Annotated in this window: 31 protein-coding genes, 3 tRNA genes, 3 rRNA genes and 1 CRISPR repeat array (1 of these 38 running past the window's edge); of the genes, 17 read left to right on the forward strand and 20 right to left on the reverse strand. The window is 56.8% G+C overall.

The genetic code is table 11. The features are described from left to right. The 7 genes from CGLAMM_RS05735 to CGLAMM_RS05765 all read left to right on the forward strand — a co-directional run. Positions 1-65: ribosomal RNA gene (locus CGLAMM_RS05735) — 16S ribosomal RNA — on the forward strand; the annotation flags it as partial. 137 nt (positions 66-202) lie between these two features. Continuing rightward, positions 203-278 (forward strand) — tRNA-Ile (locus tag CGLAMM_RS05740). A gap of 34 nt (positions 279-312) precedes the next feature. Next, positions 313-387, forward strand: a tRNA-Ala gene (locus CGLAMM_RS05745). A gap of 341 nt (positions 388-728) precedes the next feature. Next, positions 729-3,466 (forward strand): 23S ribosomal RNA (locus tag CGLAMM_RS05750). 169 nt (positions 3,467-3,635) lie between these two features. Continuing rightward, positions 3,636-3,750, forward strand: a 5S ribosomal RNA gene (gene rrf / locus CGLAMM_RS05755). Between the two features lie 62 nt (positions 3,751-3,812). Beyond that, positions 3,813-3,889: transfer RNA gene (locus tag CGLAMM_RS05760), tRNA-Met, on the forward strand. Between the two features lie 459 nt (positions 3,890-4,348). Continuing rightward, a complete protein-coding gene (locus CGLAMM_RS05765; RefSeq protein ID WP_418115474.1) occupies positions 4,349-4,951 on the forward strand; it encodes a TetR/AcrR family transcriptional regulator in 603 nt (200 codons plus the stop codon). Between the two features lie 47 nt (positions 4,952-4,998). On the opposite strand, the gene CGLAMM_RS05770 is transcribed toward CGLAMM_RS05765, so the two are convergent. Continuing rightward, on the reverse strand, positions 4,999-5,643 hold the full coding sequence (locus CGLAMM_RS05770; protein WP_418115475.1) for a Ros/MucR family transcriptional regulator: 645 nt from the start codon (positions 5,641-5,643) through the stop codon (positions 4,999-5,001). Between the two features lie 619 nt (positions 5,644-6,262). On the opposite strand from CGLAMM_RS05770, the gene CGLAMM_RS05775 reads away from it, so the two are divergent. The 5 genes from CGLAMM_RS05775 to CGLAMM_RS05795 are packed head-to-tail and all read left to right on the forward strand — an operon-like array spanning position 6,263 to position 12,465. After that, positions 6,263-7,477, forward strand: coding sequence for an isochorismate synthase (locus CGLAMM_RS05775; protein ID WP_394820115.1), 1,215 nt, complete (start codon positions 6,263-6,265; stop codon positions 7,475-7,477). A 59-nt stretch (positions 7,478-7,536) separates the two neighbouring features. Then, the gene (locus CGLAMM_RS05780; protein ID WP_394820116.1) at positions 7,537-8,193 is read left to right on the forward strand and encodes an isochorismatase family protein; all 657 of its coding nucleotides are present in this window, start codon (positions 7,537-7,539) and stop codon (positions 8,191-8,193) included. Next, positions 8,190-8,957 carry an SDR family oxidoreductase gene (locus CGLAMM_RS05785; RefSeq protein WP_394820117.1) on the forward strand — a complete coding sequence of 256 codons (768 nt, stop codon included), beginning with the start codon at positions 8,190-8,192 and terminating at the stop codon, positions 8,955-8,957. Before CGLAMM_RS05780 ends, CGLAMM_RS05785 begins: the two co-directional genes overlap by 4 nt. A 17-nt stretch (positions 8,958-8,974) precedes the next feature. Further along, on the forward strand, positions 8,975-10,741 hold the full coding sequence (locus tag CGLAMM_RS05790; RefSeq protein WP_394820210.1) for an ABC transporter ATP-binding protein: 1,767 nt from the start codon (positions 8,975-8,977) through the stop codon (positions 10,739-10,741). Continuing rightward, entirely contained in the window at positions 10,735-12,465 is a 1,731-nt protein-coding gene (locus CGLAMM_RS05795) for an ABC transporter ATP-binding protein (protein ID WP_394820118.1), read from the forward strand. The genes CGLAMM_RS05790 and CGLAMM_RS05795 overlap by 7 nt, the downstream gene beginning before the upstream one ends. An 18-nt stretch (positions 12,466-12,483) precedes the next feature. Here the strand turns inward: CGLAMM_RS05795 and CGLAMM_RS05800 are convergent, their stop codons facing one another. The 9 genes from CGLAMM_RS05800 to CGLAMM_RS05840 form a co-directional block, all read right to left on the reverse strand. Further along, positions 12,484-13,287, reverse strand: coding sequence for a 4'-phosphopantetheinyl transferase family protein (locus CGLAMM_RS05800; protein ID WP_394820119.1), 804 nt, complete (start codon positions 13,285-13,287; stop codon positions 12,484-12,486). Continuing rightward, complete coding sequence (locus CGLAMM_RS05805) at positions 13,280-14,881, reverse strand: (2,3-dihydroxybenzoyl)adenylate synthase (protein ID WP_394820120.1); 1,602 nt, start codon at positions 14,879-14,881, stop codon at positions 13,280-13,282. The genes CGLAMM_RS05800 and CGLAMM_RS05805 overlap by 8 nt, the downstream gene beginning before the upstream one ends. Continuing rightward, complete coding sequence (locus tag CGLAMM_RS05810; protein WP_394820121.1) at positions 14,874-15,659, reverse strand: thioesterase II family protein; 786 nt, start codon at positions 15,657-15,659, stop codon at positions 14,874-14,876. Before CGLAMM_RS05810 ends, CGLAMM_RS05805 begins: the two co-directional genes overlap by 8 nt. Then, a complete protein-coding gene (locus CGLAMM_RS05815; RefSeq protein WP_394820122.1) occupies positions 15,656-16,762 on the reverse strand; it encodes a Gfo/Idh/MocA family oxidoreductase in 1,107 nt (368 codons plus the stop codon). Before CGLAMM_RS05815 ends, CGLAMM_RS05810 begins: the two co-directional genes overlap by 4 nt. Beyond that, entirely contained in the window at positions 16,759-26,235 is a 9,477-nt protein-coding gene (locus tag CGLAMM_RS05820) for an SDR family NAD(P)-dependent oxidoreductase (protein WP_418115476.1), read from the reverse strand. Before CGLAMM_RS05820 ends, CGLAMM_RS05815 begins: the two co-directional genes overlap by 4 nt. Then, positions 26,228-32,365: an amino acid adenylation domain-containing protein gene (locus CGLAMM_RS05825; protein ID WP_394820123.1), complete on the reverse strand. Its 6,138-nt coding sequence runs from the start codon at positions 32,363-32,365 to the stop codon at positions 26,228-26,230. Before CGLAMM_RS05825 ends, CGLAMM_RS05820 begins: the two co-directional genes overlap by 8 nt. A 108-nt stretch (positions 32,366-32,473) precedes the next feature. Continuing rightward, complete coding sequence (locus tag CGLAMM_RS05830) at positions 32,474-33,262, reverse strand: MFS transporter (RefSeq protein WP_418115477.1); 789 nt, start codon at positions 33,260-33,262, stop codon at positions 32,474-32,476. Continuing rightward, positions 33,160-33,732 (reverse strand): MFS transporter, encoded by a 573-nt coding sequence (locus CGLAMM_RS05835; RefSeq protein WP_418115478.1) that lies wholly within the window; start codon positions 33,730-33,732, stop codon positions 33,160-33,162. Before CGLAMM_RS05835 ends, CGLAMM_RS05830 begins: the two co-directional genes overlap by 103 nt. After that, positions 33,729-35,936, reverse strand: a complete 2,208-nt coding sequence (locus tag CGLAMM_RS05840) for a TonB-dependent receptor (protein WP_394820125.1) — start codon at positions 35,934-35,936, stop codon at positions 33,729-33,731. Before CGLAMM_RS05840 ends, CGLAMM_RS05835 begins: the two co-directional genes overlap by 4 nt. A gap of 101 nt (positions 35,937-36,037) precedes the next feature. Between CGLAMM_RS05840 and CGLAMM_RS05845 the strand changes: the two genes are divergently transcribed. Next, the gene (locus CGLAMM_RS05845) at positions 36,038-36,250 is read left to right on the forward strand and encodes a hypothetical protein (RefSeq protein WP_418115479.1); all 213 of its coding nucleotides are present in this window, start codon (positions 36,038-36,040) and stop codon (positions 36,248-36,250) included. 186 nt (positions 36,251-36,436) lie between these two features. On the opposite strand, the gene CGLAMM_RS05850 is transcribed toward CGLAMM_RS05845, so the two are convergent. After that, positions 36,437-36,850, reverse strand: a complete 414-nt coding sequence (locus tag CGLAMM_RS05850) for an Rrf2 family transcriptional regulator (RefSeq protein WP_394820126.1) — start codon at positions 36,848-36,850, stop codon at positions 36,437-36,439. Positions 36,851-36,931: 81 nt separating this feature from the next. Between CGLAMM_RS05850 and hmpA the strand changes: the two genes are divergently transcribed. The 4 genes from hmpA (at position 36,932) to CGLAMM_RS05870 (ending at position 43,378) form a co-directional block, all read left to right on the forward strand. Beyond that, entirely contained in the window at positions 36,932-38,137 is a 1,206-nt protein-coding gene (gene hmpA / locus CGLAMM_RS05855; protein WP_394820127.1) for an NO-inducible flavohemoprotein, read from the forward strand. Between the two features lie 481 nt (positions 38,138-38,618). After that, positions 38,619-40,460: an autotransporter domain-containing protein gene (locus CGLAMM_RS05860; RefSeq protein ID WP_394820128.1), complete on the forward strand. Its 1,842-nt coding sequence runs from the start codon at positions 38,619-38,621 to the stop codon at positions 40,458-40,460. A gap of 615 nt (positions 40,461-41,075) precedes the next feature. After that, positions 41,076-42,299, forward strand: coding sequence for a class-III pyridoxal-phosphate-dependent aminotransferase (locus CGLAMM_RS05865; protein WP_394820129.1), 1,224 nt, complete (start codon positions 41,076-41,078; stop codon positions 42,297-42,299). A 26-nt stretch (positions 42,300-42,325) separates the two neighbouring features. After that, entirely contained in the window at positions 42,326-43,378 is a 1,053-nt protein-coding gene (locus CGLAMM_RS05870) for a zinc-dependent alcohol dehydrogenase (protein ID WP_394820130.1), read from the forward strand. A gap of 189 nt (positions 43,379-43,567) precedes the next feature. On the opposite strand, the gene CGLAMM_RS05875 is transcribed toward CGLAMM_RS05870, so the two are convergent. From CGLAMM_RS05875 to CGLAMM_RS05915, 9 genes are all read right to left on the reverse strand, one after another. After that, a complete protein-coding gene (locus tag CGLAMM_RS05875) occupies positions 43,568-43,957 on the reverse strand; it encodes a hypothetical protein (RefSeq protein WP_394820131.1) in 390 nt (129 codons plus the stop codon). A 420-nt stretch (positions 43,958-44,377) separates the two neighbouring features. After that, a CRISPR array of direct repeats spans positions 44,378-46,855; the repeat unit is 36 nt; unit sequence GCCGTGGTTTCCCTGCCGATTTGCCCGTGGTAGGCT. Positions 46,856-46,913: 58 nt separating this feature from the next. Then, positions 46,914-47,243: a CRISPR-associated endonuclease Cas2 gene (cas2, locus tag CGLAMM_RS05880; RefSeq protein ID WP_394820132.1), complete on the reverse strand. Its 330-nt coding sequence runs from the start codon at positions 47,241-47,243 to the stop codon at positions 46,914-46,916. 6 nt (positions 47,244-47,249) lie between these two features. Then, positions 47,250-48,146 carry a type II CRISPR-associated endonuclease Cas1 gene (gene cas1 / locus CGLAMM_RS05885; RefSeq protein ID WP_394820133.1) on the reverse strand — a complete coding sequence of 299 codons (897 nt, stop codon included), beginning with the start codon at positions 48,144-48,146 and terminating at the stop codon, positions 47,250-47,252. Beyond that, on the reverse strand, positions 48,104-51,271 hold the full coding sequence (gene cas9 / locus CGLAMM_RS05890; protein ID WP_418115480.1) for a type II CRISPR RNA-guided endonuclease Cas9: 3,168 nt from the start codon (positions 51,269-51,271) through the stop codon (positions 48,104-48,106). The genes cas1 and cas9 overlap by 43 nt, the downstream gene beginning before the upstream one ends. A gap of 424 nt (positions 51,272-51,695) precedes the next feature. Further along, entirely contained in the window at positions 51,696-52,877 is a 1,182-nt protein-coding gene (locus CGLAMM_RS05895) for a pyridoxal-phosphate-dependent aminotransferase family protein (protein ID WP_394820213.1), read from the reverse strand. Then, entirely contained in the window at positions 52,855-54,159 is a 1,305-nt protein-coding gene (locus tag CGLAMM_RS05900) for an allantoate amidohydrolase (protein ID WP_394820135.1), read from the reverse strand. Before CGLAMM_RS05900 ends, CGLAMM_RS05895 begins: the two co-directional genes overlap by 23 nt. 75 nt (positions 54,160-54,234) lie before the next feature. Continuing rightward, positions 54,235-55,509 (reverse strand): C4-dicarboxylate transporter DctA, encoded by a 1,275-nt coding sequence (gene dctA, locus CGLAMM_RS05905; RefSeq protein ID WP_394820136.1) that lies wholly within the window; start codon positions 55,507-55,509, stop codon positions 54,235-54,237. Between the two features lie 23 nt (positions 55,510-55,532). Next, entirely contained in the window at positions 55,533-56,912 is a 1,380-nt protein-coding gene (locus tag CGLAMM_RS05910; protein WP_418115481.1) for a carbohydrate porin, read from the reverse strand. Positions 56,913-57,327: 415 nt separating this feature from the next. Then, positions 57,328-57,671, reverse strand: the 3' end of a protein-coding gene (locus CGLAMM_RS05915; protein WP_394820137.1) for a carbohydrate porin. It continues 1,054 nt past the right edge of the window; only the last 344 of its 1,398 coding nucleotides appear in the window; the start codon falls outside the window, past its right edge; it ends in the stop codon at positions 57,328-57,330.

A 57,671-nucleotide genomic window follows, 5' to 3' on the forward strand; every position in this document is an offset into this window, starting at 1 on the left:
CAGCGACTGGGGTGAAGTCGTAACAAGGTAGCCGTAGGGGAACCTGCGGCTGGATCACCTCCTTTCAAGGAACGATGATGAGTATATGTGTTGGTGAGAGCTGATGGATATATTTGCATTGTTTTAAGACAAAGCCCTGTTTTTGATAAAGCAGGCGATGGCTGATAAGGCGCCGTCAACATATCCTTTTTTACGATGTTATGGGCTAGTAGCTCAGTTGGTTAGAGCACACGCTTGATAAGCGTGGGGTCGGAGGTTCAAGTCCTCCCTGGCCACCATTATTTCCGGGTTGAGAGATCTGGGGATGATTTTGGGGGCGTAGCTCAGTTGGTAGAGCACCTGCTTTGCAAGCAGGGGTTGTCGGTTCGATCCCGTCCGCCTCCACCACATTTGTGGTGATAACATTGTAATGAAGAGGGTTTTCAAGTTTGCTGCGCGGGACATTTTTCTGCGTGAGCGATGTTTGATCTTTGTCAGAGTGAATAGGTTGGTGCACTTTCTGTGTGCTGTTGGTTTCCGGTTGGTCTGACCGTGGAGAAGCCTTTGCGTGATGCTGATGTTTAACATTGGTATTGTGAGGGGTTTTAAAGCGATAAGGGAGCTGACATTTGGCATACAGAGAGTGAGAAGAAAGATTAGAATGATAGAGAGATACGCGGATGCTGCATTTTCTCTACGGAGTAACGCTGCACGTGAGACGTGTGGATGGTTGCTGTGTATGTGTAGCATGTGAGTATGAGAAGGGCATTTGGTGGATGCCTTGGCATCAGGAGGCGATGAAAGACGTGGCACGCTGCGAAAAGCCATGGGGAGCCGCGAGCAGGCATTGATCCGTGGATATCTGAATGGGGAGACCCACCTAGCGATAGGTATCATAGACTGAATTCATAGGTTTATGAGGCGAACCCGGGGAACTGAAACATCTCATTACCCGGAGGAAAAGACATCAACAGAGATTCCGCTAGTAGTGGCGAGCGAACGCGGAGGAGGCCAGTAGGTTATTTAGGAGAAGCAGAACAGTCTGGAAAGTCTGGCGAGAGAGGGTGATAGCCCCGTATGCGTAGTTCCTGGATAATTTCTTGAGTAGGGCGGGGCACGTGAAACCCTGTCTGAACATGGGGGGACCACCCTCCAAGCCTAAATACTCCCTGATGACCGATAGTGAACAAGTACCGTGAGGGAAAGGTGAAAAGCACCCCGATGAGGGGAGTGAAAGAGACCTGAAACCAAATGCCTACAAGCAGTCGGAGCCTCTTATGGGGTGACGGCGTACCTTTTGTATAATGGGTCAGCGAGTTTCTGTTTGCAGCGAGCCTAAGCCGATAGGTGTAAGCGAAGCGAAAGCGAGTCTGAATAGGGCGCATGAGTTGCTGGCAGAAGACCCGAAACCGAGTGATCTAGCCATGGCCAGGCTGAAGGTGCGGTAACACGCACTGGAGGGCCGAACCCACGCCTGTTGAAAAAGTCGGGGATGAGCTGTGGCTAGGGGTGAAAGGCCAATCAAACTCGGAGATAGCTGGTTCTCCGCGAAATCTATTGAGGTAGATCGTCGTGTATTACCCTCGGGGGTAGAGCACTGGATGGGCTAGGGGGGCCCAAAGCCTTACCAAACCTAACCAAACTCCGAATACCGAGGAGTATGAGCACGGCAGACAGACGATGGGTGCTAAGGTCCATTGTCGAGAGGGAAACAGCCCAGACCACCAGCTAAGGCCCCTAAATCGTGGCTAAGTGGGAAAGGATGTGGGGATTCCAAAACAACCAGGAGGTTGGCTTAGAAGCAGCCATCCTTTAAAGAAAGCGTAATAGCTCACTGGTCTAATAGAAACCCTGCGCCGAAAATGTAACGGGGCTCAAGCCACGTGCCGAAGCTGTGGGTGCATACATTGTATGCGCGGTAGCGGAGCGTTCCGTAAGTCTGCGAAGGAGACGGGGTGACCCTCTCTGGAGATATCGGAAGTGCGAATGCTGACATGAGTAGCGACAAACAGTGCGAGAAACACTGTCGCCGAAAGTCCAAGGGTTCCTGCGCAAGGTTAATCCACGCAGGGTAAGCCGGCCCCTAAGGCGAGGGCGAAAGCCGTAGTCGATGGGAACCAGTTGAATATTACTGGGCCTGCCAGAAGTGACGAATGCGATATGTTGTCTGTTCTTAATGGATTGGACAGGCTTTTGGAGCATTCCGGGAAAGAGCTCTGGCATATAGACCGTACCCGAAACCGACACAGGTGGACTGGTAGAGTATACCAAGGCGCTTGAGAGAACGATGCTGAAGGAACTAGGCAAATTGCTCGTGTAACTTCGGGATAAGCGAGACCCGTATGTGGGCAACCATGTGCGGGTGGCACAGACCAGGGGGTAGCGACTGTTTAGTAAAAACACAGGGCTGTGCGAAGTCGAGAGACGACGTATACGGCCTGACGCCTGCCCGGTGCCGGAAGGTTAAGAGGAGATGTGAGAGCATTGAATTGAAGCCCCGGTAAACGGCGGCCGTAACTATAACGGTCCTAAGGTAGCGAAATTCCTTGTCGGGTAAGTTCCGACCTGCACGAATGGCGTAACGACTTCCCCACTGTCTCCAGCATCGGCTCAGCGAAATTGAATTCCCCGTGAAGATGCGGGGTACCCGCGGTCAGACGGAAAGACCCTATGAACCTTTACTGCAGCTTTGCAGTGGCATCAGAGACATTCTGTGTAGGATAGGTGGGAGGCTATGAAGCATGGGCGCCAGTCTGTGTGGAGCCATCCTTGAAATACCACCCTGACTGTCTTTGATGTCTAACCGCGACCCGTAAGCCGGGTCCGGGACCCTGCATGGTGGGCAGTTTGACTGGGGCGGTCGCCTCCCAAAGTGTAACGGAGGCGCGCGATGGTGGGCTCAGGTCGGTCGGAAACCGACTGTCGAGTGCAATGGCATAAGCCCGCCTGACTGTGAGAGTGACAGCTCGAACAGAGACGAAAGTCGGCCATAGTGATCCGGTGGTCCCACGTGGACGGGCCATCGCTCAACGGATAAAAGGTACTCTAGGGATAACAGGCTGATCTCCCCCAAGAGTCCACATCGACGGGGAGGTTTGGCACCTCGATGTCGGCTCATCACATCCTGGGGCTGGAGCAGGTCCCAAGGGTTCGGCTGTTCGCCGATTAAAGTGGTACGTGAGCTGGGTTTAGAACGTCGTGAGACAGTTCGGTCCCTATCTGCCGTGGGTGTAAGAGACTTGAGAGGATTTGTCCCTAGTACGAGAGGACCGGGATGAACATACCTCTGGTGCACCGGTTGTCGCGCCAGCGGCACCGCCGGGTAGCTAAGTATGGACAGGATAACCGCTGAAAGCATCTAAGCGGGAAACCTACCTCAAAACAAGGTCTCACAGGGCCGTGAAAGACCATCACGTCGATAGGCTGGGTGTGAAAGCGTGGTAACACGTGCAGCTGACCAGTCCTAATCGCCCTTATTACTCACATCAACGCCGCTCTCCCTCACAGGAAAGCAGCATGCACATACATAGCAGTCATCCACGCATCCAAAGCGTCTCTCTCATCTCATTCCACCCCTTCTCCTCATCCCGTCCCGCTCATTAAGCAGGACAGGGCATGCACCAGCCTCTCCACCCTGCAAAGGGTGGGCCAGATGACCTGGTGGCCATGGCGGGAGACTTCCACCCGATCCCTTCCCGAACTCGGCCGTGAAACGCCCCAGCGCCTATGATACTGCAGCTTAAGCTGCGGAAAAGTCGGTCGCCGCCAGGTCTCCTGACCCACCCACATCAAACCGATATCCTCAGGGGATCATTCCAATCATCCCCCACCATCGCGGGGTGGAGCAGCCCGGTAGCTCGTCAGGCTCATAACCTGAAGGCCGCAGGTTCAAATCCTGCCCCCGCAACCATCTTAATAACACCCCCACTTCATACGCCTCACGCGCCTCAAACAGGCCGCTCTCTCGCGTCCTCAGCTCCCCCCATCGCATCACATTAAAAAACCCCGCCCACCGCCTCGAGACCCCAAAGCGGCAGGCAGGGGCGTCTCGGTCCAGACCGACGCTCTACTCAATCTTCTCAAACGCACCCGCAACACGAACCTCAACCTTCTCATCAGGATAAACCGCCGCGACCACCAACCTGGCCGCACGGATAAAACCGCCCCATACCCCCGTCACCACAACCCCCACTCACCTCAAAGGCAGCCGGAAAACGCCGGAAGCGGGCGCACATCGCCATCGTATCGTCTTGAGGCAATCGTAACTATCTGCTTAAATCTCTCGACAATGAGGGGTGTGACCGGTGACTGAGGGGCGATCGGTCACATTTCCGGTAAGTGAGAGGTCCGGAAATTGTCGCAGATCCAGGTGCGAAAACGACGCAGTCAAGAAAACCGGCTTGAGATCCTGACGGCAGCCGTTACGCTGTTTGAGCAATCAGGCTTTCACCAGGTCGGTGTTGAGGACGTCGTGCGGGCGGCTAACGTGACTAAAACGACGCTTTACCGCCATTTTGGCAGTAAAGACGGGTTGGTTGTGGAGGTGCTGGGTGACCGCATCGATAAGGTGGAGGAAGGTTTAATCGCCGCCATCACGGCGCATAAAGCGCCGCGTGCACGCTTGAAAGCCATTTTTGACTACCACACAAAATGGTTTCACAAGCCCAGTTTTGCCGGATGTCTGTTTTACCGCGCGACGGGGGAATATGCGGGTAGAAGGCGGGAGATCGCCAAGCTCAGTAAAGCGCAGAAGCTCAGCCTTCGTGCCGCGATACAGGCTTTTGTCGAAGAGTTAGGCGTGCGTAAAAACCGCAGCGAAAACTTGGCGCGGTCCATTCTTTGCCTGCTTGATGGTGCAATCATCGCCGCCCATTCATTGGGGGAAAAAGACGCGGCTGAAAATGCGTGGCAAATGGTCGAACTCGCCCTCAGGAGTGAATTGGATCGCGCCGTTTCGACGCGTAGCCGCTGAAGGCCGCACAGTCACGTCGCTCGTGCGGCGCCTGATACAGCCTGACTTTAACGGGCAGCCATTTTATCGAGCAGGTTTGCAGTGTGTCGACGCGTATTTCCCCTCAATTTCGTCGGCGCACGGCCTGAATCGTCGAAAGTTGAGACATCCGTCGCGTCGCATTCAGCGGTGCGGTAAGCGCGCTTCTCATCAATCTTCCGCACCCGCCCCCGACGACTGGCGGCGAGATTCGGCGCGACCGTCGGATATTCGGGCGGTAGCCCCCATCTGCGACGATAATCCTCAATGGACATGCCGAAAGTCGCGCTCAAATGTTTTTTGAGTGTTTTCAGACGCCTCCCGTCTTCCAGACAGATGATGTAATCAGGATGGACAGATTGATGAATGGGCACGGCAGGTATCAGCGTCGGGCTGCCCATGTCTGAACGCGCCTCATACGCCTCCATCATCTGCGCGCGTGGCGGGTCAGTCGGATAAATATCCTCGTGAGAGCCTTCAAATGACGGGCGCAATGCAGAAGTTTCCGGCAGCCAAATCGGGTCCATCCGGGAAATTGTGCCGTAAATTTCCCTGACAAGCTGCGATAACTGGGCGGTCTCCACCCGTGTCGTCGCCAGATGGGCCGCCACGATGTCGGTCATGGCTCTCAGGCGCGCAAGATAGATATCTTCCGAGCAATTTGGGTCATGCATATCTTCAGTCATTTTCGGCATTGTGACAGAATTTCACCCCGAATTTTGGCAGGGACGACTTGCCACGTCCCCGTAAATGAGGTCGTCGCTGCAAGGAGATTAACCGTAGCGGAAGGGCGTGACAAGCCGACTTCTTCGAAAAGATAATCACCGCCTTCTCACCAGATCCGGCACGTGAAGCCACCCTTAAGCCGGGTTTTCGAGCCGTGTCGCGTGAGAAACGACCGTTCATTCCATGCGTCTCAGGATGCGGACAAATGCGGCATGACAGGCAGAAAGATGTCACCAGCTTTACTGAAACGAACAGGATAAGAGCATCTCGCGTATGGGAGTTGGAACGTCTGGTCTCAAATTTTCAAATACACAAAGACAACAACCGGTAAGTCACTCCAAAATGGAATTCCAACCCTGACTTGATGGAGAGTTACACTGCGCCTGACCCTCATGAGTAAGTTGACCTGTCAGACGTAAAATCGACGCCTTCTGAAAACCGCGTTTAATGATAACGATTATCACTTGCATCACCGGTTAATCCGTGTTTTCCAGAATGAGAGGCAGGTCCGGGACCCACCTCGTTTTCATTCAATCCGAATCATTTCGTTAAAACCGGCGGCTCACGATGATGAACCACGATCAATTATCACCCAGCCATGAGGTGCGTGAGGCACGCTCATCGCTTGAGCATTCTCCACGCGTTAGGCAACCTGTCCACGCACAGCATGCAACGCCATCATTTTTCCTGTCATCCTTTCGCGCGATAAAGGCCTCCCGCTTACAGAAACGCCTCAGTCTGAACCAGGCGTGTCAACAGCTCGCGGAATGGCGGGAGAATACTGAGCTCCCGCCAGGTCACGTTGCACCGACCATCTTGGGGGCGCTCCCCTTCGACCTGACGGCACAGGCGGAATTATTCATCCCGACGGACATCGCGCTCACCTCACGAGAAGTGCTTGAGGCGGATTGCGGGGCCGAAACGGTTGAAGAACCCACCCTTCAATCTTACCATTCCGATCTGTCCGAAGCCCAATATTGCAGTCTTGTCAGCGACATAAAAAAAAGAATGGCGCATTCAGATCTCCGAAAACTGGTGCTGGGACGGTGTGCGCGTCTGCGTTTTTCGGGGCCTGTCCATGTAGCTTCCGTTGCAAAGCGGCTTATCGCGCAAAATCCGAGGGACATGGTGTTCCAAATCCCATTACGGGACGGCAGTATCCTCGTCGGCGCCAGCCCGGAACTTCTCATCAGAAAAACGGGTAATGAATTCTGTTGTCACCCTTTGGCCGGGTCCATCCCACGATCATCGGATCGAGAGGAGGACGCGCGCCGCGGCCAGGCCCTGCTTTCATCCGCCAAAGACAGGGATGAGCACGCGATTGTTGTCGCGCAACTGAGGTCACAACTCAGCGCATTATGTCGTGACCTCGAAATCCCCGACACACCCAGCCTGACCCGGACGGCCACAATGTGGCATCTCTCAACCCGGCTCAGCGGGCGCATCGGGGACCGGAAAATGAGTGCGCTTGATCTGGCACGTCTCATCCACCCCACCGCCGCTTTATGCGGCGCGCCGAGAGATCTCGCCTTCCGCACGATCGCGGCGCTTGAGCCTTCGGGGCGCGGTCTCTTTGCCGGCCTCGTCGGGTGGAGTGATGCGCGCGGGGATGGGGAATGGGCAGTGACCATCCGTTCCGGCATCATAAAGGGTGCGGAGGCGCAGCTTTTCTCCGGCGCGGGCATCGTGCCGGGTTCCGACCCTGAAGCCGAATGGCACGAGATTGAAGCCAAATTGGGCACGATGCGGCGCGCTCTGGGACTGGAGTCTGTCAGCGCGTGACGACGTTGAAAGCGAAAGCGCCCTCTTAAAAATGAGATAGCGAGAGATCAGGACATTTTATGGCGATCCCGAAAATAACATCCTATCCCCTGCCGCAATGGGGGCGCACCCGCCTCGGAGAAGGCGCCAAACCGAAGGTTGACTGGGTGATTGATCCGTCACGCGCGGCGTTGCTGATCCATGACATGCAGGATTATTTCCTGTCATTTTACGACGTCGATGCGCCGCTCGTGCGCAGTATGATCGCCCATATCACAGGGCTCCGCGCAAAATGCCGCGCGCTTGAGGTGCCGGTATTCTACACCGCCCAGCCAACGCGTCAGAGCCTGAAGGCGCGCGCACTCCTGACCGATATATGGGGGCCGGGCCTGACGAATATAGCCCCGGAGGCGGCGCGGATTGTGCCGGAACTCACGCCGTCTCCCGAAGAAAATGTGCTGACGAAATGGCGATATAGTGCCTTCGCAAAAACCGATCTGAAAAAGCGTCTGGCGGCGGCGGGGCGCGATCAGCTTATTCTCTGTGGCGTCTATGCTTCAATCGGCTGTCTGGCCACAAGTCTGGACGCGTTTATGCTGGACGTGAAATCTTTTCTGATCGCGGATGCGACGGCCGATTTCAACCTGGCAGACCATGAAATGGCGCTCCGCTACGTTGAGACACGTTGTGGTCGCGTGCTGAATACGGCCGAAGCGTGTCGGTATCTTGGACAATGACAGCGACGCCCGAAATACCCGCCCCGAAAGCAAAAATCGCCTGGGTGACCGGCGCGGCGCAGGGTATTGGCAAGGCCATCTGCGCCCGCCTTCTCTCTGAAGGTGTCTTCGTGATCGGCATGGATCAAAACCCGATCGCGGTCGATCATGTGTCGGACAGCATCATCTTCGATATTTCTGACCCGGAAGCCACGCTCAAAGCGGCAGACGCCCTGCTCTCGCGCTATGCCGCGCCACATTATATTGTCCATGCTGCCGGCATCTTTATCGAGGGAAGTGGCGAGACCTTATCGCTGGAATCATGGGACCGACTTTTCGCTGTCAATGTGACGGGGCCCTTCAACCTCATCAAAGCCGCGTTGCCCGCCCTGCATATTGCGCAGCGCGGCGCGATTGTGCTGATCGGGTCAAATGCAGCACATATACCCCGGCTGGGCATGCTGGGATACGCTGCGTCAAAAGCGGCCCTTGCGGCATTAGGGCGCGGGCTGGCGCTGGAGATGGCGCCCCATCATGTCCGATGTAACATTGTCTCGCCCGGTTCGACAGATACGGAGATGCAGAGGCGTCTCTGGAAGCCAGGGTTCGGCGCGGCGGACGTGGTGCGCGGCGCGCCGAACGCATTCCGGCTTGGTGTTCCACTGGGGAAGATCGCCACCGTGGAGGATATAGCTGACATCACGATGTTCCTCCTCTCCGATCGTGCCGGACACATTACCATGCAGGATATTGTCGTGGATGGCGGGGCAAGTCTGGGCGCTTAAAACTTGGGGGCTTGAGCATGCGCAATGATACTTTGAAGTCGCTGCGCAAACCGATCCGAACATTAATATGGGGCGGCATCTGGCTTGGCGCGTTTGGCGGGGTTTCGGCACTCATACCTTTATTCGGGCTGGCGGCGCTGGCCGAGGCGCTGCAGACTGCTCCGCCTGACCTCCATCGCATTGCGATGCTGGCGGCCCTTATCGTCGTTTGTACCGTCTTGGGTTGGTTGGCCACGACTTTGGCGATGGGGCTGACACATCTCGCGGATGAGCGCCTTCAGGCGCGCCTGCGGTGCCAGATGATCGCGCATCTCGGCGTCCTCCCGCTCGGTTGGTTCACCGGGACGCATTCAGGCATGGTGCGCAAGGCGGTCGAGGATGACCTGACTGAGCTCCATTATCTGACGGCGCATCATGAGGTTGAGCGCATACGCGCCTTGTCCCAACCCATCATCGGTTTATTCTGTCTGTCATTGCTCGATTGGCGTCTCGCGCTGCTCGCTATGGCCACCTGGCCGCTTTACGGCGTAGCATATTTTTGGATGATGCGCGGATATCGAGAAAATCTGCAACTTATGGATCGTGATCTTGCGGCCATCAGCGCCGCCATCGTCGAACTGATCCGCAATATTGTCGTCATTAAATCCTATCGACAGGCGCGCCAGAACCATCATGATTACGGTCAGGCCACCTCGCGTTTCGCTTTATTTTACGGGGGTTGGGCGGGACGCACCGCGCGGATAGAGGCGATTTCCGCGCTCCTCCTTTCCGTGCCCGTCATCATGCTGACCAGTCTCGCCGGAGGGTATCCACTTGTAACAGGCGGGCAGGTGACCCCGGTCATGCTTTTCGCTGAAATCATGGTGGCCATGACATTGCCCCAGTGTTTCCAAACCCTGCATACCGGCAATGCAGCCTTTAAGAGGGCTCAGGCAGCGGCCGAACGTATTGACTATCTTCTCTCACGCCCATCCCTGCCAGCCCCGACGCCGACACACCCGATCAGCCCGACCAGCGCCGAAGTCACTTTTGATCATGTTAGCTTCGCCTATGACGATGGACGCCCCGTGCTGAATCATCTCTCCTTCACCTGCGCTCCCGGGACGGTGACAGCGTTGATCGGGCCTTCCGGTGCGGGCAAATCCACTTTGGCGCGGCTTGTCCCGCGATTTTATGACGTCTCGAAGGGGGCCATACGCCTGGGCGGCGTCGACGTGCGGCAGCTTGACCGCGCAACCCTCTATAGACAGGTTGGCTTCGTCTTGCAGGAGGTGGAATTGCTGCATGGCACCGTGCGCGACAATATCTGTCTGGGCCATATCAATGCGCGAGAAAGTGATATCATCGCGGCGGCGCAGGCGGCACAGATTGACTCCGTCATTCAGGCCTTGCCGCAAGGCTATGACACGATGATCGGTGACGGATATTGTTTCTCGGGCGGTGAGGCGCAGCGCATCGCTTTAGCGCGGATGATCCTTGCCAACCGGCCCATCCTGATCCTGGATGAAGCAACATCCAGCGCCGACCCGGAACATGAAGTGCAGATTCAGGCGGCGCTCTCCCATCTTGCACGTGGTCGGACGGTGATCGTCATCGCACATCGGCTCGCCTCCATTGCCCATGCTGACCAGATACTGGTCCTTGAAGACGGTCGGATTGTTCAGAAAGGCCGCCATGAGATGCTGGTCTCGCAGGAAGGTTGTTACAAAGATCTGTGGGAGGTCGAAAATCGGGCGCAGCCTCTCTCGCATCCGGCCGAAACGGAAGGTGCCCTGCCATGCTGAATTCCCTGCGCAGCCTGCTGATGCCGGACCAGATCCGGCTTATCCGAAGCTACCTCATCCTCCTCGCTGTCAGCGGGTTTTGTGAAGCGGGCACGACCCTGCTTCTCATCCCGGTCACGCAATCCCTGATGACACACGCTTATGATCGCCTCGGAAGCTGGGTGAGTGTCCTGACCATCGCCGTCATAATCACCTGCCTGTTGCGTTACTGGCAGACAGTGCGGGGGATGCGTCTTTCCGTCGTGGTTCTGCGCACGGTGCAGTCCCGCTTGGGACAGCATATCGTGCGCTTGCCATTGGGCTGGTTTTCAGGGGAAGTCAGCGGTCAGGTCTCACGTTGTGCGACATATGGCGCGATGGGGCTGGCCAATGCCCTGTCACATTTACTGCCGGCCCTCCTCTCCGACATTGCGGTGCCGCTTCTGACGAGTGGCGCGATGATGTTGCTGGACTGGCGTCTCGGCATGGTGGCCCTTGGCGGCGCGGTCGGCGTTCTCATTGCGAATTCCCGGATCAGCAGAGCGATCGTCAAGGGGGAAGCGCCATCGCATGAAGCGACTGTCACGCTCAATAATCGCGTCATAGAATTTGCGCGGTGTCAGGCTAGCTTGCGCGCCTTCTGTCTCGAAAGTGCCACTTATGCGCCGCTGACCCAGGCGCTTGAAGCTAAAAATGCGGCGGGCCAATCTCTCCTGAAAACCACATTCCCGAAGGTCCTGATCAGCGGGCTGAGCGTGCAGTTTGTCTTCGCGATACTCGTGGGGGTCGGGCTTCTTCTCACCCTGTCAGGGGGCCTCGGCGTGCCGCGGCTCATGGCTTTCCTCGTCCTTGCGGCCCGGTTTTCCAGCGGGCTGGCGATGCTGGGTGCGCGTATGGGTGTGTTAGGCATGATCCGGCGGGAAATTGAGCGTATTGCCGCCATCATGAATGAACCGACCCTGCCTGAAGCCCCGCGCCGCAAAAATCTCATTGCGCCGGGTGCGATCTCATTTCGATCCGTCGATTTCGGCTTTCATCATGGTGATGTCGTTCTGCATGATGTGACGTTTGAGGTGACGCCTGGGAGCGTGATCGGGCTGATCGGCCCCTCCGGCGCAGGTAAAAGCACCCTCCTGAAATTAATGATGCGGTTTTATGACCCGGTGAAGGGGCAGATCCTGATGGGCGGTGTTGACCTGCGGGACCTTCCGACGGATCAGCTCATGGACCAGATAGCCCTCGTCTCTCAGGATGTCGTCCTGTTTGCAGGCTCGATAGAGGATAATATCCGCATCGGAAACCCGGATGCATCAGAAGAAACATGGCGCCATGCCGCGCGTCTCGCGCGGGTCGATGCGCTCGTTGCGCGGCGGCGACATGGATGGGCCACGCAGGTCGGGGAAGGGGGATGCCAGCTCTCGGGCGGTGAGCGTCAAAGAATTGCCCTTGCCCGCGCGCTTCTTAAAAACGCGCCGATCCTCCTGCTGGATGAGGCGAGTTCAGCCCTTGACGCCCTGAACGTGGCCGCGTTTCAGGATGTGGTGAAGCAATTGCGGGGGAAAACGACGATCATCATGATCACCCACCAACTTGAGACCGTTATGCACGCGGATCACCTTCTGACAATTGAGGCGGGTCGCATTGTCGAGCGTGGCGCGCCCGCAGATTGCCTGACATCTCGCGGTTATTTTGACCGTTTCTGCCGAGAGCGGCGTCAGGCATCAGGCTGGCGTCTGACCGCCTAGCCTTGTGTCAGGCGCGGGTCAGGAACGGCACCAGGTCACGACATGGTCCTCAAAAAATTGATATCGCACCGTGATGCGGCCTCCGCACCTCCAGCGAGAACTCCAGTCTTTCGTGAGGGCAAAAACCAGCGCCACGGGCGTGACGGAGGTGAGGGCGGCCGCGTCAAAATTCTCAAATTGAAGCGTGGCGGGGAAGAGGGCTTTGAAAAGCGCCTCTTTTGCGGAAAACACCAATGTGACGCCTGACGGGAAATCTCCTCTCTCCTGCATCAATCGCCACTCGCGGGGCGACGCCACCAGACTTGCAATATTATTTGCCGTTTCCATCCCGATGATCTGCTCAATATCCACCCCGATCGCGTCGCCGTCATTTTGCGGCGCAACGAGGCTGATCGCCCATGTCCGGCTGTGACTGATGCTCCCGACCCGGGAAGCGGGCCAATCGACCAGGCCGTTTTCGAGACGGTGCAGCGGCGCTGGGCCATCGAACCCGCCATCCCGCAAAGCCCTTAAGGCACAATAACGCCCCGCTAGAAAGGCGCGCCGACGCGTCAGATGCGCATCCTTGAAGGACGGCGGCAGCAGATTGGTTTCGCACGAGGTCTCCTGGACTTGGTTCAAGGCGATCATGCGCGCGGTGACGCCATTTTCCAGAATGAGCGGCGCCATGTCCCGGCATTGTTCAGCGCGCGGCACAATATCTCGCCATGCCGCATCATTCGGTATCGGGGACGTTTTCTCCGTCCCGCCGCGCGCCTGGGCGAGCGCGGCCGTGCAACCCGTGGGTTGAGACGACAATATTCGCCGTTGCAGATCACCCATGCCGCGCCTGCGCCAGCACGGCAAGTTTCTTGCGGTCAAGCTTGCCGACCGCGGTTTGCGGCCAGTGGGAGATCCATCCATATTGGTCTGGAATTTTATAGGCCGCCATACCGTTTTCCCGCAGAAATTCCCGAATGGCGATGTCGGTCAAGTCGCGGGACGCGCCTTTCAGGAAGGCGCAGATGCGTTCCCCAAGATGCGGGTCAGGCGCCGCCACCACCACGGCCTCTTCAATATCAGGGTGGCGCGTTAAGGCGGCCTCCACCTCCGCCACCGCAATCTTCTCTCCCGCGCGGTTGATCTGCTCCTTCAGCCGTCCCATGACAGTTATATTCCCGTCTGCATCCTGACATACGACGTCTCCCGTGCGGTAATAGCCTTCTGCCGTGAAGGATGAGACATTATGCTCGGCTGCGTTAAAATACCCACTGATTGTGTAAGGGCCGCGCGTGAGGAGTTCACCCGTTTCCCCTAGTGTCACCTCATGGTCGTCCGAATCGACAATCAAAATGTCATCTTCCCGCGACATGGGGCGTCCCTGCGTGTTGAGGATGACATGCTGGGCGTCATCAAGCCGCGTGTAACAAATCAGCCCTTCAGCCATGCCGTAAACCTGCTGGATCATGGTGCCGAAGAGCTGTTGCGCCTGCTTCACAAGCGCCGCATCAACCCGCGCCCCACCAATCTGAAGAAGCCTCAGGCTGGAGAGATCACTTCTTTCCCATTTCCGTGCCTCAATCCAAAGGCGCAGCAAAGGCGGCACGAGCGCGATGTGGGTGACGGATTCTTTTTCGATCAACGGCATGATTTCATCGCATGAAGCGGCGTTAGCCAGCACCACCCGGCCCCCGCGGGAAAGCACGCCGAGAATGCCGGGGCTGGAGAGGATGAAATTATGCGCACCGGGCAGGATGGCAAGATAGACGGTGGTTTCATCCACGCCCGCCATCTCAGCGGAACGTAGAAAAGTGAAAGCGTAATCCGCATGGGTGCGCGGGATGAGCTTGGGCGTGCCTGTCGTCCCGCCTGAAAGGAGGAGAAGGGCGAGATCGGTGAGGGCAGGCGGTTGCGGTGGATGGAAGGGCGCATCCAGCGCGGAAAGCTGCAAATAATCTTCAGGCACCTCAGCGCCATCCAGCACAATCAGTCTCAGACAAGGATGTGCCTGCTGAAGCGACCGGGCGAGAACCTCATATTGGAACCCATGAAGTTCCCGCGCGGCAAAATAAGCGACGGGCTGCGCATTGGCGACCAACGCGTTAAGATCGTGCGCTCTCTGTGCTGGCATAGCCATAATCGGATGGACGCCTAGGCGGAGCGCGGCCAGTAAAATTGTCACGAGGCCGATGCTGTTCGGCATCTGGACGAGGATGCGATCGCCTCTCACCAGCCCCGATTTTTGTAAGGCCCCGGCGAGGCGATCAACATGATGGTCCAGAGCGGCATAGGTCATGCGTTGATCGCCATGCACCAACGCGATGCGTGTGCCCCATTTACGCGCCCACTCTGTCAGCATCCCGCCGATCGGCGTTGTGAGGACGATGCCGTCTATGATGAGCGGCCTTGTGGCAGGGGCGAGATCGTGCTCAAGCATGATCAGCACCCGCCATCTTGACGACATGATCCGTATGGGCCGCGACGATGTGACCCAGAAATCCCTGTGGGTCACGTGTGGGATAAAAGTGATCGCCGGGAAATGTAGCGGATCGCACGAGGCGGTGGAGCCACGGTGTCCAGGCCAGGACTTCCTCCGTCAGCGCTTCATGATCATCCTCGCCTGAAATCAGCATGGCCGGCGTCTGAATGAGGCGTTTCACGTCATCACGCCTGTAGGATTCAGTCGCTGAGAAATCCGCGCGCAACATCGGCAGGAAAATTTCCAGAATCAGAGGATTATTTTTGACCATCTCGTTACAACCGCCAATCGCGACCAACATGTCGAGAAATTCCGCGTCATCCCGACCACTCAGCCTTGTGCGCGGTTGAAGATGCGGGGCATGACATCCGGACAGAACCAGCAAATCCGGTGACGTCCCCGCATCTTCCAGTCGGAGACATGTCTCAAAGGCGATCTGCGCGCCCATACTATGTCCGGCGAGGATAATGCGCCGATTTTTGAAACCGGCATGAAGGAGCGCGCCCGCGACTTCATCTGCCAGCGCGGTGACGTCATTGGTCAGTAGATCATCCATCCGGTGATCACGACCAGGGTAGGTGACCATGGCGATATGAAGCGATGGGGACATGACGTGTCGCCATTGCCGGAAAGCGCCAATCCCGACGCCGGCATGGGGGCACATGATCATGGTGAGATCTGAATGTGTTTCGTTGAGCGGTGTCAAACATCTGGGGTGCGTAATATTATTCATCATATTCTCTCCCATGCAGAAGACGTGGCGCACGGATTGATGTGCAGGGTTTCAGGCGGTGCGATATTGCGCTCACGCGCCGGGCCGGTGCGGAGCAGAATGGATTGCCACGCCGCGGCGACCTGAAATTGATGTGACGCGTGCGCATGTAACGATGCGTCCCCGCCATCCAGGATCGTGCAGATCGCCTCCAGCAGGCGTCGCACGCAGGTCGGGGCATCATGCTCAAAAATCTGCTGCCATGTTTCCGGCCCCTCATGCAGGATCTGCCGTGCGGGCAGTCTGAGGCGCAGACGTGTCTCAGGCGGGCCGTCATACAGAGTCGTGCTAGCCTCCAGATGAGCGGGGTCAAACCAGTTTCCCACCCAGATGACCGGGCCGTAACTTGAGGTGAGGCTGAGGTAACCCTCCTGCCAACCCAGCAATAACTGGTGCATGACCAGACTATGCATGTCCGGGTCGTCCGGATCGATATAGTTTTGCAAGGAGAGTGAAATGTCAGTCTGGCCACAGGTCAGGCGTAATGAGTCCGCATGAAGCCCGTTCAGAACCGACGCGGACGTTTCCGGCAGGGTGATCGGATGCGCCACGCCCTGAAGCAGGAGGTCCAGGCCGGAATAGAGTAATTGTCGGCTTGTGGTGAGGGTGGCGATCTGAGGGGGGCCGACGCGGCTCTGGATCTGACGGGCCGTGTCGATCCATATTTTCCCAGCTGTCGCACTGCTGTAAAAGCTGCTAACCCAGTAAACCCGGCACAGTTCGCGAGCCAGTTTCTGCAGGCGGGCGACTTCCTCCGGGTGAATGGGATGTTCCTGCACAACATGGAGGCCTCGGCGCATCAGGCTCTCCGCCAGGCGGGAGCCTTCACCCCCGACGATGGTGGAGCGCACAACGACGCAGGCAATGTCGATATCCTGCGGCACGTCCTCGAGGCGCGTATAAAGCGGCACCCCGAAAGCATGCGCGAGTTTCCGCGATCTTTCACTGCCATTGGCCATGATCCCGGCCAGGGTGACACCGGGCATATCATCAAGGAAGGCATTGGCGTAGATTTCACCAAATTTCGCACCGACGATCAGAATGCGGCGCGGGCGTCTTTCCGTCATGATACGGTGACTCCCAGCCAGTCATTGACGCATTTCGCCACCTCAAGCGCCCATTTTTCATGAAGCAGGAGAGACCAGTGATCTGTCGGCACTGTCTGATATTCCGCCTGCTGAAAATAAGGGGACCAGTCTTCCGCCGCATCCCCCCAATGTTGAGGCCGCGAGGCGGCGCGGATGCACAGGCAGCGTCGTGGGGGCTCAAAATCGATGACATGCCCCCGCAGTAATTTCAACAGACTCAACGTCTTTTGCAGCATCGCGTCGCTGATCGGGAATTTTCCGGCCAGTGTGTCGGGTCGCGCCGCCATCATGGCGTCGAGATCCTCACGCTGGGTCGCGCAGAAATCCGCTGCCAGAACCGGCTCAATCAGGATAAGGTCAACGCTCTTCCCGCGTCGTGAGAGGATCCGCGCACATGATTGCGCGAGGAAAGCGCCATATGACCAGCCAAGCAAGGTAAGTGTGCCGTCAATGCCGGTGGCCAATATGGATTCGGCATAGCGCATGGCGAGCCCGTCCAGGGTTTCAATCCCCGTCAGGGAGGCAAGCTCCAACCCGTAAGTCGTCGCTTCGAGATGCTGGGCGAGCGGCAGATAGGCCGCAACACCGCCATCAGAAGCATGGAAAACGAAGATATGCATTCTCGCCTCCTTCCGCGTGAGGGCAATCGGCGCGTGGCCGCGATGGGCTGCGGGCGGGGTGAGGGACGCGCAGAATGCGCGCAGTTGCGGGTTGGCGAAAAGCTGTTGCAGGCTGGCACCCTCAAACCCGGCACGGGCAAGATGGGCCACCACGCGGGTCGCGATCAAACTGTCCCCGCCCGCATCGAAAAAGTCACTTTCAGGGGAAATGGGCCGTCCCAGAAATTCCCGCCAGATTTTGAGTACGGCCTCCTCAATCTCGTTTGGGCGTGTATCGCAGGGCGGTATCGTCAGGTCGTAATGACCCGTTTCAGAAGTTTTACGGCATGGGGAATGCAGCGTCTCGCGCTGGCGCAGGGTCAAAGCGGGCAAGTCCGTGCCATGGCGCGCGCGTAAACGCTGCTTCAGCGTGGCAAAGTCCGGTCGATGGATGCGCGTGGCTGTCGCGAGGATCAGATGCTGGCGCAAAGGTGACGCGGCCTCCCCCGGGTAAGTGAGGGGGACGTCGAAACCATTCTGCTCCAGAAGCTCCCGCCAGCGCGGCATGGGGAGAAAGGCCTCATGGGTTTGATGACGGAAATCATGATAACCATTGAGACCCTCCAGAAAGCCGATCGTCGCCAGTTGGAGGGCGGAATGAGGTTCCGTCGCTTCGATGATGACGAAGGCCCCACCGGGTTTGAGCAGCCTGCCCATCCGGCGCAGCGTCCGGCCGATATGGGTGGCGTCATGAAGGACATTACCTGCGATGATCACATCATAACCCTCTTCAATTATAAGCCCGGCATCAGGCGGGGCATTAATGTCGAGGTGCTCAAAAGCCATGAAATCATGGCCGCCAAAAGCCCGTCGCGCTTCATTCAAAAAGAGCGCCGATATGTCGGTAAAGACATAACGGGCAATATGGTGTGCGATGGCGGGGAGGAGGGTGCGCGTTGAGGCCCCCGTGCCGCCGCCGATTTCAAGAATGGAGACGGGGGCGTCAGACGACTCAGCGAGATAGGCTGCGATGGTTCTGGCAACATTATGGAGATGTTGCGAGACAGGATTGGTCGCGTAGAAAACATCCATAATCCGATGTTGCTCATCATAAAGCAGATCCAGCGCATGCGCCTCACCGGTGAAGAGCCGACCATGGTGCGCCGTGCAGCGCGCAAGATAATCGAGGAGTTTCGCCACCCAGGCGGGGATGCCCGCCATGGGCACTTCTGTTTCAGGCGCCGCTTGTTCCTGAATCGCGGTGTAGATCCCTCCATCCTGTGTCAGTATGTGTGACGCGACGAGTTTCCGTAACCACTGCGCCAATAAACGATGATGCTTCGGTGTGATATTGAGCGCGCGCCTGATGTCGGTAAGAGCGTGCTTTTGATTGGCATGGGAGAAAAGACCGGCCTGACGCAAGGTGCGCATTAAAGCCGCAAGCGCACGGGTTTCAATGAGCGCCCAAGCCCGGCTGACCTCTTCGCACAGTTCTGTCGGGAGGGTCGGAAGAAGCGACGGAGGCGGCGTCGGAGCAGGGTGACGCGGTGTTTCGGGCGCGGCGACGAAATCATCCGTTACGACGTCAATCAAGCATTGATCCGGGACAGAGAGGTCCACCTGCGCCCGCGCAATGCCTGGTAGGCTGCGCATGTCGTTTTCGATCGTCCGACAAAGGCGGGTCGCCACGTCTTCACCGCCTCGCCAACGCGATACGGGGTCATACCAATGCCCGTCAGGGTGAAGGGCGCTAAGGACTGTCTCTTCCATCAGTTCCGGCTTTTCAGCCAGGCCACGCAGCAAGTGGGTGTAGGTCGCGAAAGCGTCGGCACAAAAATTTTCAGCAAGGACATCATCCATGCCATACCAGTTGAAAACCAGCGCCCCTTCAATCTCCATCACCTGATGGTCGAGCCAGACTTGCGGCGTCTGAGTAAAAACATGGGTGGGGTCGCCGAGAAAACTCTGCATGGCCTGGTCAATATTCAGGCCGTCCAGCGTCATCCCCAACATGCTGGTAAAGACAACGGGCATTTGCGGCGCCTGGGAATAACCTTGAATTTTGGTCAATTCGCGCAGAAGCTCGACGCCATTGACCTCTTTATGTTGTAAAGCGGCCTGAAGTGCTTTCTGCGCGCGCAACATATCGCTGCGAAGGTCACGCTTCTCCCTGAGATCAAAGGCCATGAGCAGGACCGACGTGAAATCCCCGATCACCTGATCAATTTCCTCATGCACGGCCTGACGGTCAAACATGGTGAGGTTAAGGGTGAATTCCGGCTGCCGCGCCCAGATTTCCAAGGTGCGCGCAAATAATGTCAGGAGGCCAGCGGAGGGCGTCACCCCCCAATCTCTCCAGCGCGCCTTGAGGGCCTGCCAGTCTTCCGCCTCGATGCGTCCCGTCAGCGTCACAAGTCGGGGCCGGGTGGGCTGATTTCCGGTATTGAGCGGCAAAGCGGGGGACGGAGGCAGGTCGTAAAGGCGGTCGCACCAGTAAACCCAATCTGCCTGCCATGCGTCACTTTCCCGCCGCGCGGCCTCTGCCATGACATAATCTCGGAAAGTGATCGAGAGCGTCGGCAGGGTTTCACCCCGATAGGCGGCGGCGAGGTCATCCATCATGATTTTCAGGCTGCGCACATCGAATAAAAGGAGATCGAGATGCAGGTGCAGTCGGTATCGGTGCGCATCACATGTCGACATGGCGATGTCGAAGAGAGGCCAGCGATCCGTTGGCAGCACGCGAGATGAAAGCGCCTCCCGAAATGTCAGAAGATCTTCCTCACATTGCGCTGGGGTCAGGCCGGTCAGGTCGCGTTGGGTCGGGGTATAATAAGGGACTGATTCAAGGACGCGTTGCTGGCCGTCAGCTTCAATCACGATGCGCAGCATGTCATGACGCCGGATCAAAGCGTTCCATGCCGCCGTGAAGCGATCCGGGTCAATCTGACGGCGGTCAAGATCCCACTCGAAAAGAATGTGACAGGCAATCCCGCCATAGGCAATAAGCTCCGTTCGGCCCACCCAGTAAGCATGTTGGATCGGCGTCAGCGGAAAGGGGGCAAAGCGGTGATCATCATCATGTTGCAGATGGATGGTGGCGGGCGGGGAAATCTCCACATGGCGCGACGCGTGGAGAGATTGCGCGATGGCGTTGATCGTCTTTCCCGTATCGATCATGCGCGCGTCGAGGCGTTGATTAATGCGCTTCTCAATAAGGCTCCGTAATTCGAGCAGAAGGAGAGAGTCCACGCCTAGTTCAACCAGGGTTCTGGTGCGATCAATCTCTGTGAAATCGGGCAGGCGCAAAAGCGTCCCGATCATGCGGGCCAGCCAGTTCTCCGCCTCCGCCTCGGTCGCAAAATGGACGGGTGGATCATCCTGTTTGGTGGGCTGGGATGGAGGGCGTCGCGGCGGGGCGGCGTTGACAAGGTCACGGTGAATGTCATTCAGCGCGTCAGGGATCAGGCGCATCGCCAGGCGATTCCGCCGGGACCGCATCACCGCCTGCTCAAGGTGCCAAAGCCCTTCGCCCGGTGCAATCAACCCCATACCCTGCGCGGCCAAACGGCTCTGGAGCCCGTCATCATCGGCCCTGCCATAACCGCGCCAGGCACCCCAGGCGATGGATATGACTTTTAGCGCCGTGTCGCTTCGATGCGCTTCCGCCAACCCATCGAGGAATCCGCAGGCAGAAGCATGGGCCGCCTGTCCAGCCGTGCCCATCGCTGCCGCCGCGGAGGAATAGAGGAGGAGGTAACGACCGCCATGCGCGGCCAGCCAGCTTCGCAACGCGGCAGAAGCTTCCGCTTTGACAGCCCAGACACGCTTGAACGCTGTCTCATCCACGTCCGGGATAAGCTCGTCCGCGATCAGCCCGGCCGCATGGATGACGCCGGCAACACCGCCTTCCGCCGCGAGTTCTTCAAGCGCATCGGTGAGTTGTTGGTGATCCGCCACATCGCAGGGCAGCCAGCGCAATGTCGCGCCATAGGATATCCGCATCTTTTCTAGGAACGCCCGCCAATCTGCGGGAGCCCGCGGCGCCAGGATCGCGATCTGCGCAGCATGATGCGCGGCCAGCCAGGCAATCGTCACGCGGCCAAGCCCGCCAAAACCACCTGTGACAACGTGCCACCCCGGAATATCAAATGCGGATGGGGGTAGTGGTTGGGCGTTCGCGGCAAGCGGCACAATACAATGTCGCCTCGCTAAGCCATCCCTCACCATGACGAAGCGCACACCCCCCTCAACGCCGCGTAAACCGGTGAGGAGATCCGCCGCTTCTGACAAATGATCGAGATCGATGATCGCGATTTTCAGCTGGGGACATTCCTGCATTGCGACTTTGATCAGCCCCCACACGGCGCGTTGCGTCGGTTGGACGGGGGCGTCGAGACCATGTGACCAGGCATTTCGGGTGACGATCACGAGCGGGGTGGCGGCCCTCTCGGCGAGATGGTGCTTCACCGTCTGTAATACCGTGAGCGGATCCGTTTTTCCGACGCGCAAAAGGTGGATTATCATGCGCGACTGAAAATCCACCGTGCCTTCGCCCTGCGCCCATAAAGCTTCCAATGGTGAGATGTTGGCATCGGTAATGGAGGATTTACCAGTCGGAGGCGTCACGTCCTCCCAACCCACTTCATATTGCGTTGGTAAAGATGGTGTCGGCAATGGCAGATCGGCTGTTACATGGCCGGGAAGGATTATCTGCCAGGCACCGGATGGATCTTCCGCCTCTATTGAAAGCCGTCCCCGTCCGAAGGGCATCGCGCACCAGGCCAGCCTGACGCGCCCAATGGGGTGGGTGGGCGCCGGGTAGCGGATGATTTCCGGTTCATCCGCCTCACCGCCATGCAGTCGATTTAAGGCGCGCGCTGCTTCGATGAGGCGTTGATTCCAGAGCGATGGATCGGCGTTACATCCTGACCAGTCCGCCAGATAAAAACCGTCTGACGTTAAGGGCGTACCGAGAACAGGATGCTGCGTCGTCATTGGCGCTGGCAGGCTTGGCGATGACTCAATCGGGCAGGTGGCGAGGATGATATGCTCGCCCATTTCCGCCGTTTCCGTGCCATCATCGGGCAGCCAGTCGATCCGGGCAAAACCGGCTGCGCGGCATTGCTTTCGCCAAAGCTCTTTCGTCAGGAAAACCTGGCCATCACGCGCTTCAAGGTCAAGAAGGGGTGAGACCAGCGGTCCGAACACGAAATCAAACAACCGCATGGGCTGTGTGATTTCCCGCAGGAGGAGGTGACCGCCCGGTTTGAGGAGGGACCGAAGTCGCGTCAGCGTATGCCCGACATGATCCGTCGCATGTACGACGTTGGCGGCGATGATAAGGTCGTAAGTGCCAGCCTCGAAGCCCTGCTTATCGGGGTCTTTCTGTAAATCCAGCACGCCATAATGCATGAAAGGATAGGCGGCGAATTTCTCCTCCGCGCGCCGGGTGAAAACCGGCGACACATCCGTAAAATGGTAATGGACCTGATCTATCGCGCTGATCGCCGCAACCATGGCGCTGGTTGTGCCGCCCGTCCCGCCACCAACCTCCAATATGTGGAAGGTTTGGGGACGTCCGCTTTCCTGCCGCAACATGCCCGAAAGGATTGCGGCGGCAATTTCATTGAAGTAACGCCCGAAACTGAAATCCTGATAAAGAACTTCCACGCCGCGCGACTCCCCTTCGGGGAAGATGATCTCGACCGGTGCCACCTGCCCGCGCAACATATCGAATAATTGCGCGCCCGCGCGTTCAACAGTGGCCGGGATGGCATGCAGGCCCTCACAGCATGCGGCGAGTTCACCGAGCAGTTCAGCGCAGGAAGCGTGCGGGATGATGTCGGGCCGGGCGGGTCGGTAACGCTCACCTGATCGCTTGAAGTAACCGTCCTCAACGCACGCCTCGATCATTCGGCCCAGCAATTGCCGGTATCGTGGCAAAAGCCGCCCGCCGCGCAGGATTTCGGAGAAAGTGACGCCGTCCTCCCGCCACGCGCCGATGCAGCGAAGGATGAGCCGATCGAGGTAAATGGCGTGGAGGATGCGCGCGCAGTCATAAAGCTTTTCAAGGCGGGGGAGCTCAAGCGAGGTGGCGCGTGACAGCGCCGTGTGACGCCCCTGATCAAGCCCGACACGTAGACGCGGAGTATCGGCTGGCTTGTTCTGCGCGTCCTCTCCAGCATCCCGCCAGTGACGTGTACGGTCGAACGCGTAAAGTGGGGCATGGATGCGGCGGCCTGAAATGGCGAAGATCTGCCGCCAATCCAGGTCAATCGCCGCGGTGAAGAGGGCGCATTGCGCCTCTTCCAGCTTCTCCGCGGCGGAGACGTGGCGCTGGGCGGAGGCGATCCAACGATGGGAGGTCGGATGATCACCCTGCGCGATCCGGGTCAGGATCGCATCCGGGCCGATTTCCAGAAATACATCTGCGCCGGCCTGCATGGCTTTATCAATGGCTTCCCTGAAGCGGACAGGTTCCCGCAGGTGCCGCCCCCAGAAGCCGTGCCTGTTAAGGTCCTCACCCGATATGACATCACCATGACAGGTTGATATCAGCTTGACCTCGCCATTCCGCGCTTTTAATTTGAGGGCTTCCGCGTTGAACCGGTCCAAAATCGGGTCCATGAGTCGGGAATGCGCGGCCCCGGCAATGGGCAGGTGGCTGGAGGGGGTGCCGTCCTGCGCGAGGGCGGCGGCCAGTCTCTCGATCGCGTCGACTGACCCTGAAAGCACAAACTGTGCCGCACCATTGATGGCGGCGATGTCGAGCCCGAACCGCTCTGCCCAGTCTCGGGCCGCGTCTTCCCTGATATGCAGGCTGATCATCCCGCCTTTTTCAGCCGCGTCCATCAGGGCGCCGCGATGGCAGAGAAGCGGCATGACGGCTTCCAGATCCAGCATGTCCGCGATGACGGCAGCCGCATATTCCCCGACCGAATGGCCGATGACGATGTCCGGGCGTAATCCGCGCGCGCGCCAATGGGCGGCCATGGCGATCTCAAAGGCGACAATGGCTGGCTGCGCGTACCGCATTTCCGAGAGGCGTGCGCCTGCATCCCCTAACAGCACCTCACGCAATGAAATGGGCAGGACTGCATCGCAGGAAGCGATGCAGCGCGCCAGCATGGCGGCGAACGCCGGTGACGCCTCGACATAGTCGCGCGCCATTGCCGGCCAGTGCGCGCCCTGACCGGTGCAGAGAAACGCGATTTTCCCGTGCGCTTTGTCACCATAATGCAGCCCATCGGGATGGGCCCCTTCCGAGAAGGCTTTCAGGGCGTTGCGGCTGTCCCCATAAAGGCGCAAGGCCATGCGGTGCCGCAAATTAAGCTGCCGCGCCATCAGCGCCGTATAAGCGATATTTTGAGGGCTCTCACCGTCGAGCGCCTCAGCGTATTGGTTGCAAAGCCGCCGCAAAGCGGATTCAGACGCTGCGCTCATTAATAAGACGGGGGGTTGTTTTTCAAAGGCCGCTGACGGTCCCCTCTCCTGGTGCTGCGGCGTGATATTTCTTAATTTATCGGGTAGGGAGCCGATGATGACGTGGCAATTTGTCCCCCCGATGCCGAAAGATGAAATTCCGGCATGTCGCGGCGTGGATGACCAGGGCAGAGTCGTCATCGGGACATGGAAAGGCGATTCATCGAGACGCAAAGCCGGGTTGGGCGTCTCAAAATGGGCGGAACGCGGGATTATGCCGCGCGCAACGCACATGACAGCTTTCAGGAAACTGACAATCCCGGCAGCCGTGTCGAGATGACCGAGATCACCCTTCACGGAGCCCAACGCGCATCTTGACCCATCCTGACGGACACCAAACACCTCCCGAAGCGCCTGGACCTCAATCGGATCACCCAGGGGGGTGGCGGTGCCGTGGGCTTCGATCAAACCGATATGATCCGGTGAGAGCCCGGCAACCGCCATGGCCTCCCTGATGACACGTTTCTGACCGGAGACGGAGGGTGCGGTGAAGCCGGCTTTAGCGGCGCCATCATTATTGACGGCATTGCCGCGAATGACAGCGATCACCGGGTCCCCGTCCCGCAGGGCATCGCTGAGGCGGCGTAATGTGACGCTGGCCACGCCGTGCCCCGGAAAAGTGCCATTCGCATTCCGGTCAAAGGGGCGGCACTTCCCATCCGGTGAAAAGATCATTCCAGGCTGGTGCAGATAGCCCCCGGGCTGGGGGAAGGAGATCGCGACGCCCCCCGCCACCGCCATGTCACATTCGCCAGCCCGTAGACTTTCACAAGCCAGATGCACCGCGACGAGGGAGCTGGAACAAGCCGTCTGCACCGTCAGGGCAGGGCCGGAGAGATTAAGTTTATAGGCGACGCGCGTGGCCAGATAATCCTTATCATTGCCCATGAGTGATTGCAGGCTCTTCACCTGCCCAGCCTCTAACGGGTCAATCCGACGCTGACCGGGATAAGTGCTGACGCGTGTCGCCCCGTAAATGCCGGTTCGGAAGGAGATCTCGCGCGGTGCGTAACCGCCATGCTCAATAGCGTGCCAGACGGATTCGAGAAACAGGCGCTGCTGCGGGTCGATAAGTTCAGCCTCCTGCGGCGAATAGCCGAAGAACGCCGCATCGAACGCCTCGACATCCGCAATAGAGCCACGCAGCTTTACGTAATTCGGAGCCGAAATAGCTGCGTCAGGCTGTAATGGCGGCAGGGACGGCTTTTCGTCCGAAATTATCAAATCCCAGAAGGCCTCGCTGTCAGGCGCATCGGCCAGGCGGCAGGCATAGCCGATCACCGCGATCGGATCACAATCGCCGTAATGTTCCTGAATCGCGTCTTCAAGGGTTTGGGGGGCGGATTGATTGATGAAGGGTTTATCCATGGTGATTATCCCGATCCGCTGACATCATGCTGCCAGCGCGGCGCTGCATGCTTATATTTCGACGGTTACGCGTATGGCGATCGGCGTCGGCGGGAGGGGCCGGGGCGACCTCCATCTCCCTGAGGTGAAGGGCGAGTTCCTGAGGTGAGGCGTGGCTGAAGAGATCTGTGACTGTCAGATCCGGGTAACCAGCATCCCGTAATAATCTGTGGAATTGCACGAGATGAAGCGACGTGCCGCCACTATCAAAGAAATTCTGACGCGGCGATATGACGTGCCCGCTGATCCCCTCAAAGGCCTGGCAAAGCCAATTGAGGAAGGCGGGGTTCAGGCGATCAAGCTGGTTTTCATTTCGCTGCGGGGGCGTGGTTATTTGCAGAACTGCGTTTTTGTGGCGTGCCGCGTCCTGCGGCGGGACGCCGATCAACAGGGACATGGGCGCTTCCCAAATCGCGTCCTCATGCACAAGCTGTGACAGAAGATGGCAATAAGCGCCGAATTGGGCTTCCAGCATGGCCGGGTCGAAAAGCGCTTCCACGACGTCCCAGTTAAAGTGCAGCCTGTCGTCCGCCTCATAAACCTGATGATCAAGCCAGATCTGCGGCGTTTGGGAAATGCCGCCGCGCGGCTTTAGAAAAGCGCTTTCGGACAGGAAGTGTCCGTCCGAAACGCCGATGGCGCTTGTGAAGACAACGGGCATGGAAGCCGATGCCTGGTCCAGAGACGCGGCAAGCTGGCGCATTACCCAGATCGCCGACACATCACGATGGGCGAGATCCTGCCCCAGGCGTCGCTGTAATGCGATCAGTGTTGTGCGCCAATCCGCGCCGGGCGACCATTCAAGAAGCAGGAGGGACGTGAAATCCCCCAAAATGCGGTCAATCTGCGGGTGGATGGGCGTTCGGTCAAATAATGTCAGGTTCAGCGTGTGCTTTTGCGTCTGACTCCATCGCGAGAGGCTCGTGCAGAAGGCGGCGAGCAGCACAGTTGAGGGCGTAACGCAATTTTCGGCGGCGCGGCCTTTCAGTCGCGACCAGTCCTGGGGGGTGAGGCTGGATGACAGGCGTCTGAAAACCGGGCGGTATAAGTGCGCCGGGTCGCTTCTGAGCGGCAAAGGTGGCGCTGGGGGAAGGAGAGGCAGGCGCGCACGCCAATATTGGCGTGACCGGGGGGCGGGTTTCTGCAACGCCTGATAAACTCTGTAATCCCGGAAGGTGATGGTGGGCGCTTCGGTGTGGGTTGCGCGACCCGAATAAAGATCATCCAGCTCCGCCAGGAAAATCTGCATACTCATGCCATCCAGCATAAGATTATCGAGTGTCATGAAGATCCGGGTGATGTCGCCCCCGTCTGAGGCGGCCTGAATGTCAAAAACCGGCCAGTTTTCAGGGTTCAGAAGCTGATGGGAAAGCGCGTCCCGCCAGTCTCTCAGTTCCCGGGAGTCGAGGCTGGGGAAAATCCGACGATTGAGCCTGTAAACCGGGACATGCTCAAGAACACATTGCTGCGTGCCCCGCACCACGCAGCGTAACATGTCATGCCGCCTGATAAGGTGGTTCAGCGCGTGCTCAAATTTCTCAACATCCAGATGGGTGACGTCGAACGCCATGAAAAACTGAGACCCTACTCCGCCCAACGCAAAATCGGGTTGTCGCCCGACGAGGTAAGCCTGCTGAACATCGGAAAGAGGGAAGGGCACGTAGCGATTGGCGTCATCGGGCGTCAGCGTCGCCGTTTCTGCGGCAGCTCGCGTCAAAGTTGCGGCAAATTCGGACAGGATAGGGCGCTCAAACAGCATGTTGAGCTGCGCCTCATAGCCCTCTTCAGCCAGGGCGCCGATAAGGCGCGTCGCGAGCAAACTATCGCCCCCGATGGCGAAGAAGTGACTGTCGCGCGTGACGTCCGGCAATTTAAGGAGGGTCTTCCAAAGCGCGGCGACGCAGGCTTCCGCCGCGTTGCACGTCTGCGGGGCAGGCGTTAGCGGACTGGCGGGCGCGTCTCTCCGCCGGGCGATCTTCAGCAAAGCGGCGTGGTCAATTTTCCCATTCGGGGTCAGCGGCCATGCGTCGAGGAAACGGATCTGGCGCGGGATCATATATTCCGGCAATTTCCGGGCGACGCGGGCACGCAGCGTGCCGATATCCGGCCATTGACCGGCGTCGGCGCGGCGGAGGATCAGGCAATTCTGATCACCCATCCGCACCGTATCCTCGCAGATCAACCCGCGCGCTGCCAGACGCTGCCGCCATTCCTCGCCATTGATAATCCGTTCAGCCAGGCTGTGACCGCCATTGAGTAAATCCGCACTCACGCAGGCGACAGGCGGCAGAACGGCAAGTTCAACGACAAATATCAGCGCGCCGGGCCGCGCCACATGTATCACCGCGTCCAGACCAGCCGCGTCCAGACGATGAAGGGCGTTATTAACGAGGACAATATCGGCCTGTCCCGCGAGTTCCGCGCGGGTCTCGTCGTGCCAGCGCATGAATTTCAGCTGCGGATCGCGCGCGGGTCGCGCCTCCGCCCGGTAGATCATTTCCGCCGAATCATCGGTAGCAATGTAATGCGCGCTCCCCGCAGGCAGGACGCTTATGAGGTATTGCGCGGTCAGGCCGCTGCGCGCCCCGATTTCGACGATGAGCGGAAGGCGATGGATGCGACGGGTAATTCCCGGCATGGCGTCCGAGAGCCAGCGCAAGGCTTCTTTTGTGCCCGGCAGCGCCAGCAGCTGCATTTCCGGGGCCCAGTTTTCATCATCAAGGAGGGTGTTCGGCGAGGCCGCGCCGGTCAATATGGCGTGCAAAAGGTGATGCAGCGTTTCAAAATCCCGTAAGGGCGCGGCAACAGGCGCTGACACCTCGGCACAAATGGCGGCCCATTGCTGAAACATCGGTAAAAAATGCGGGATGGCACCGTATTTTGCGCACGCTTCTGCCGGGTCCGACAGATCATCCAGGGATAACCCTTTCAGACCGAAATGCCCTGCGATGAAGTCCCGGACCTCTGCGCATGATCGCGCCCTGTTTGAGGCGGGTATGGGCGACGCGATTGTTCTGAAGCAGCTCTTATAAATAGCGTGCGCAGACGCGGCGTTTTCAGAGGAGGAAGTTATTTCATCCGGGGCGGGGATGAGGAAGCTGATCAGTGACCTGTCACGCCCCTCTGTCGCCAAAGTCAAGCTCTGCCTTATGCCGGGCAAGGCTGAGAAAGCGACGTCTATTTCGGCTAGTTCAATCCGATAGCCGCCAATCTTGACCTGCCTGTCACGCCTTCCGAGGAACTCCAGCGTGCCGTCGGGCCAATAGCGGCTCATATCGCCGGTTTTATACCAGCTTTCACGGTCATACTGGACAAATTGCGCCGCTGTCCGGGTGGGGTCGTTGAGATAGCCCATCGCCACACCCGCCCCGCCAATCCAGAGTTCTCCCGATACCCAGTCAGGGCAATCGCGCCCGTTATAATCGACGACACGGAATTTCTGATTTGTCAGCGGCTGGCCGTAAGGGATGGAGCGCCACGATGGATCAATTTCGCCAATTTCAAAATGGTTGGACCAGATCGCTGCTTCCGTCGCCCCGCCCAGCGCGAGGAGACGTCCCTGCGCATTGAAGGCGTGATAACGGCCCGTGAGACCAAGCCCGATCCAGTCGCCGGACAGCAGGGCGACGCGCAGCATCGCCGGGGCGCGCGATTCAAATCCCTCGGCATATGTAATCAGCATATCGAAAAGTGACGGGACTGAATTCCATACGGTGATGTTGTGGTGGGCGATCAATGTGCACCAGGTGCCGGGGTCTCGGCGCTCCGCCTCATCAAGCATGACGATGGCAGCGCCTGCGGAGAGCGCGCCGAAAATATCGTAGACGGAAAGATCGAAATACAGCGCGGCCAGGGCGAGAATTCTGTCAGAAGGGGTCAGGCCGATCCGTTGATTAATATCCGCGCAACTATTAAGCGCCGCGCGGTGGGAGATCATCACGCCTTTCGGCACACCTGTTGAGCCCGAAGTGTAAATAACGTAAGCCAGCGCGTCATTGGGGATGTGGACAATCTCATCAAGCGGTGCGCAATCCTGCGTCTTTTCCCAGGGGACATACTGGCATCCCGGATTGTCCCACCCATCATACGCGGTAGATGTCAGCATCATGCTGATCCCGGCCTGCTGCAAGATGGTCTTCAGACGATCTTCCGGTTGATCATAAGCGAGGGGGACGTAAGCCGCCCCGACCGACAGGATGGCCAGAACCGACACGACGTGGCCCACGCCGCGCGCCATACAGATGGCGACCCTGTCTCCCGGTTTGACGCCCGCTTCCAGTAAATAGCGCGCGCAGCGGCGGGCCATGAGGTCAAGGTCGCCATATCGCGTCTCCTGTCCACGATGAATTACGGCGATGGCTTCCGGCTGCGACACCGCCCGGCGGTAAAAACCGTCATGGAGCGTGTTTTGCGGCAGAGGACCGCGAACGTCATTCATTTCAGCCCTGATGCGGCGCTGCTTCTCCGGGAGCAGATCGGGCAGGGGGCGATCCCATGAGGCGGCGTCAGCCGCCAGGGCTTCGATAAGTGCCACATAGGCCCCGAACATGGCCTCCACCATCCCGGCGGGGAATATCGTGTCCGCACTGTCCCATTGCAGACAGACAGTATCGGAGAGTCGATAAGCCAGGTGGTCGATTGAAACCTGAGGGGTTTGTGACACACCCCAGCCGGGGCTTCCGACAGTGCTGGCCGGGTCTTCCCCAAAAAGGGGGTCGCCTAACGCACCTGTAAACACAATCGGGGCACCCTGTGGATGTTGCCCGCGCTTGCGCAAATCCCGCAGGATCTCGACGCCGGAATAATCCCGAAATTCCCAGGATGTCGTAAAACCATCGATATTCTGCCGGACCAGATCCGAGAAACTTTCACCCTCAGCCGCCATATCGACCAGAATGATTTTCGTGAAATCACCGATCATGGACGTGACATCAGGATGGAACGGCTGCCGATCAAAAATCGGGACATTCAGAAGCAGGCGTGGCTGGTTGCTCCAACGCGCCATAACCAGGGCAAACGCGGTCGCGAGCGCCATGGTCGGCGTAAAACCGCGGCGTGAAGCTTCGTCGGAGAATCGTGCCCAGAGCTGCGCATTCAGCACATGTTTTCGCCGGTGGCGCGTCACCGTTCCGGCAGTAATCGCTGTTTCCATCATCGGCAGAGCCGGGGCGGGTGGCAGGTTATCAAGCTGGCCCTGCCAATAAGTGCGGGCGCGCGCCTTTGACGTTGCGTCATGGGAGGCGGCCTGTGCCAGATAGGCGCGGAAATCATATTTCCGGTCAAGGGGTGGGAGGGTGTGGCCCGCGAGCAGGGCGGCCAACTCGCGGAACAAGATACTGAAACTCGCCGCGTCAAGAATGAGAAGGTCAAGATCGACGTGCAGACGATGACGGTTTTCCGGCAGAAGCGTTAATTGAAAGTCAAAGCAGGCGCCGTTTTCGACATCCAATAAACGGTGGCCGTAAGTGGTGCGCATCGTCGCGGCATGGGCGGCGCACTGTTGCGGTGAAGCTTTGCGAAGGTCGTAAGTCCTTGCCCCGGTCCAAAAAGGCGGTCCGATCCATCTTTGCGCACCGTCTGAGCTGATCGCGACATTCAACATCGGGTGACGATGGATGAGCGTTAATATGGCGTGATCAAGCGTGTCAGGGGTGAGGCCGACACCGTCAAATTCCTGGTAAAGATGACACCCGACGCCGCCAAGCGGCTGAGTTGGTCCCCGCCCGACGAGGTAAGCATGCTGGATATCTGTCAAGGGGAAAGCCGCGCCGTCCAGCATTGTCGGCCATGAAGACGGCGCGTCATCCGGCAAGCGCGGTTGAACGACGGCGAGATCCCTGATCAGGCGGGACCAATCTTTGAAAGAGGGTTTTGCGAGAAGCTGTTTCAGCGTCACACCATGCCCCGCCACGCGAAGCTGGTTGACGCACGCCATCGCGCGGAGAGAATCAAGCCCGAGCATCAACAGATTATCTGCGGCGATGATGTCTTTAGGGGGGATACGCAGTTCCGTCGCAAGCCAGCTGACAATGTCATTCAGGGCGGGCAGGCAAGGCACATCGCCTTCCGGCAGTGACGCAATAATTGACATATTCTGCAAATCCCTTGTTCTTATAATAATGATAATTATTCGCAATTTAAAAGCGGCGTTCAGCACAGGGCGGTTTTGCCGCGCGGTCGGGTTAAACTGGCGAAGGGGTCAGCCCCCCTCAAATGGTTTTTGAAGCAATTTCAATATGGGTATGGAAGCGAGGGCGATGCACGTGGCGCAGGCAAAAGCCGCTTCGTAACCGGCCTTACCGGCAAGACTTGTCCCCGCAAAACCTGCCATCGCCGCGACAACAGCGCTGACGCTTTGAAACACCGCGTAATCGAGACCTGGCTGGCGCGGCGATGTCAGCCCCATCACACGAGAGAAAAGCACCACAAACCCCGCCGCCATCACCAGCGACTCAAGGAAAAGAAGCATAATAAACAGGGGCAGGCCGCGATGGCCGAGCAAAATTGCGAAACTTGCGAGGCCTGATATGACGGAAGTAACGATAGCGATGAAGGTCAATGAGGTGGACGACCCGGATTTCCGCACGCAGAAATTGCCAAGAACTGTCCCCATCAAACCGGCGCCGATGCCGACAATGCCATTGAGCGCACCGATGATGGTGAGGGGGACACCGTCATCCAACAGATAGAGGGCGCCTAGTCCCTGCGTCATGCGCCTTGCCGCATCAAAGATGATGATCATGGCGATGCCAGCCTGAATTTCCCGTCGTTTCAACGCCCATAAGAGGTTTGGCCGCCATCTCTGCGTAACCGGAGTGACGGCATGTATCAAACCGGAAGGGTCAGTATGCGCAAGTGTCAGGAGAGGGGCACTGAGCAGGATGGTCACGCCACCCGCGACAAGGCAACTGACGGGCCAACCGGCATTGTCATAGAGTGCGGGCAGAAAACTGCCGCCCAGTGCAAAGCCGAGATAACCGCCCCCCACCTGCGCTGTCGCGCCAAGACGCCGAAGGGAGGGGGGAAATGCGCGATCAGATAGCCGTCAGTCGCGATATCAATGACACTGGCCAGAAACGCCGCGCCGGTGAAAATCGTGAGAAACGGCAGGATGCTGCAGAAGGGAAAAAGGGCGGCCCCGATGATCAACCCGGCAATCACGAGTTCAGCGAGAAAAATCGCACGTCCGAAGCCGAACCGGCCCATCATCTGCTGGCGCAGTTGTTCAACCCTGGCGGCCCAAATGAATTTAAGGGCCCAAATGAGGATGATGGCGGAAAAAACGGCGATCTGCTCCATCGGAACATGTTTCGTCCGCAGGATGGCGGGAAGGGCGACGAAGGTCAGCCCGCCCAACTGCCCCTGAACGATATAGACACCCCAAATCGCGATGAGGGCGCTGCGTTCACTTCTCCGCGGGCTGGCGAAACGGCCAAATCCTGCCGTGAGGGTGATCATCTTTCCGACGACGCGATGCGAAGGTTGAATCCGACCGTGCGACCAAAACTGATCTGCGCGCTGCCTCTGCCGCCACTTATGAACCCGTAAGTGCGATAGAGCTTGTCAGTGACATTATTGGCGTAAACGGTGAACTCATAGCGGGTACCGAATAACCATGTGGCCCGTAAATCGAGCTGTGCGAAAGTCGGCTGCTGAAGCTGATTTTCAATGTCGAAATATTGTGGCCCGGTGACGCGCAGATCGATGGCCGGTTTGATGATGCCATGGCCCGTCTCCAGGCTTGTCGTCAAATGAGCCGCGGCCGCGAAAGCCGGGACAAAGGGCATGAGATTGCTGTTATTATTCGTCCCGTCACTATTCTGAAAATCGTCGAATTTCGAGACGGTGCGATTGCCATCGAAGCCGATTGTCCATTGTCGCCAGAAGTTCCAGCTCATTTCACCTTCTACGCCGCTCGCATGGGCATGGCCTGCACTGGAGATGACCTGACGTCCGATGGGCCCGACATAAATCTGCGCATCCTGCAAACGATTATAAAAATAGCCGATCCGCGCGAGAAAGCCCTGCATATGATAGACGGTGCCCAATTCGTAACTCAGCTCACGCTCCGGATTGTAGGGCATTGCATCCCGAAGCGTGTGCGGGGCGTAATTGAAGCCGGCGGGCTTATATCCCTGACTGACGCGACCATGCAGGTGCCAGCCCGGCAGAGTCTCATAATCAAGAGAGACACTGCCCAGACTCATATTCTGATTTTTGTGGTTCCGTCCTGAAAACTGCGTTATCCCACGGGTCGTGGAAGAGAACGCGATATCCGACATGTCGCGCGACAGGCGTCCGCCCAGTCCGAGGCTGAGTTTCTTTAGCAAATGCCAGTAAATATTGCCGTAAAGCGCGACGGTTTCGGCACGGTTGGAGGAGCGTTTGAAGGGATAGGCATTTGTCGGGGAGAGGGTCGTCGTCTGCCGATGCTGATAAGTCGTCTGGTGGAAAAATCCGGTGACGAGATCATAGCGTTTATGCTGCCCTTCCGTCCCAAGCCGTAATTCCTGCGTATTAGCGTCCCATTGTTCAGGTTGGAGTGACGTGTAGCGCCCGAACGGAAATACGCGGGAGAAGGACCGATCCTGAAGGGAGGTAATGGCGCTGATCTTCCATCCGGGGAGATGGTAAATACCGCGCAGGGATTCATCATGGCCGCAACGTTTCAAACGTGGGTCCGGCGTACCTGGCCCCGTGCTGGTGACGCGACGGGTGGCGATATGATCAAAATCGATATAGACATCCTGACTGCCATAGCTGCATGACCCATCGACGGAAAAACCGACTTCCCACGGTTTGTCATCCGGCGCCAGCCGCAGAACCGCCCGGCCACCCCGCGTTTCATATCCGCCAAGATGGGTGGTGCCGGTGTTTGGATTGGTGATATTGCCGGGATAGTCCTGGCTTGTCAGAAACATCGCACCGTAAAGCCAGTGCTGCATAATCGCACCGCTGGCATTGGCATTGACATGATAGCCGTAGCGACTTTCAGCCCCGGCATCGAACGCCGCTTTTGTCCTTGGCCCCGGTTGGCGCGTGGCAATATCTATGACGCCGCCCTCAGCACTTTGGCCGTAAAGGGCGACTTGTGGCCCGCGAAGGAAATTGACGCTCTCAACATCCATGAGCGCCTGCATCGCATTGATGGGTAGGATGGGGACATCATCGACATAAAATGTTGTCGCAGGATGATAGAAATCCTGCGCGGAGGTGATGCCGCGCACGGTGATGGATGGATAGAGGAAATTGCCACTATTCGAAATCTGTAACCCGGGCAGAACCCGCCCCAGATCATTCGTGTCACGCACCTGCGAATGCCGGAGCTGCGTGGCGGATACAAAGGACCCGCTCGTTCCCATTTCATCCAGGCGGCGCGGCTGGCGCACGCCGACGACCAGGATCTTCTCCCCCGGAGGTTGCGTGACCGTGTGAGGCGATGGCTGCGCATCCCTTATCAAAGGGGCGGCTCTGACGCCTGGTGACAGAAAAATCAGGCCAAGCGGCCCGACGCGCCTGACGAAAAACCGCAGGGACCGCGACGCAATGGCAAGGTCGTGAGCGGGAATATCGTCCGCAGGCGGCGAAAATGGGGTGCTTCTGACGAACCTGCCGGACCGGGCGAGGGATAGAGTTCGTCTTTTTCGTTCATCTTCCCGCATTGGTAAGTTCCCCATAAGCGAAATGTTATTGTCGTGTGGGTATCAAGGGTAGATGACAGTGAGAATCATTCTCATGAAGATTTGTCGGAAAGATCGGATGGATGTCAAGCGCGTCAGGCCCGTTGCATTCCGAAGCCGCATCTCAACCGACCCACTTATCGCCCTCAGGTCGGGGGCATGATCAGAAACGGCGCGCCGGGCATCCTCGTGCCGGGCGGGCTTTCATCATCCGTCGATCATGGGAGATATTGGCGGAATTCTCCCGGAATTTGGCTTTGTTCTTGACAAAGCTTCAGGGCATCGGGCGTATTTGAGAGCGCCTTGATGACGTGGTGCGTGAGCTTCCCACTTCCAGTAAGCGCCGGGGACAAAAATATCTTTTAGAAAATGCCGGATCTTCGGGATAGCGTGAGCGCATGACATGGATATGAGCCGGACCACATCTTAAGCACCTTATGAAAGGCGGGGGCAGGGAGGTGAGGCAGGCTTCACCCGGCCGCTCAGTTGATGAGATCCTGCAAGCTGTAACGGTCAAGCACGGACATGAAGTCTTCCAAAGCCTCCGTCAGAACACCACGCAGACGGCAGTTTTTGCCGAGAATGCAGACCGGACCATCATCCGGTGATCGGGCTTCCTGCGTGCAGGGGACCAGGGCCATGTTTTCTTCCGTGAAACGGACGACATCACCAATGCGGATTTCAGAGGCGGGTCGCGCCAGGCGGAGGCCGCCATTCCGACCCCGAAGCGTTTCGATAAATCCGCCAATGCCCAGGCGATGGATGATTTTAACGAGATGGTTTTCCGACACACCATAAGTTGCAACGACCTCCCGAATCGATACCAGTCGATCCGTATGGGTGCCGAGATAAATCAGTGTTCTAAGGGCATAATCAGTGTGGAGGGTGAGACGCATCTCTTAACATATATATAATTTACACCTTTTTTTCAAAGGGGATAAATGATGTGCGCTAAATACATCTTATGAGGCTTGATCATGAACGTTTCCCTTGACGATAAGACCCGCGCCATCCTCACATCATGCCTGCCCGTGCTGGAGGCTGACGGGATGCGTATTATTCAAAAAATGTATGCGCGCCTCCTGGTCAATCAGGAGATACGGGACCTCTTCAATATGTCGCATCAGGAGGATGGCAAGCAGATTGAGGCGCTGGCCTACGCGCTGAAGGCTTTTACGCGCCATATCGACAATCTGTCCGAACTAGGAAATATGGTGGAGCGGATTGCAGAGAAGCATGTTGGGCTGAATATCCGTCCAAGACATTACCCCTTCGTCGCGGATGCTCTGCTCGGGGCGTTAGCCGACATACTGGGTGACCTCGCGACGTCCGAGATCATGGAGGCCTGGGGCAAGGCTTACTGGTTTCTGGCGCATATTCTCATGAACCGTGAAGCTCAGATATATCACGAGAAAGAAGTGGCGCCAGGCAGTTGGACGGGATGGCGATCCTTCACGGTGCAAGCATGTATCAGGGAGAGTGATGTCGTCATGTCTCTGATATTGGCGCCGAGCGACGGGCGTTTGATCATGCGACATCAGCCCGGCCAGTATCTGAGCATCCATCTCGACATACCTGGCCACGGTGTCGCGCTGCGTCACTACAGTATTTCCTCAACGCCTGATCAGGAGACTTATCGCATCAGTGTGCGGCGCGCCGATAAGGGCCTTGTGTCATCGTGGCTGCATGAGAGGGCGCGACCGGGAATGCTGTTACAGGTATCGGCGCCGTCAGGAGAATTCACTCTGGTTGAACCCGTGCCGAAATCCGTCATCCTGCTGAGTGCCGGGATCGGGCTGACCCCGATGATGTCAATGCTGGGCGCACTTTCTGAGGCGCAGTCGAGGTGTGCCGTCCACTACATCCACGTGACGCGGTCGCCTGAAACTGAAGTTTTCGCTGAGGATATTTCAAAACTTGTACAAAGCGGGAAGATCCGTGCCGATATATTTTATAGCCGATCGGCGCCAGATCATGTTGATGACGCTGTCAAACGACACGCCGGGCGCCCCACTCCGGATTGGTTGAAAAACCATGTCGATCCGCAGGCAACCTGTTACGTCTGTGGCCCCGATAAATTCGTGCACGATATGGTTTGCGTCCTGCGTGAATGTGAACTGCCGAAAAGCCAGATCCGGTATGAATTTTTCGGCTCAGCAAGCGTCGAGGAGCTCGTTGCCTGAAGCTACGCCATAATATGAGCCCACGCGGGAAAAGACGCGCTTCGACGCGCGCCTCATGCGCACTGTTCAAATCAGAGCGGCCGCATGGGGCATCGCGTTCTTTTAAGAAGGGGCGATGGCGGACTTTATCAGGTGGGACGCGGTCATAAAGGCCCAGTCAAACAAGTATATTCGGCGTTATTCAAGGAGAACCTCGTAAGAAAGACGCCGCCTGAGCCGATATAAATACGGGGTGTTGAGGTCGCAAATCTTTAATTTGTTGGACGCATATAAGTAATTGAAAAAACAAAATACGATGATATTTACATATAAAAAATAAAGTATAATTTTATATCATACGCACTATTGATTTAATTGAAAATCTTTTTATAAATTATTCGTTTACTATTAATAATTCGTTACCCCATTTTCGTCGTGATTTCGTGCCGCGTCAGCGGGCCGATCACCTTTATTTTACGACGAATGGGAGCATTGGGAATTTATGCGGGTCAGGGTCAATTTAAGCGCGGGGCTGCTTTTAACGACGATCGTCAGTGCAGCAACGGCTGCGCCGCAATTTGGCCGCGTTGTGGCATTTGGCGATAGTTACGCTGATAGTGGCAATGCGCGTGCCTTCTTCGTTGACCGGGGACTTGGCAGGTTATTCAGCTCCACCATTTATCCGACAGGTCGTTTCTCCGGCGGCACGAATTTCGTCGACACGATAGCCAAGGATTATGACGCAACGGAAGTTAATTATGCCGTCGGCGGTGCGAAAGCGGATGCAGGCAATGTTGCCGCGAATGGTATGCTTTCAGGCTTCAGGCAGCAATGGCAGGGTTTCACGCGCGGCGGCGCGATTTATGCGTCGGGTCAGGCGACGGTGATTCCTTCCGGTGGGGCGCAGTTCTCACCCGATGATCTCGTGCTTCTCTCTGTTGGAGGAAATGACGCGCGTGGTTACCGCATTTCGGCGGGCGCCAATAATGTCGGCGCCATTGCCGCGGCCAATCATTCCGCGATGGCGGCAAGCGCCGGGCTTGATGCGCTTGTTTCACGCGGACTGAAGCACCTCGTCTGGGTGTCCGGGGATGTCGGGCAACTGCCTGAAGTCATGGGTAATAAACAGGGTGCCTCTATCGGCACGGCTTTCAGCACCACGTATAACGCGCAAATGCAGGGCGCCCTTGCCGGCGTTGCGCGCAATGGGGTGCAGGTCGCTTATGTCGATATCACTTCTGTTGCGATGACCATTCGCAACCGCCCGGGTTTGTTCGGCATCACAAATACAACGGCGCCATGCCCGATCAGCTGCGTCGGAAATAGCGCGCAGCAGGCGAAATATTTGTTCTACGTCGATGGCCTGCACATGACCTCCGCTGGCTTTGCGGCGGTTGCCCGTTACGCTGAAAACCAGCTTGCGGCCCCCTACGCCATGCGCGCCATCGGGGATGCGCCCCGCCTCGCCGCTGAACAATTTGGCCAATCCCTGAATAACCGTGCGGATCTGCAGCGTAACGGCAATCGGAGGCGTGGCGTGTCTGTGTTCGGCAACTTTACGGCGGGGCATCAAACGTTCCATGAAACGGGTGACTCGAATGGCTATGCCGATAATCAGCATGGCGGGATCGGCGGCGCGGAATATGGCGCTAAATTCGGCACGGTGGGCGCGGCCTTTGCTTACACGGACAGCCGCGTGAATGGCGATAATGCTGATCGCACACTGGCGAGAACTTACCAGTTTGGCGCTTATGGCACCTATGAGCGCCATGCCTTTTTCGCGCAGGGTTATGCGGGTTATGGGTGGCATCATCTTGATATGCGGCGCACAGGTGTCGCCGCGCCGCTGACCGCCACCCCGAATGCGCAGAGTGTCATTACTGGCGGGCGCGTCGGCTATCTGCCGTCCCTGGCTCTCGTGAAACTCGGCCCGGTTGCCGGGCTCGATTACGCTTTCTCAAGCCTGAGTGGTTATCGTGAAACAGGTGACGAAGCCGCCGCTTTGAATATGGGCAGCCAGAAGTCAGAGACGTTGATTGGCTCAGCGGGACTTGAGATGCGTGGCCAGATTTTCAGCCACTTCGTCCCGTGGCTTCGCGCGACGGCGCGAAAAGATTTCATGAGTGGCGGACGTACCTTGTCTTACGCGCCGGTCGTGGCGCCGGGCATCGTCAATAATTTTGCGCTGGCGGGGCAGTCGCACCGCGTTTACGGTGCGGTTGAAGGCGGATTATCGGCGGAACTCATGCACGGATTTGCCGTGCAATTCTCAGGTCGCACGACGTTCGGCCGGGAAAATGGCAATAACACCACGGGCCTCGTCGGCGTGCAGCTCGTCTTCTAAGTCGCTTGACCTTTACCATTGACAGCGCGTGGTCATCTCGATGGCCCGCGCTGTTTTTGATTTCGGGATGATATTGCGGACAAGATGGGTGGGTCAGCACCCCGTTCCGACGATGTCCGAAAACGTCTGAGCCCATCAATATGGGGCTTTGCTAAAGCTGGATCACCCCAGATTAAAAAAGTGTGATGCCGTGAAGGCGTTAACATCAGTCTCCGGTCTCCTCTCCGACAGAGAAATGGCGAGTGAGCCTGAGATTTCCTGTCGCGATTTATAGCTGCTTTCCGCGATGTCCGGGTGCCTCTGAACGGTGCGGTAGCGCCGCGAACGTCTCCCGAAAATCTCCGCCATTCGAAGTCATGAAATGACAGGACGATACGGCGTCGGAGGCTCTTCCAATGAGCGTGATCTCCGCAGACGAAGATTCGTAAATATTACGAAATATATAGCAATAAAATGCCATATAATAAACTATGTTTCACAATAACTTGTGAAAAAACCGAAATTAAAAAAAGAAATATTTGACAGACCCCATTGCGCTCACTCTAGAAGCCTCGCTATAGCGGAAAAGGTTATCGCCTATTTTCAAGCTATAGATTTAATTTCTGGAGTGGTTATATGGATCATGACTTGGATTATATTTTAAGAAGATTTCGAGGGGATGGTTCTTATCTTTATATAGATGGGAAAAAGTTTATAGATGCTGCATCCGGGACGTTCAATCTCCCTCTCGGATACACAAATGAGTCGATCGGGGCACGTTTGAAAGCGCAGATCGATCGGGGATGTCACCTCAGCTCGACCCACACGCTTGAGATGTCGAAGATCATTCTTGCCCGTCTGCGCAAATATCTCCCGAAAGATCTTTCGCGGATCTGGCTGCGAGACGTTTCAGGGTCAGGCGCAGTGGAATGTGCGATCCGGATGGCGCAGAAGCGTACGGGTCGGTCCGGGGTGATCTCGCTTTATCTGGCGCATCATGGCCAGTCTCTCGCAACCGCGCAGATCTCCGGCAACGCGTTCCGCATCAGGGATTTTAAAATCGACGTCCCCGGCTCCGTCAAAATCCCGATACCGCCCAGTGTACTTGCTGGTGATACGCAATCCAGCACCGCGCGTGACTTCACCGACCTTGATCAATTGCTCGAAATGGGGACCAGCAACAATGTCGCCTGTATGATCGTGGAGCCCATCCTCGGGAATGGCGGAAATATCGTCCTTTCCCAGGCTTTTTACGAACATATCCGCGCATTCTGCTATCGGCATGATGTCATCCTGATCGCAGATGAGGTGCAGACCTGTTTTGGCCGGACCGGGTCGTTCTTCGCCTCATCCGGTTACGCACGCGCGCTGGACCCGGACATACTTGTTTTTGCAAAAGGGGCGTCCGGGATCGGGATACCGATCGGTGGCGTCTTTATGCGGCCCGAGCTGGATGTATTGGCTTTCTATGAGCATTCCAGCACGTGCGGCGCCAACCCCCTCTCCCTTATCGCGATGGATGAGACGATCACCATCATTGAAGAACAAAAGATATTGGAGAATGTCCGGGAAAATGAGTCCTATATCCGCGATGCGCTCCTGGACCTCCAATCCCGGTATCGATGCGTCTGCGACGTGCGCGGACTGGGCTACATGTACGGTTTTGACACACCAACCATCGACTTCGCTGCGGACCTCATCAGAATTGCGGACCGGAATGGACTGATCATTCGCGGCGCACGTTACGGCCGCAGCACGGCCATTAAAATAAGACCGCCTCTGATCTGTAAAAAAGAAGAATTAAAAGAGATCATCGAGAAGCTTGAAAAATCTCTTCATGAAATTTGTTTCGTTCAATAATAAAAGAAAATACGGAAAATAATAATATGCAGGCTCTCAAATATCATGGCCCATGGATGGCCTCGATCGATACCACCCCGGACCTCCAATGCATGGAGGCGGATGATATCATCGTCAGCATCAAATTCTGCGGCATATGCGGTACGGATATCGGCATACTGACCGGAGAATACGATGTTGCGCGGCAGGGCGTTACATTGGGGCATGAAGCCGCTGGCATTGTCGAAAGCGTCGGGCCGTCAGTGCGAAATTTTTCGGAGGGTGACCGTGTCGTGATCAACCCCACATATGCGTGCCGACAATGTCGACCCTGTTATACGGGCAATGAAAATCATTGCTCCCAAAAGGAGGGCACGGAGGCCGGCGTTTCCTATGATGGCGCTTTCGCCACAAAATACCGCGCGAAAGGGCAGTTCCTACGAAAGTTGGATGATCATGTTTCATTTGAGGAAGCAGCACTGACGGAGCCTTTGAGCTGCACCATAACAGGCGTGGATAAACTTAACATACGCAATAATGCCATTCGGGCCGTCGTCATCGGGGCAGGGCCGATGGGCATTCTCTATAGCTGGTCACTCTATAATATCGGGGTGAACGTGGTGATGATCGAAAATAATGCCCATCGCCAACAATATGCCAGAAAGATCCTCCCCGGTTCCGCCCATTTATTTTTTGATTTCTGCGAGGCGATGAAAGTTCTTTACGGAAAAGACGACCAGAAAGTAGATGTCGTCGTCGACACGTCAGGGGCTTTGACGGAAATCGTCCTGCCCTACCTGAGCGCAGGGGGTAAACTCCTGACCGTTGCACTCAAGAAATTTTACGCCAACATTTCGACGATGGAAATCGCGGATAAAAGCCTCTCCATCATCGGCTCGATTGACTCACTCAATAACAGTTTCGAACGCGCTTATTGCACGATCCGCGACCGCCGTATCCCGGCAGAAAGAATGATCAGTCATATTTTTCCGCTGAACGATTTCAAGTCCGCTTTTGCCGTGCTCGGATGCGATCTCAAACACGGAAAGCTGACGCCGCCTTCTGAGCCAAACTGTAAGATTCTGCTTGAAATTGCCTGATCCCGCGATTCCGGACGAGTGAGGCGACGTGCGACGTCGTGTTTGGCATCTGGCTGGGGGCTTCGTCGCGTGTTTCTCGGGACGGGATGCAACTGAGTCCCGCCCCGGAAACATTTTACGATCTGGCGGTCAAGCCGGTGAAGAGGATATTCGTGTCCCGACGGAAGTAAAACTACGCTGGATCGACGCTTAATAAAGTAACCCGATGTCGCCTTTGACACATTTTACTTTTTGACCCGTAATATTCTCGATTCTATATTTCCTCGTGGAGAAAAATCCGACATCAAACCCACTCACATTGTTGAAGACGTATTCTTTTTCATAGTATGGACGATCATCAATGTTCATCCATCCGTAATCTTGTTCTTGCCCCGCCAGGACGGTAACTTTGAAAGAAACTTTTGCTGGGCTGAATTCGGAGCAGCCCACGTCTAGGCCCATGCCGGGGCGCGTCATATTAATGATCTGGACTTCGTCTTTTTGAAACTCCCATTTCCCTTCGTGGATATACGCGTAAGACGGACTTGCCGAGAGAAGGGAGAAGACTGTCGCCGCAACGACCTTATTAATTTCGACCATTTGAAATCCTTTTTTTTATTTTTATGTTTGAAATGAACGGCTGAGTGGGCGTGGTTGAAGGTCTTTTACCGTTTCGCGCTCTGAAATGGCCGGCTTGCACCATCTGACGCACTGTCGTCACAACGCGTCTCGGGATGCGTCTTATTTTTGTATAAACCAGCAGGTAAGACGTATTAATTTAGGAAGATTTTTGTCTCATCGCGTTTAAGGTGGTCACGAAATAAGATTATTTCACAATAACCTGCGTCAAACTATCTTTTGTGCTCATGAACACCCCAATTATACCTTTAGTTACGAGGCGGTTCAATATCATATTCGGGTCGAGAGCATAGTCCGTCCTTGAAATTGCCTTTAATCACGTTTCTCTCTGCGCCAGATCAATGGATCAAGGCTTTGCAAATCCGAGGCCATTATTCGCAGGCGGTGGTTTCCCTGCCGATTTGCCCGTGGTAGGCTAAGGACGGGGCTACTCCGCACGTGACAACTGCCGTGGTTTCCCTGCCGATTTGCCCGTGGTAGGCTTCTTCGGAGGAAGTAGGGCTAGTCCTTCCTGCCGTGGTTTCCCTGCCGATTTGCCCGTGGTAGGCTGAGGAAGGTGCGCGAGGAGGCGTTTAACCTGCCGTGGTTTCCCTGCCGATTTGCCCGTGGTAGGCTTTGCGTCAGAGAGGTCATTGACTTTGCCTGGCCGTGGTTTCCCTGCCGATTTGCCCGTGGTAGGCTTGATTTTCAGTGAGAGGCACCTTCACTAGGGCCGTGGTTTCCCTGCCGATTTGCCCGTGGTAGGCTCTCGCTTGATCTTCACACACTTCAGAAGCTGCCGTGGTTTCCCTGCCGATTTGCCCGTGGTAGGCTAGGCGGAAGCATCACTCTTAAACGCTACGAGCCGTGGTTTCCCTGCCGATTTGCCCGTGGTAGGCTTATATCCGTGAGCGCGCCAGCATGTGGCACGCCGTGGTTTCCCTGCCGATTTGCCCGTGGTAGGCTGAGTATCTGCGCACGCATGATGAATCCGAGGCCGTGGTTTCCCTGCCGATTTGCCCGTGGTAGGCTTCAACACCTTGTCAGCATAGGTTGTGTTCAGCCGTGGTTTCCCTGCCGATTTGCCCGTGGTAGGCTGAAAACTTCTATAACAAGGTTATCGAATATGCCGTGGTTTCCCTGCCGATTTGCCCGTGGTAGGCTGAATATGGACTTGACAGACAAGGATAAAGCGCCGTGGTTTCCCTGCCGATTTGCCCGTGGTAGGCTCACCCGATAGCGGGCTGGTGGTCACCTGAGGCCGTGGTTTCCCTGCCGATTTGCCCGTGGTAGGCTTTCTCCTTTGTTATGTTTCTATACAAATCAGCCGTGGTTTCCCTGCCGATTTGCCCGTGGTAGGCTACTGGGTCAGACAGGTCCTGCTTCCTCAACGCCGTGGTTTCCCTGCCGATTTGCCCGTGGTAGGCTGGTTTCACAAAACATCGCGGCGGTAGCCAAGCCGTGGTTTCCCTGCCGATTTGCCCGTGGTAGGCTCGTAAATCTCGTGCTTGAACAACGCGACCAGCCGTGGTTTCCCTGCCGATTTGCCCGTGGTAGGCTGCATGTCTTCCGACAAGGTGAAGGCGTTCAGCCGTGGTTTCCCTGCCGATTTGCCCGTGGTAGGCTGTTCGCGGCGATCGCCTTCTAGTGGCTTCAGCCGTGGTTTCCCTGCCGATTTGCCCGTGGTAGGCTAAGGGAATGCTGCCCATCGCGCCCAGAAGCGCCGTGGTTTCCCTGCCGATTTGCCCGTGGTAGGCTCGGTCTTGCTGATCTGAGCAGCCGCCTTCGGCCGTGGTTTCCCTGCCGATTTGCCCGTGGTAGGCTTTCTGGCGCCAAAAGGTGTTGCCCCTGTTTGCCGTGGTTTCCCTGCCGATTTGCCCGTGGTAGGCTGGATAACAGTGAACTCCTTCAGAGGGTCAGGCCGTGGTTTCCCTGCCGATTTGCCCGTGGTAGGCTGGGCCCGTAATCAAGATAAATAGATTTCAAGCCGTGGTTTCCCTGCCGATTTGCCCGTGGTAGGCTAATTCTTCGTGCGAATATTGAGAGCGTGGCGCCGTGGTTTCCCTGCCGATTTGCCCGTGGTAGGCTTAATACTTGCACAACACGCGCAGAGAACCCGCCGTGGTTTCCCTGCCGATTTGCCCGTGGTAGGCTGGTGTATCCGTAGGCATGACGTGGCAACCAGCCGTGGTTTCCCTGCCGATTTGCCCGTGGTAGGCTGAGGGTTGGTTGTCCCCAGCGGAACATTGCGCCGTGGTTTCCCTGCCGATTTGCCCGTGGTAGGCTGCTTTCCAGTGATCTCCCCGCCTGCTTTTCGCCGTGGTTTCCCTGCCGATTTGCCCGTGGTAGGCTCTATAACCCGATGCTGCCTGCAGTTGTTTTGCCGTGGTTTCCCTGCCGATTTGCCCGTGGTAGGCTGGATCGTGGGTTTCCCCGAATAGTCGAGTGGCCGTGGTTTCCCTGCCGATTTGCCCGTGGTAGGCTATGTGGACGATGTCGGGTGGGACTGGGAAGGCCGTGGTTTCCCTGCCGATTTGCCCGTGGTAGGCTTAAATCATCGAGCCAGCCGTCTGAGATCGCGCCGTGGTTTCCCTGCCGATTTGCCCGTGGTAGGCTACTCACCTGTATACCACTAATCTGACTATCGCCGTGGTTTCCCTGCCGACTTGCCCGTGGTAGGCTTTTTGTCCGGCGGTTGGAGAGGGCGGTTATGCCGTGGTTTCCCTGCCGATTTGCCCGTGGTAGGCTTGGTGCGGTTTCCTGTTCTCACTGATGCTTGCCGTGGTTTCCCTGCCGATTTGCCCGTGGTAGGCTACGGCGATGCCACCGTCAACCGCGATGACCGCCGTGGTTTCCCTGCCGATTTGCCCGTGGTAGGCTACCTTGGCTGTAAGTCTCTGAAATTGCTGTGATTTTCGCGCTTTTAACCGCGCGGAAATCACAGCAAAACCATCTGAGAGGCGCCGACTCGTTCAGTTTTTGGCGCAAGGCCAAGCATGAGTTCCATGCGACCATATTGCTTGTCCGTTATTTGAAGCGTCCGCACGCTCCCTTCCTTGGGCAATTGAAGGCGGACTCGCTTCGTGTGTTTCTCAACAGCATCCTGCCCGCGACAAATGCGCGCGTAAACGGAATATTGCAGCATGATAAAACCGTCATCTCTGAGGAAATTCCGGAAACGCGTTGCGCCGCGTCTCTGCTCCTTGGATTTGACGGGTAAATCAAAAAATACCATCAGCCACATGAAGCGGACATCCTCGGCCTTCATCGAGCGTCAACGGGCCGTTATGGCCCATTGCGGCACTTGCAGGAGGGCCGCGCTATTGAATTCCATGGCGCGGACCATCGCCATGGCGACATATTCCGTCGCGGCGAGGATCGTCATTTTCTCCTTGCCGATCGCGGCCGTTTTGGTAAGGATGCCACTCATGAAGCGTCGGTCTTCGACGGTCATTTCGTCACGGTCTCCTTCCGGCGAGCGCTCACGCGCCATTTTGTCCACGAAGGGGCGGAAAGGTTCAATCAGGTCATCGATGAGGTTGAAGGCATTCGTTCGGGACGCGTGATGCACGCCAAATGCGGGCAGAAGCCCGGAGGCGACGCAGGCGCGCGCGATGGCCGCGCGCATAACGGCATAACCGTAATTCAAAAGCGCATTGCGTCGATCCGTCTCGTTCCCCCGTGTAAAATCCGTAAACAGGTCGGACCAATAAATGCGCGCCGCCTGCGCTTCCAGATTATCAGGATCACCGGAATTGACACGTTCCGCCATGGAAAATAGTGCTTCCGCATAGCGTCCTTCAACTTGTGAGAGGAGGCCCGCCTGATTGCGGATTTTCGCGACGACGAGATTTTGCCAGAGACGCTTTTTGAGAGGCTGGCTGATGTTGATCTGCGTCTGGGCAATATGGGCCTGGGCATGATGCTGATGGAAAGAGAGGAGGATGCCAGCCGGGTGGTGCCGGCCATCCGGCACAATCATCGCCACACCAGCCTCGGCGAGGGCGGAGAGCAGGGTGCCTGTTACGCTGACTTGCGGCGTATCGAGGATAAGCCAAGCAATATCCTCGATAGCTAGAGACACCTCACCATCATCCTGCGCGACGATGAGCTGATTGTCCCGAAAATTCAGTCGGGCGGGCTGTGAGATGTGCACGCCTCTCCATGCCATGTACGGACCTCTTTTTTAACTTCTGCGCAAGTTCCGTAACGGTCTACACTATATTTGGCTAAGTTAGCGAGGGTCTTCGCGCCGATTCCATCAATTGAATTCGTCGGATCGTTATGAAGAAGTAGGTTAATCGCACCTGTTCCTCGATGAAGACCTGCAAAATAGCCTGGGATGACTGCTCCAGATGATTTTACCGCTTTGATGTAACTTCGATGGTAAAGACTGAAGCGAAAACAATGCTCTGGACCCATTATCGTCCACTCCGACTCATCTTTGTAGGCGACAACAGCCCGCATGGGCGGCTGGGGCCATTCTTTCTTATTCATCACCTGGTGGGGGTAGATGGGCACCAGGAACCACTCAACCTTGCCTTTTTTATTGGGTTTGCTGAAGACATCCACGCGCACCATCTCGCCGCGATCCGCCGAGCCACCCCGAACCGGCACGGCAGGTTTGTTCCGCGAGATGAGCCGCACCTTATTGACGACGTACCCGTTCGGCATACGCGGCATATTATCAGGGTCCGTGGGTTTGCCGGCGGCGATCCATGCTCGTAGCACCGCAACAAGGCGCGCGTTTTTCTCGGGGTCCTTGATTAAAGCAAGATCGGACTCCTTAAGGGCGGTGACGGCCTTCCTTTCATAGACGATCTCTCTTTCGTCACGCGTTTTGACTTGTCGGATCGTCGCGGCATGACCCTCACCACGCGCGCGGCGACGCTCGGGGCGAGCGACAAATAGTTCTTCATAGGCCTCTAAAACGTGCCTGCGAAAATTGTCCCAAGGTAATTTAACTTCGCGAAGAGGGCGACCGTAACCTTGTTGTTCCCATTCCTGGTAAGATTTCGTCAGACTTTGCACTTGTGCTTCATTGACGGCCGCAACGACCAACGCGTCGAGCGCGTGGTGGCGGTCGTCGCTCACCCGTTTTCCATCGATCTTTTTCAGCGCCTCCAATCCCCAGGCATGTCGAAGCGCGGATGTCAGCGCGCCGGGGCGTGTATAGACGCGCCGAATGCCACCTTTTTCTTTCCGCTGACCTTGGGGGTAAAAATATTCAACGGCGCCCGCCAAAGCGCGCGCTGCGTAACGCGTATCATTGAGATTTCTCTCTCTAAACTTTTTCTGGGCCTCCTCAGCGTTTTTCAGCAGATAGTTGCGCTTTTTGAAGCCTCGAAGCTCTTTATTCGTCTCGATCCTCTGCTGAAACGTTTCCCACGCCTCCGACGCCTTGTCTCCTCCCAACCACTCATAAGGCGTTTTGTTCTTTTTCGCCTGGTTAAAGCTGGCGTAGCATAGGGTCTTATTTTTGTAGCTGTCATCACCGAAGCGCGACCAGGGAAGGATGTGGTCTACCTGCACGGTTTTATTGTCGGACCTGACGAGGATAACGGGAATCTCCCGGCCCGAATAAAGGCATCTCCCACCTTGCTCCTTCCAAAGCCGATATCTGAGAAGGGTGTCGCCATTGACGTCGGATAAACCGAGTGAGGCGCGCGCCTCATTGCGTTCCCTCTCGCGCTGGGCCGTGTTGTCTTTGACCCCTTTTTCCAATTCTCGCCTTTTTTCGAGACTATTTCCCACATCCCGGGCCAGTTCGATGTTGATCGAACCGGGAAGGCCCCAGCGATTGCGCATGGCCCATAATTGCTTCATCCCCTCCGTCAGCGCTTTGCGCGCGATTGGATTGGCGATGTTGTTCCCCACATCTGCAACCAATTCGTTGAACTGCGCCTTCGTCGTGATCGCGTCACGGTCAGAATAAAGCCGTGAAGCCGCGTGATCATATCCAGCCATTTTGCAAGCCGCGTCATAGCGAAGACCCTGCGCGAGATGCGGTAGGATATGACGGCACGCTTTGGCGGATATGTGGCCGACCCCTCTGAATTTGGCGAAGAGACCTTCATCTAAAGCCGTTTGGAGCTTGTCGGAGACGGGCTCGCTAAGATTGAGTTTTCCAAGCTCCGCGAGAATTTTCTCGCTTGTCTCGTAAAAGCTTAAAATCTGAGCGATGGCGTCAAGCTGCTCGGGGTGCGCCTGCATCACGTCCCATAATTCCGCGCCCAAGGCCTTGCGTAGGGTGGCTGTGCCCGGCAGTGCATCGCCCGTGCGCACAGCAATATCCCGCCCTTCATCTTCGGCTTTGATGTTCGCAAAAGACTCGTCGGATGAGAGGCCGATCAGGCCCCGCACCTTTTTGACCGACAATTTTGCGGTTTTGCCGAGATCGGCCGTCACACGTTGTAATTCCTCAACCGTGAGAGGGCGCTCTTTTTTCAACCGCACGATGCGGAGATTGACCAGCCGTGTCAGCAGGCGAAATTTTTCGAAAGAGGGGGCGAGCTTAGAGGTACGCTTTTCGGATGGCTCGAAATGGCACATCCCCACAAGTCTTTCACTATCTTGCAGCGGAAGTTGAAAGAAGGCTATATCCGTAAAGGCTTTTTGCAATTCCGGTGTCGCGTGTTTCTGTCCGAAGCGTCGTTGAGCTTTGAATAAAGCGTCAACTTCAAACTCCAGATCATCGCGTCCTACGGTGCGATCATAAACGCCATCGCGATTTCGGCGGCGCTCCTTATATTCAGGGTCGACGAAGAACATTTTGCCGACCGTCTGATACCTCGCGAGTTTTCCTCTGGTTGTCTCCAACTCCTTGAGCATCTTCTGATCGTCACCAACAGCGTTTGCCGATTTGTTTTTCGCGGCGGATTTGAAGCCACGTCGTTTGGCGATGTGGGAGAGCGCTGCGGCAAATTCGAAAGGGCTGAGAAGCTGATCCAAACCATTTGCCCTGGCCGCCCACGGGTCAAATTTGGGGCGTCTCAGCACATCGCTGTCAGAGGAGGGGAGGAGGCCCTCCGCATGGAATAAGCGGCGTATTTCCGCCATGCGATTGCGTCGACGGCGGATCACTCTCCTCAAAAGGCGATTGGCACGACGAATCTGGTTGGTCGGCCTGCGTTCCTTATCCGTTTCCGGCACGTCAAAGCACCAGCTGCCCCAACCCTCAATGACGCCATCGTCAAGCTTGCCCCTTGGACGCCGAAGTACTGCCCAGCCGCAAGACCCTATCCCGAGATCGATCCCAAAGGACAATTCTTCATCAACCGCGTTTTTTTCTGACATATTGCTTGACCTTTATTCGTCGTTGTGGCCTAATACACTTGGCAAATCGGCAGGGAATCCACGGTAACAGAGTTACCTAAATTTCTCTGTGAAGGATTATCCCTCGTTGGGCAACCAACGGGGGAGATTCCTTTTTAAGCATCCAAAAAAACCAACAATCATGATGTCTTTATGCCTTGAGTGTATCTTCACTTCTATTTTTCTTACCTCAGATTTGCCCCGCGTCAAAGGGGCTCAGCCTGAACGAATATTGTTGAAATCTGCGTTCGATTTGTCGTCGCCAAATCTCATCAGACTTCTGCGCAGCGTTCATGTCAGAAGGATTGATGCAAGCGCGTGTCGCCAAAACGCGAAATGCCCGCGGTCAAACGTCAGGCAGCGACGTGACGCCGCTGCCGCTGAACTGCCTTATCCGTCGCAATTTTTATTTGAGACAGGTCTCCAGGGCGGCCAGCACCCGGCGCACATTGGATAAATGGGCGTTATGACCCATGGCCCCGATGCGCCAGATTTTACCGGCTAACGGTCCGAACGCCGTGCCAATTTCAATGCCATGCTCATCACGCATACGTGTTCGCACCGTCTCATCATCAAGGTGAGCGGGCACGTAAATTCCCGTCACGTTCGCCATGCGTGACGCCGCATCACCGTATAATTTGAGGCCGAGCGCCTCGACGCCGCGCACCATTTCGGCCTTACAGTCCCGATGGCGGGCGAAACGCGCTTCCAGCCCTTCCTCGAGCGCCACGCGCGCGCATTCCCGTGATGCATAAAGCATCGAGGTGGCTTCCGTATGGTGGTTAAGCCGCCGGTCTGACCAATATTGCATGATCATGGCAAGGTCGAAATAATTTGACCGGATAAAGGGGCGGGCACCTGCAGCTGAGTCCTTCGTTTTGAGACCCAGTTCCACCTTCCTGCGTGAAAAAATGAAATCCGCCGCGCGGTCGGAAATCGTAATCGGGGCGCTGCCGGGCGGGCCGCCCATACATTTCTGCAGACCGGATGAAACGACGTCAATTTCCCATCCATCTGTTTCAACAGCCATGCCGCCCAGCGTGGCGGTCGCGTCGACATAGGACATCACGCCGTATTTTTTGCAAAGCGCGCCCACCCCCTCAAGAGGTTGCGCGGTTGTCGTGGAGGTGTCGCCATGAATACAGGCAAAAACGGCGGGTTTAACGGCCTTGATGGCCTCTTCAATCTGCGCGAGCGTCGCGACCTCACCCCATGCCAGGTCGATCAAATGGATTTCAGCATCTATCCGCTCACAGATTTCTGAAAGCAGCAGCCCGAAGCGCCCGGCACGCAGGATGAGAACGCGCGCGCCCGGTTCAAGAAGGGAGGTGAGGGCCGCCTCAATCCCGGCGCGGGCGGAGCCATTGACGAGAAACGTCCATTTATTTTTCGTTCTGAAGACCTCCCGGTAGAGCGCCATCGTCTCATTCATATATTGGGTCATTTCCGGGTCAAACTGGCCCAGCACGTCGGCGCTCATGGCGCGCAGAACACGTGGGTGAACATTTGCCGGGCCCGGCCCCATCAAAAGCCGTGTCGGGGGGTCAATATCACTGAAATAAGGCTTATTTAAACTCGAATTTGCCATCATTAAAAAGCTCCAGTCTCTCAATAAAGCGTCGCATCGTCTCGAGCGCGAGGGCGACGTCCCCTGCACGAACGGCTTCCGCCGGGTTATGGCTGATTCCCTTTTCACATCGGATGAAAACCATGGAAATCGGGGCGATGGCGGCCACATTCATACCGTCATGCCCGGCCTGACTGACAAGAAAGGGCAGGGGAGCCCCGGTGACGTCCCGCCCGGACTCAGCAAGGATGTAGGATAATGTCGGGTCGCATGTGGCACCGGGCAGGTTGTGACGTTCTTCAAATTCCATAGTGATATGGCGACGGTCAGCGATGGATTGCAGCGCGTCCAGAAGCGTCACCGCGACGCTGTCACGGGTTTCACGGTGCGCCGCACGCAGGTCGATACTGAACGTGACTTCCCCCGCCACGATGTTGGTGGCCGGGCCTGTGTCCGTCGTGAAAGCGCCACATGTCGCGACAAGGTCATCCGGGCCGGCTTGCGCAGTCCTCTCAATAGCGAGCATCATTTCCGCCGCGGCTGACAGGGCGTCACGCCGCGTCTTCATGGCTGACCCGGCATGGGCGGCCTGGCCTGTCAGCGTGACGTAAAACCGGGACTGCGCCGCAATCGAACTGACGACAGCGAGGGGAAGATCCTGCTCATATAAATAAGGTGCCTGCTCGATATGTGGCTCAAGATAACCGATCAGCGTTTCCGGCGCACGCCGCGCCGTTGCGAAATGGTTAGGGTCAACGTCCCATTCAGCGAGGGCTTCGGCAATGGACATACCGTCCGGGTCACGCGCATTAAGGGCGTGGGGTGGCAGCAATCCGGCAAGGGCGCGAGAGCCCAACATATAAGTGGGAAAGCGTGACCCTTCCTCATCCCCGAAACCCATCACCTCCAGCGCAAAGGGGAAGCGCCGTCCCGCTTTGTGAAATGTATCGACGAGTTCGATCCCCAGCATAACGCCGAGCATGCCGTCATAATGGCCTGCATCCCGCACGCTGTCGATGTGGGAGCCAATCATGAAAGCGGGTGCATCGGGCGAGAGGCCTTCATAGCGGCCGATAATGTTACAGGCCGGGTCAAAAGCCGCTTCCATCCCCGCTTCGCGCATCCATTCCAGGATGCGTGTAGCGCTGGCCTCAAAGCCCTGGCCAAGAAATGGACGGAATAACCCTGATTTATGGTCGCTATAGGGCCAGCGCCCCAGAAAGTCGCATCGGGCAATCGCGCGCGCGCCACCCGCCGTTGAGAGGAGCAGGTCAATGCCTTCTGGCGCCTGATGATCCATCATTTTTGAGCCCGTTCTTCCTTCATGCCTATTATAGGCAGAGACGCGGATAAGAGAAGATTAAACCTTTCGAAAGGCTTATTTTCCTGAGGTCAGGCGGCGTTGCGCGGTGGAGACGTCCAGCTCATCTTCCCATGACGCGACAAAAATGGTGGCGACGCAATTGCCGACGACATTGCCCATGGCGCGACAAATGCCGAGATACCAGTCGACAGACAGGATCAGCACAAGCCCGATCGCAGGGATGACCGGGACAGCGGCCAATGTCGCGGCGAGAATGACGATGGCCGTGCCGGGGACACCATGCGCGCCCTTTGACGTGATCAGAGCCGTGAAGAGTATCAGCGCCAATTGCCCTAACCCCAAAGATATCCCCGTCACCTGCGCCAGAAACAACACTGCCATGCCGATGTAAATTGATAACGCATCCAGATTGAATGAGTATCCTGCCGGGATCACCAGTCCCACCACGTCACGCCGGATGCCGAGGGCCTCTAATTTCTGCATGACCTGTGGCAGAACCGCATCGGAGGAGGCCGTCGCCATGACAATCAGCAGTTCCTCCCTGAAATATTTTATGAGGGGGAAGAGGCGTAAACCGCAAAAACGCAGCGCGCTGCCGAGGCACAAAATGATGAAGAGGATCACCGTCACAAAATAAGTTATGACAAGCGCGACCAGGCGCCCCAGCACATGCAGGTCATAATGCCCGACCGTATAAGCAATGGCGCCGAATACGCCGAGTGGCGCGACGCGCACGATCAGACGCATGATCTGGAAAAAGATTTTCGTCAGCGCGTCAATCAGGCGTGAAACAGGCCGGCCTTCCTCCCCGATAAGGGAGAGGGCCACGCCGAAAATCACGGCGAAAAAGAGAACTTCAATCATGTGATTTGCGGCAAAAGCAGCGACCGGGCTGCGCGGAATAATGCCAAGCAAAAAGGGGGTGAATCCACCTTGAACCAATGTCGCCGCGCGGCCGGAATAGAGACTCATATCCGCCCCTGTGAGCGCGTCCAACCTGATATGCATGCCGCGTCCCGGTCCCAGCAGCCATGCGGCGAACAACCCGAAAATCAGCGCGAATGTCGTCATCACCTCAAAATAAATCAGCGCTTTGAGGCCAATCCGCCCAACGGATCGCAAATTATCGACGCTCGCGATTCCCTGCACGACGACGCAGAAAATGAGGGGCGCGACGATCATCGAAATCAGTTTGATGAAGCCGTCACTCAAGGGTTTGAAGGCCATGGCTGTCTCCGGTGCGACGCAACCGAGCAGCACGCCCAGTAAGGTGGCCAGGACGATCTGGCCAAAAAGGGCGCGACAGCAGAGGCGGATCAGTTTCGTCATTGCAGGAACTCCAAAGCCATGAGCTAAAAATTCACGCGCGCGCGGCCGCCAAAGACGGTGGCGTTCCGAATTCCTTTTTGGGAATTGGGGTGCACGATATATTGAAAATCGGGTTGAAGATCGACGGCGCGATAAAGGTGGAAACTATATTGCGCCTCGATAATCATTTCGTAGGATTGGGCACTGTAGAGCCCTCCCGGGTAACGGCCATATTGTCTGTAATGGAGCTTCTGACCTGACCGCATCGCATGGCTGGCCCAGGCATAAGTCACCTGCACGCCGAAACCATCCTTCGGCCGCGTGCCGATTTCACCGACATCTTCAAAGCCGATCGTGGCCTGTTGCTTGAAAATTGAAATATTCGGGTCGGTCCGGGTGAAATTGGCGAAGATAATCAGCCCCCCGACATTGGAGGCCGTATTGCGTTTGATCATATGATCAAATTGCGCCCAAAAGGCGGTATGGCTGTGAGACCGCCGCCCGGGAAGCCTGGAAAGGATACGGGCATTGCCAAAATCATCCCAGTAAACATCATGGACCGGGGCATGATCATAGTAACCGCCAAGCGCAAAGTGGCTGGGCCTCTCCCCGGCGCCGCCGCCCGGCTGCCATCCGATTTCGAAAGGTAGATTAACCCCGTTTGTCTCACGGATGGACCAACTGAACCCGGAAGCGCCACCATGGGATCGCGATACTTCAAATGCGCCGACCTGCATGTAAAAGGGAGTGACGGGACGATATCTCACATATCCACCCCAGTTCGTCTTGCTGCCGGAGTAAAATCCGTCCGGGTTGGCGCCGGTCAGCGCGCGCGGCACCCTGCAGATAGCGAGCGAGAGAAACATGCAGTAAAGGGGCGATGAGTCGAAAAAGAGCGACTGATTGGCACGCCCGGCCCCGATCTGGAGGTGATCATTCGCCAAATCCTGCGTGACATAAGCGAATTGCAGCCGCACAAATGTGCCAATGCGGCCATTAAGCTCCATGATGGAATAGGGGTCGTTATTAAGGCGATCCGCCGAGAGGTCCCGGCCCGAATTGGACACGAAGAGTGTGTGTGATTTCAACCCCCGGAGACCGGCGAGTTTGGCCCAGTCAATTTCAAGATCAATCCCGAAACGGCCTGTATAAGCGGCGCCCTGGGAAAGGCCGCCGGAAACATTGCCGGCAGCTTCCAGCATATAGGCAGGTATAACGTCGATACCGTGTTTCATCAGCCAGTTCCGCCCGCCCCACCAACTTTTTAAAAGATGTTCATGGTCATCCGTGACCTGGGGTGGACGATCCTGCACCGGGGGCTGTGCCAAGTCGGATCTCTGCCGGGCGCCAAAATCATTGATCTGGGCTTTGGCGGATTGCGAGACCGTGCTCATCGCAAAAATGCCGATAGAGAAAAACTTCATGCACGGATATTTTCTCAAATCCGGTTTTCCTTCCCCAAGATGAATTGTTATTAACGCCAAATCTGACAATAGAATTTTATCTCGTCCAGATGAATTTCCTACGAATACATTCTCAGTGAAGCGAATACAGAAAAATAGAGTGTTTACTCAAATAATACAGATCGCGCACAATGGACGCACCCCGATCATTTGCGCGAAACGCAACGATCTGGTGGCAGAAAAACATTAAAATAAATAGAAAATCATTACTTGTCCAGAACAAGATTTTTGTCGGGAGACGTTTCCAGGTCGAAATGAGGGATTGAGGTACGCAACGCAGCGCGCCCTGGAGCGTAGCTTCCAACGGGCGTCACAAACGTTGAAACGGGTTTGTTTGAAAAAAAAGTCCCGTCGCGACAGATATTTCCAACGTCAGTCAAAAATTGACGCGTGCCCGCCCGCCGATCACGATAGCGTTTCTGATCCCGGCCTGGGAATTGGGGCGCACGATATATTGACAATCGGGCTGAAGATCGACGGCATGATGCGCGTGGTAACTATATTGTGCTTCAAAAATCATTTCATGGGACTGGATGCTATAAAGTCCCGCTGGATAACGACCGAATTGCGCGTAAAGCAGCTTCTGCCCTGCGCGCATCTCATCACTGACCCATGCATAAGTGATCTGCACGCCGAAACCGTCTTTCGGTCGGCCGCGTATCTCGCCGACATCTTCAAACCCGATTGTGGCTTGTTGTTTGAAGGCCGAAATATGCGGAT

Source organism: Sorlinia euscelidii (assembly GCF_036452135.1).
Lineage (GTDB): Bacteria > Pseudomonadota > Alphaproteobacteria > Acetobacterales > Acetobacteraceae > Sorlinia > Sorlinia euscelidii.

What these genes read in the sequence shown, in the direction of transcription:
- CGLAMM_RS05845 (WP_418115479.1), top strand. Translation starts at nt 36,038, where the DNA reads ATGTCAAGCGCGTCAGGCCCGTTGCATTCCGAAGCCGCATCTCAACCG.
- hmpA (WP_394820127.1), top strand. Translation starts at nt 36,932, where the DNA reads ATGAACGTTTCCCTTGACGATAAGACCCGCGCCATCCTCACATCATGC.
- CGLAMM_RS05785 (WP_394820117.1), top strand. Translation starts at nt 8,190, where the DNA reads ATGACAGCGACGCCCGAAATACCCGCCCCGAAAGCAAAAATCGCCTGG.
- CGLAMM_RS05775 (WP_394820115.1), top strand. Translation starts at nt 6,263, where the DNA reads ATGATGAACCACGATCAATTATCACCCAGCCATGAGGTGCGTGAGGCA.
- CGLAMM_RS05810 (WP_394820121.1), bottom strand. Translation starts at nt 15,659, where the DNA reads ATGATGAATAATATTACGCACCCCAGATGTTTGACACCGCTCAACGAA.
- CGLAMM_RS05910 (WP_418115481.1), bottom strand. Translation starts at nt 56,912, where the DNA reads ATGAAGTTTTTCTCTATCGGCATTTTTGCGATGAGCACGGTCTCGCAA.
- CGLAMM_RS05825 (WP_394820123.1), bottom strand. Translation starts at nt 32,365, where the DNA reads ATGTCAATTATTGCGTCACTGCCGGAAGGCGATGTGCCTTGCCTGCCC.
- CGLAMM_RS05800 (WP_394820119.1), bottom strand. Translation starts at nt 13,287, where the DNA reads ATGGGTGATCTGCAACGGCGAATATTGTCGTCTCAACCCACGGGTTGC.
- CGLAMM_RS05770 (WP_418115475.1), bottom strand. Translation starts at nt 5,643, where the DNA reads ATGCATGACCCAAATTGCTCGGAAGATATCTATCTTGCGCGCCTGAGA.
- CGLAMM_RS05840 (WP_394820125.1), bottom strand. Translation starts at nt 35,936, where the DNA reads ATGCGGGAAGATGAACGAAAAAGACGAACTCTATCCCTCGCCCGGTCC.
- CGLAMM_RS05780 (WP_394820116.1), top strand. Translation starts at nt 7,537, where the DNA reads ATGGCGATCCCGAAAATAACATCCTATCCCCTGCCGCAATGGGGGCGC.
- CGLAMM_RS05895 (WP_394820213.1), bottom strand. Translation starts at nt 52,877, where the DNA reads ATGGCAAATTCGAGTTTAAATAAGCCTTATTTCAGTGATATTGACCCC.
- CGLAMM_RS05860 (WP_394820128.1), top strand. Translation starts at nt 38,619, where the DNA reads ATGCGGGTCAGGGTCAATTTAAGCGCGGGGCTGCTTTTAACGACGATC.
- CGLAMM_RS05850 (WP_394820126.1), bottom strand. Translation starts at nt 36,850, where the DNA reads ATGCGTCTCACCCTCCACACTGATTATGCCCTTAGAACACTGATTTAT.
- cas9 (WP_418115480.1), bottom strand. Translation starts at nt 51,271, where the DNA reads ATGTCAGAAAAAAACGCGGTTGATGAAGAATTGTCCTTTGGGATCGAT.
- CGLAMM_RS05815 (WP_394820122.1), bottom strand. Translation starts at nt 16,762, where the DNA reads ATGACGGAAAGACGCCCGCGCCGCATTCTGATCGTCGGTGCGAAATTT.
- CGLAMM_RS05865 (WP_394820129.1), top strand. Translation starts at nt 41,076, where the DNA reads ATGGATCATGACTTGGATTATATTTTAAGAAGATTTCGAGGGGATGGT.
- dctA (WP_394820136.1), bottom strand. Translation starts at nt 55,509, where the DNA reads ATGACGAAACTGATCCGCCTCTGCTGTCGCGCCCTTTTTGGCCAGATC.
- CGLAMM_RS05820 (WP_418115476.1), bottom strand. Translation starts at nt 26,235, where the DNA reads ATGGATAAACCCTTCATCAATCAATCCGCCCCCCAAACCCTTGAAGAC.
- cas2 (WP_394820132.1), bottom strand. Translation starts at nt 47,243, where the DNA reads ATGAAGGCCGAGGATGTCCGCTTCATGTGGCTGATGGTATTTTTTGAT.
- CGLAMM_RS05805 (WP_394820120.1), bottom strand. Translation starts at nt 14,881, where the DNA reads ATGCTTGAGCACGATCTCGCCCCTGCCACAAGGCCGCTCATCATAGAC.
- CGLAMM_RS05870 (WP_394820130.1), top strand. Translation starts at nt 42,326, where the DNA reads ATGCAGGCTCTCAAATATCATGGCCCATGGATGGCCTCGATCGATACC.
- CGLAMM_RS05875 (WP_394820131.1), bottom strand. Translation starts at nt 43,957, where the DNA reads ATGGTCGAAATTAATAAGGTCGTTGCGGCGACAGTCTTCTCCCTTCTC.
- CGLAMM_RS05900 (WP_394820135.1), bottom strand. Translation starts at nt 54,159, where the DNA reads ATGATGGATCATCAGGCGCCAGAAGGCATTGACCTGCTCCTCTCAACG.
- cas1 (WP_394820133.1), bottom strand. Translation starts at nt 48,146, where the DNA reads ATGGCATGGAGAGGCGTGCACATCTCACAGCCCGCCCGACTGAATTTT.
- CGLAMM_RS05790 (WP_394820210.1), top strand. Translation starts at nt 8,975, where the DNA reads ATGCGCAATGATACTTTGAAGTCGCTGCGCAAACCGATCCGAACATTA.
- CGLAMM_RS05795 (WP_394820118.1), top strand. Translation starts at nt 10,735, where the DNA reads ATGCTGAATTCCCTGCGCAGCCTGCTGATGCCGGACCAGATCCGGCTT.
- CGLAMM_RS05835 (WP_418115478.1), bottom strand. Translation starts at nt 33,732, where the DNA reads ATGATCACCCTCACGGCAGGATTTGGCCGTTTCGCCAGCCCGCGGAGA.